At 46.9% G+C, this 57,671-nt stretch carries 52 protein-coding genes (2 of these 52 only partly in view); 16 read left to right on the top strand and 36 right to left on the bottom strand.

The window, feature by feature from the left end; all coding sequences use genetic code 11:
* The 14 genes from pstB to AWU56_RS02175 all read right to left on the bottom strand — a co-directional run.
* Nucleotides 1-542 carry the 5' portion of a phosphate ABC transporter ATP-binding protein PstB gene (gene pstB / locus AWU56_RS02240; protein WP_286681659.1) on the bottom strand. 274 nt of this gene lie to the left of the window's left edge, so the window shows 542 of its 816 coding nt (coding positions 1-542); the start codon lies at nt 540-542; the stop codon falls past the left edge of the window.
* 27 nt (nt 543-569) lie between these two features.
* Nucleotides 570-2,231, bottom strand: coding sequence for a phosphate ABC transporter permease PstA (gene pstA, locus AWU56_RS02235; protein ID WP_006956336.1), 1,662 nt, complete (start codon nt 2,229-2,231; stop codon nt 570-572).
* Between the two features lie 22 nt (nt 2,232-2,253).
* Nucleotides 2,254-4,527, bottom strand: a complete 2,274-nt coding sequence (locus AWU56_RS02230; protein WP_272978361.1) for an ABC transporter permease subunit — start codon at nt 4,525-4,527, stop codon at nt 2,254-2,256.
* A 63-nt stretch (nt 4,528-4,590) separates the two neighbouring features.
* On the bottom strand, nt 4,591-5,574 hold the full coding sequence (locus tag AWU56_RS02225) for a PstS family phosphate ABC transporter substrate-binding protein (RefSeq protein WP_006956338.1): 984 nt from the start codon (nt 5,572-5,574) through the stop codon (nt 4,591-4,593).
* Between the two features lie 106 nt (nt 5,575-5,680).
* Nucleotides 5,681-6,988 carry a phosphate regulon sensor histidine kinase PhoR gene (gene phoR / locus AWU56_RS02220; RefSeq protein ID WP_006956339.1) on the bottom strand — a complete coding sequence of 436 codons (1,308 nt, stop codon included), beginning with the start codon at nt 6,986-6,988 and terminating at the stop codon, nt 5,681-5,683.
* A gap of 9 nt (nt 6,989-6,997) precedes the next feature.
* Nucleotides 6,998-7,684, bottom strand: a complete 687-nt coding sequence (gene phoB, locus AWU56_RS02215) for a phosphate regulon transcriptional regulator PhoB (protein ID WP_006956340.1) — start codon at nt 7,682-7,684, stop codon at nt 6,998-7,000.
* 98 nt (nt 7,685-7,782) lie between these two features.
* On the bottom strand, nt 7,783-8,712 hold the full coding sequence (locus tag AWU56_RS02210) for an AEC family transporter (RefSeq protein ID WP_286681658.1): 930 nt from the start codon (nt 8,710-8,712) through the stop codon (nt 7,783-7,785).
* A 68-nt stretch (nt 8,713-8,780) separates the two neighbouring features.
* Entirely contained in the window at nt 8,781-9,683 is a 903-nt protein-coding gene (locus AWU56_RS02205; RefSeq protein ID WP_286681657.1) for a porin, read from the bottom strand.
* A gap of 174 nt (nt 9,684-9,857) precedes the next feature.
* Nucleotides 9,858-11,123 (bottom strand): tetratricopeptide repeat protein, encoded by a 1,266-nt coding sequence (locus AWU56_RS02200; protein WP_286681656.1) that lies wholly within the window; start codon nt 11,121-11,123, stop codon nt 9,858-9,860.
* A gap of 13 nt (nt 11,124-11,136) precedes the next feature.
* Nucleotides 11,137-11,739 carry an energy transducer TonB gene (locus AWU56_RS02195; protein ID WP_006956344.1) on the bottom strand — a complete coding sequence of 201 codons (603 nt, stop codon included), beginning with the start codon at nt 11,737-11,739 and terminating at the stop codon, nt 11,137-11,139.
* 2 nt (nt 11,740-11,741) lie between these two features.
* Nucleotides 11,742-12,149, bottom strand: a complete 408-nt coding sequence (locus AWU56_RS02190; protein ID WP_006956345.1) for an ExbD/TolR family protein — start codon at nt 12,147-12,149, stop codon at nt 11,742-11,744.
* 1 nt (nt 12,150) lies between these two features.
* On the bottom strand, nt 12,151-12,681 hold the full coding sequence (locus AWU56_RS02185; RefSeq protein WP_006956346.1) for a MotA/TolQ/ExbB proton channel family protein: 531 nt from the start codon (nt 12,679-12,681) through the stop codon (nt 12,151-12,153).
* 2 nt (nt 12,682-12,683) lie between these two features.
* Complete coding sequence (locus tag AWU56_RS02180) at nt 12,684-14,054, bottom strand: MotA/TolQ/ExbB proton channel family protein (RefSeq protein ID WP_272977413.1); 1,371 nt, start codon at nt 14,052-14,054, stop codon at nt 12,684-12,686.
* Between the two features lie 17 nt (nt 14,055-14,071).
* Complete coding sequence (locus tag AWU56_RS02175) at nt 14,072-14,857, bottom strand: DUF3450 domain-containing protein (RefSeq protein WP_006956348.1); 786 nt, start codon at nt 14,855-14,857, stop codon at nt 14,072-14,074.
* A gap of 199 nt (nt 14,858-15,056) precedes the next feature.
* Here AWU56_RS02175 and AWU56_RS02170 point away from each other — a divergent pair, with 199 nt between their 5' ends.
* Complete coding sequence (locus AWU56_RS02170; RefSeq protein WP_286681655.1) at nt 15,057-16,805, top strand: sensor histidine kinase; 1,749 nt, start codon at nt 15,057-15,059, stop codon at nt 16,803-16,805.
* Between the two features lie 12 nt (nt 16,806-16,817).
* Nucleotides 16,818-17,711, top strand: coding sequence for a recombination-associated protein RdgC (gene rdgC, locus AWU56_RS02165; RefSeq protein WP_286681654.1), 894 nt, complete (start codon nt 16,818-16,820; stop codon nt 17,709-17,711).
* On the opposite strand, the gene AWU56_RS02160 is transcribed toward rdgC, so the two are convergent.
* A complete protein-coding gene (locus tag AWU56_RS02160; RefSeq protein WP_272977407.1) occupies nt 17,700-18,551 on the bottom strand; it encodes an HDOD domain-containing protein in 852 nt (283 codons plus the stop codon). The genes rdgC and AWU56_RS02160 overlap by 12 nt on opposite strands.
* 102 nt (nt 18,552-18,653) lie before the next feature.
* Here AWU56_RS02160 and AWU56_RS02155 point away from each other — a divergent pair, with 102 nt between their 5' ends.
* The 4 genes from AWU56_RS02155 to srmB all read left to right on the top strand — a co-directional run bounded on the left by AWU56_RS02155 (nt 18,654) and on the right by srmB (nt 24,141).
* Complete coding sequence (locus AWU56_RS02155; protein ID WP_272977408.1) at nt 18,654-20,339, top strand: DUF8614 domain-containing protein; 1,686 nt, start codon at nt 18,654-18,656, stop codon at nt 20,337-20,339.
* 216 nt (nt 20,340-20,555) lie between these two features.
* Nucleotides 20,556-22,040 carry a SulP family inorganic anion transporter gene (locus tag AWU56_RS02150; RefSeq protein ID WP_272977409.1) on the top strand — a complete coding sequence of 495 codons (1,485 nt, stop codon included), beginning with the start codon at nt 20,556-20,558 and terminating at the stop codon, nt 22,038-22,040.
* Nucleotides 22,041-22,054: 14 nt separating this feature from the next.
* Complete coding sequence (locus tag AWU56_RS02145; protein WP_272977410.1) at nt 22,055-22,903, top strand: universal stress protein; 849 nt, start codon at nt 22,055-22,057, stop codon at nt 22,901-22,903.
* A 23-nt stretch (nt 22,904-22,926) separates the two neighbouring features.
* Nucleotides 22,927-24,141, top strand: coding sequence for an ATP-dependent RNA helicase SrmB (srmB, locus tag AWU56_RS02140; RefSeq protein WP_272977411.1), 1,215 nt, complete (start codon nt 22,927-22,929; stop codon nt 24,139-24,141).
* On the opposite strand, the gene AWU56_RS02135 is transcribed toward srmB, so the two are convergent.
* The 4 genes from AWU56_RS02135 to pomA form a co-directional block, all read right to left on the bottom strand.
* Entirely contained in the window at nt 24,138-24,497 is a 360-nt protein-coding gene (locus AWU56_RS02135) for a VanZ family protein (protein ID WP_242603672.1), read from the bottom strand. The genes srmB and AWU56_RS02135 overlap by 4 nt on opposite strands.
* Entirely contained in the window at nt 24,490-25,947 is a 1,458-nt protein-coding gene (gene thiI / locus AWU56_RS02130) for a tRNA uracil 4-sulfurtransferase ThiI (protein WP_006956357.1), read from the bottom strand. Before thiI ends, AWU56_RS02135 begins: the two co-directional genes overlap by 8 nt.
* Nucleotides 25,948-26,017: 70 nt before the next feature.
* Nucleotides 26,018-26,947, bottom strand: a complete 930-nt coding sequence (locus AWU56_RS02125) for a flagellar motor protein MotB (protein ID WP_272977412.1) — start codon at nt 26,945-26,947, stop codon at nt 26,018-26,020.
* A 5-nt stretch (nt 26,948-26,952) separates the two neighbouring features.
* On the bottom strand, nt 26,953-27,720 hold the full coding sequence (pomA, locus tag AWU56_RS02120; protein ID WP_286681653.1) for a flagellar motor protein PomA: 768 nt from the start codon (nt 27,718-27,720) through the stop codon (nt 26,953-26,955).
* 171 nt (nt 27,721-27,891) lie between these two features.
* Between pomA and AWU56_RS02115 the strand changes: the two genes are divergently transcribed.
* Genes AWU56_RS02115 through dxs form a run of 3 tightly spaced genes read left to right on the top strand, consistent with a single transcriptional unit; the run spans nt 27,892 to nt 30,880 of the window.
* Nucleotides 27,892-28,134, top strand: coding sequence for an exodeoxyribonuclease VII small subunit (locus AWU56_RS02115; protein ID WP_006956360.1), 243 nt, complete (start codon nt 27,892-27,894; stop codon nt 28,132-28,134).
* The gene (ispA, locus tag AWU56_RS02110) at nt 28,131-29,018 is read left to right on the top strand and encodes a (2E,6E)-farnesyl diphosphate synthase (RefSeq protein WP_286681652.1); all 888 of its coding nucleotides are present in this window, start codon (nt 28,131-28,133) and stop codon (nt 29,016-29,018) included. The genes AWU56_RS02115 and ispA overlap by 4 nt, the downstream gene beginning before the upstream one ends.
* Nucleotides 29,019-29,032: 14 nt before the next feature.
* Complete coding sequence (gene dxs, locus AWU56_RS02105; protein ID WP_286681651.1) at nt 29,033-30,880, top strand: 1-deoxy-D-xylulose-5-phosphate synthase; 1,848 nt, start codon at nt 29,033-29,035, stop codon at nt 30,878-30,880.
* Nucleotides 30,881-30,894: 14 nt separating this feature from the next.
* On the opposite strand, the gene AWU56_RS02100 is transcribed toward dxs, so the two are convergent.
* The 12 genes from AWU56_RS02100 to AWU56_RS02045 all read right to left on the bottom strand — a co-directional run bounded on the left by AWU56_RS02100 (nt 30,895) and on the right by AWU56_RS02045 (nt 41,139).
* The gene (locus AWU56_RS02100) at nt 30,895-31,389 is read right to left on the bottom strand and encodes a phosphatidylglycerophosphatase A family protein (RefSeq protein WP_272977989.1); all 495 of its coding nucleotides are present in this window, start codon (nt 31,387-31,389) and stop codon (nt 30,895-30,897) included.
* 1 nt (nt 31,390) lies between these two features.
* On the bottom strand, nt 31,391-32,386 hold the full coding sequence (gene thiL, locus AWU56_RS02095; protein WP_286681650.1) for a thiamine-phosphate kinase: 996 nt from the start codon (nt 32,384-32,386) through the stop codon (nt 31,391-31,393).
* Between the two features lie 30 nt (nt 32,387-32,416).
* Nucleotides 32,417-32,836, bottom strand: a complete 420-nt coding sequence (nusB, locus tag AWU56_RS02090; RefSeq protein ID WP_006956365.1) for a transcription antitermination factor NusB — start codon at nt 32,834-32,836, stop codon at nt 32,417-32,419.
* Nucleotides 32,837-32,852: 16 nt separating this feature from the next.
* Nucleotides 32,853-33,317 (bottom strand): 6,7-dimethyl-8-ribityllumazine synthase, encoded by a 465-nt coding sequence (gene ribH, locus AWU56_RS02085; RefSeq protein WP_006956366.1) that lies wholly within the window; start codon nt 33,315-33,317, stop codon nt 32,853-32,855.
* A 53-nt stretch (nt 33,318-33,370) separates the two neighbouring features.
* Nucleotides 33,371-34,024 carry a GNAT family N-acetyltransferase gene (locus AWU56_RS02080; protein WP_286681649.1) on the bottom strand — a complete coding sequence of 218 codons (654 nt, stop codon included), beginning with the start codon at nt 34,022-34,024 and terminating at the stop codon, nt 33,371-33,373.
* On the bottom strand, nt 34,024-34,620 hold the full coding sequence (locus AWU56_RS02075; protein WP_040488092.1) for a lysophospholipid acyltransferase family protein: 597 nt from the start codon (nt 34,618-34,620) through the stop codon (nt 34,024-34,026). Before AWU56_RS02075 ends, AWU56_RS02080 begins: the two co-directional genes overlap by 1 nt.
* The gene (locus AWU56_RS02070) at nt 34,620-35,495 is read right to left on the bottom strand and encodes a DUF3014 domain-containing protein (protein WP_286681648.1); all 876 of its coding nucleotides are present in this window, start codon (nt 35,493-35,495) and stop codon (nt 34,620-34,622) included. Before AWU56_RS02070 ends, AWU56_RS02075 begins: the two co-directional genes overlap by 1 nt.
* A 28-nt stretch (nt 35,496-35,523) precedes the next feature.
* Nucleotides 35,524-36,306, bottom strand: a complete 783-nt coding sequence (gene yaaA, locus AWU56_RS02065) for a peroxide stress protein YaaA (protein ID WP_006956370.1) — start codon at nt 36,304-36,306, stop codon at nt 35,524-35,526.
* A gap of 16 nt (nt 36,307-36,322) precedes the next feature.
* Complete coding sequence (gene secF / locus AWU56_RS02060) at nt 36,323-37,270, bottom strand: protein translocase subunit SecF (protein ID WP_286681675.1); 948 nt, start codon at nt 37,268-37,270, stop codon at nt 36,323-36,325.
* Between the two features lie 8 nt (nt 37,271-37,278).
* A complete protein-coding gene (gene secD / locus AWU56_RS02055) occupies nt 37,279-39,123 on the bottom strand; it encodes a protein translocase subunit SecD (RefSeq protein ID WP_006956372.1) in 1,845 nt (614 codons plus the stop codon).
* Nucleotides 39,124-39,147: 24 nt separating this feature from the next.
* On the bottom strand, nt 39,148-39,483 hold the full coding sequence (gene yajC / locus AWU56_RS02050; protein ID WP_006956373.1) for a preprotein translocase subunit YajC: 336 nt from the start codon (nt 39,481-39,483) through the stop codon (nt 39,148-39,150).
* A gap of 135 nt (nt 39,484-39,618) precedes the next feature.
* On the bottom strand, nt 39,619-41,139 hold the full coding sequence (locus tag AWU56_RS02045; RefSeq protein ID WP_006956374.1) for a sigma-54-dependent transcriptional regulator: 1,521 nt from the start codon (nt 41,137-41,139) through the stop codon (nt 39,619-39,621).
* Nucleotides 41,140-41,271: 132 nt separating this feature from the next.
* On the opposite strand from AWU56_RS02045, the gene AWU56_RS02040 reads away from it, so the two are divergent.
* Nucleotides 41,272-41,895, top strand: a complete 624-nt coding sequence (locus AWU56_RS02040) for a trimeric intracellular cation channel family protein (protein ID WP_006956375.1) — start codon at nt 41,272-41,274, stop codon at nt 41,893-41,895.
* Between the two features lie 2 nt (nt 41,896-41,897).
* Nucleotides 41,898-45,233 carry a PAS domain-containing hybrid sensor histidine kinase/response regulator gene (locus AWU56_RS02035; RefSeq protein ID WP_006956376.1) on the top strand — a complete coding sequence of 1,112 codons (3,336 nt, stop codon included), beginning with the start codon at nt 41,898-41,900 and terminating at the stop codon, nt 45,231-45,233.
* On the opposite strand, the gene AWU56_RS02030 is transcribed toward AWU56_RS02035, so the two are convergent.
* Both AWU56_RS02030 and AWU56_RS02025 read right to left on the bottom strand, forming a co-directional pair.
* Entirely contained in the window at nt 45,207-45,851 is a 645-nt protein-coding gene (locus tag AWU56_RS02030) for a response regulator (protein WP_006956378.1), read from the bottom strand. The two genes, AWU56_RS02035 and AWU56_RS02030, sit on opposite strands and share 27 nt — an antisense overlap.
* A gap of 109 nt (nt 45,852-45,960) precedes the next feature.
* Nucleotides 45,961-48,177: a TonB-dependent receptor gene (locus tag AWU56_RS02025; RefSeq protein ID WP_286681647.1), complete on the bottom strand. Its 2,217-nt coding sequence runs from the start codon at nt 48,175-48,177 to the stop codon at nt 45,961-45,963.
* Nucleotides 48,178-48,386: 209 nt separating this feature from the next.
* Between AWU56_RS02025 and AWU56_RS02020 the strand changes: the two genes are divergently transcribed.
* From AWU56_RS02020 to AWU56_RS02010, 3 genes are read left to right on the top strand one after another with little or no spacing between them, the layout of a single operon-like run.
* Nucleotides 48,387-49,682 (top strand): GntP family permease, encoded by a 1,296-nt coding sequence (locus AWU56_RS02020; protein ID WP_286681646.1) that lies wholly within the window; start codon nt 48,387-48,389, stop codon nt 49,680-49,682.
* A 16-nt stretch (nt 49,683-49,698) separates the two neighbouring features.
* Complete coding sequence (locus AWU56_RS02015) at nt 49,699-51,342, top strand: long-chain fatty acid--CoA ligase (RefSeq protein WP_286681645.1); 1,644 nt, start codon at nt 49,699-49,701, stop codon at nt 51,340-51,342.
* Nucleotides 51,339-52,526, top strand: a complete 1,188-nt coding sequence (locus AWU56_RS02010; protein WP_286681644.1) for an E22 family MetX-like putative esterase — start codon at nt 51,339-51,341, stop codon at nt 52,524-52,526. The genes AWU56_RS02015 and AWU56_RS02010 overlap by 4 nt, the downstream gene beginning before the upstream one ends.
* Before the next feature lie 3 nt (nt 52,527-52,529).
* Here AWU56_RS02010 and AWU56_RS02005 read toward each other — a convergent pair whose 3' ends face one another.
* Together AWU56_RS02005 and AWU56_RS02000 are read right to left on the bottom strand one after the other, a co-directional pair.
* Entirely contained in the window at nt 52,530-54,281 is a 1,752-nt protein-coding gene (locus tag AWU56_RS02005; protein ID WP_006956385.1) for a TIGR03545 family protein, read from the bottom strand.
* Between the two features lies 1 nt (nt 54,282).
* The gene (locus AWU56_RS02000; protein WP_286681643.1) at nt 54,283-54,789 is read right to left on the bottom strand and encodes a TIGR03546 family protein; all 507 of its coding nucleotides are present in this window, start codon (nt 54,787-54,789) and stop codon (nt 54,283-54,285) included.
* A gap of 111 nt (nt 54,790-54,900) precedes the next feature.
* Here AWU56_RS02000 and AWU56_RS01995 point away from each other — a divergent pair, with 111 nt between their 5' ends.
* Both AWU56_RS01995 and AWU56_RS01990 read left to right on the top strand, forming a co-directional pair.
* Nucleotides 54,901-56,358: a RimK family ATP-grasp domain-containing protein gene (locus AWU56_RS01995; RefSeq protein ID WP_286681642.1), complete on the top strand. Its 1,458-nt coding sequence runs from the start codon at nt 54,901-54,903 to the stop codon at nt 56,356-56,358.
* Nucleotides 56,348-56,824, top strand: a complete 477-nt coding sequence (locus AWU56_RS01990; protein ID WP_286681641.1) for a GNAT family N-acetyltransferase — start codon at nt 56,348-56,350, stop codon at nt 56,822-56,824. The genes AWU56_RS01995 and AWU56_RS01990 overlap by 11 nt, the downstream gene beginning before the upstream one ends.
* Here the strand turns inward: AWU56_RS01990 and glpQ are convergent.
* Nucleotides 56,799-57,671, bottom strand: the 3' portion of a protein-coding gene (gene glpQ / locus AWU56_RS01985; RefSeq protein WP_286681640.1) for a glycerophosphodiester phosphodiesterase. It continues 156 nt past the right edge of the window; the window shows 873 of its 1,029 coding nt (coding positions 157-1,029); the start codon falls outside the window, past its right edge; the stop codon is at nt 56,799-56,801. The two genes, AWU56_RS01990 and glpQ, sit on opposite strands and share 26 nt — an antisense overlap.

Below are 57,671 nucleotides of genomic sequence, written 5' to 3'. Positions count from 1 at the left end.
GACCGAGCAATGACCAAGCGCTGCTGCTGACCACCCGATAAACTGAAGGCACTCGCATTCAGTCGGTCTTTTACCTCATCCCATAATGCCGCCCCTCTGAGTGAGCGCTCGACGGCTTCGTCCAGTACACGGCGATCTTTAATGCCTTGCAAACGCAAACCATAGACCACGTTCTCGTATACCGATTTAGGGAAGGGGTTTGGTCGCTGGAACACCATACCAATACGGCGACGTAATGCAGCAACATCCACGCCCTTGTCATAGATGTTTTTACCGTGCAGTAAAATATCGCCTTTAACTTTGCAGCTCTCAACCAGATCGTTCATGCGGTTGATGCAGCGCAGTAAGGTCGATTTACCACAGCCAGATGGACCAATGAATGCAGTGACACCGTGTTTAGGGACACTCATCGAGATATCGTGCAACGCACGATCTTCTCCATAGTATAGACTCAAATTTTTAATTTCGAGTGCGCGCTGATCGTCTGTTAAATTCGCCAAGTCTAATTTTTCGCTGGCATTATTTGGACTAACCGAAATCATCAATGCTGCCCTTCTATTGCTAAGTGATTATTGCTCAAGTGCACGGTATTTCTCACGTAAGTGATTGCGCACACCGATGGCCGTGAGGTTGAGTCCAACAATCACAGTAATCAGTAAAAACGATGTCGCATAAACTAACGGGCGCGAAGCCTCTACATTAGGACTTTGGAAGCCGACATCGTAAATATGGAACCCTAAGTGCATAAATTTGCGATCTAGATGGAAGTAAGGAAAGTTGCCATCAACCGGAAGCATTGGCGCAGATTTAACCACCCCAACCAACATCAACGGTGCCACTTCGCCTGCCGCGCGAGCCACCGCAAGAATAAGGCCGGTCATTATTGCCGGAGACGCCATAGGTACGATAATTCGCCAGATGGTTTCCCATTTAGTCGCACCTAGTGCCAACGAGCCCTCACGTAAGCTACTTGGAATACGCGCAAGCCCTTCTTCCGTCGAAACAATCACCACTGGCAAGGTTAAGATCGCTAAAGTAATCGCAGACCACAGCACGCCTGGCGTACCAAAGGTTGGATTGGGTAGTGCTTCTGGGTAAAACACTTGATCAATGCTACCTCCGACCATGTAGACGAAAAAGCCGAGACCAAAAACACCATAAACAATCGACGGAACACCCGCGAGATTAATCACGGCAATCCGAATCAGCTTGGTCACTGGATTTTTGCCTGCATATTCGTGCAAATAGACTGCCGCGACGACGCCAAAAGGCGTAACAATCACCGACATCAACAGCACCATGAATACGGTACCAAAAATTGCCGGAAAAACACCGCCTTCGGTGTTCGCTTCACGAGGTGGCTCGGAGACAAACTTACCAATTTGTTGGAAAAAATGACCGATCTTTGCAAGTAAATGCATGTCGTTCGGGAAGTTAACATCCAACACGCGGTACAACGGCACAGCAACCGCTTCGCCCCGAAAATCTTCGACAATAAGCGTATCCCGTGCGGCTCGATCACGAATCTCAAACAACGCTTTTTCTAACGTTTGGTATTCCGCTTGTAACCGCTCTCGCTCCGCTTCAAGGCGTGCCAAGGCCTGCTCAGTTAATTGTCCTTCAAGTTTTAAGCGGCGTTCCTCCAAGCCTAATTCGCTCAACTGATAGTTGATCCGGCCAATTTCATCTTCCTGTAGCGCTTGTCCCTCATCGTGCAGTTCGACTGCGCGCTCAACACGATCGAATAACACCTCGCGGAAATCAGCTTCTTCATACCCAGCGATTCGCTCACCTTGTTGCTCAATCGCAATGATACGGCCATAGAAATTTCCGTCTTTTGTACGTTCAATGATCGCCATATCAGTGGGTGTTTTATCTTCAACAATAGTTGGCTCGACCACCCAAGTGAAGTCCAACGGCACATACTCGCGGTTACCGATTTTCATCAAGTAACGTGTAATCAGTTCACCTTCGCTCGCATCGACCTCAACACCTGATTGCCGGACACGGTCAATAGGTACTTCTTCGCTATCATAGATTTCGCCGATAAGCGTGCGTGTCTCGCCCGATGCTGTTTCGATGGTCATTTGATGAATCGCTGTCGGCCAAAAAAATGATAATCCACGCCAACCAATCATTAACACTAAGCCTATAACCGCCACCAAGCTCACACTCACCGCGCCAGCCGTCAACCAAATCCAAGGCTTTCCAGTTCTAAACCATTGCTTCATGAGTAACCTCTAACTGTCAGCCCTACATCGAACTGTATTTGTCACGTAACCGTTGACGGACAAACTCGGCGATGGTGTTAAAGAAAAACGTGAAGATGAACAACACGAATGCGGCTAGGAAAAGAATGCGATAATGCGAACTTCCCACTTCGGATTCGGGCATCTCGACCGCGATGTTGGCTGATAAGGTGCGCATACCCTCGAAAATATTCCAATCCATAATCGGTGTGTTACCTGTCGCCATAAGTACGATCATAGTCTCACCGACAGCGCGTCCGAGCCCCATCATTATCGCTGAGAAGATTCCGGGGCTTGCTGTCAGTAATACGACTTTAGTCAGCGTTTGCCACGGTGTCGCACCGAGCGCTAATGAACCATTAGACAAGTGCTTAGGAACACTAAATACGGCGTCCTCTGCGATAGAAAAAATGGTCGGTATCACCGCAAATCCCATGGCTATCCCTACCACCAACGAGTTTCGCTGATCAAAGGTGACGCCTAACTCATTGGTCAAATAGCCGCGTACATTGCCGTCGAATAATACGGCCTCAACCCACGGACTCATTGAAAAGGATAACCAGCCAACGAATAACACAAGCGGCACGAGAATTAACGATGCACGCCCCTCACCTAACGTATTACGCAATTGGGACGGCAATAACTGCCAAAGTGCAGCGAAGCCAATAATAGACAACGGTGTTAAGATAATCACCGCCAGCACACCGGGCAAATAAGCTTCAATAATCGGTGCTAACCAAAGTCCCGCCAAGAAGCCTAGAATAACCGTCGGTAGTGCCTCCATAATCTCAACAGTCGGTTTAACCACTTTACGCACTGAGGGCGACATAAAGTAAGCCGTGTAAACTGCAGCCGCTAAACCAATGGGTACGGCAAACAACATGGCATAGAGTGCAGCTTTGATCGTACCAAACGAGATCGGCACTAAACTAAATTTAGGCTCAAAGTCGTCCGAACCCGAAGTTGACTGCCAGGTATACGAAGGCTCTGGATAACCTTCATACCAAACCTGTTCCCATAATCCGCTCCACGTCACTTCCGGGTGTTCATTACTCAATTTGAATAATGTTAGCTCATTACCGGCTTCAGCTAAGAGATGGTTAGCACGCGGATCGATCGTGATCATTTGTGTTTCTCGGTTAGGCAAAGCCTCATGATAGAGGTCCGCCTCAGACGTCGTATGAAATACATTCAGCTTGCCATCGTGGGTCACCGCATAAAATGTACGACGATAGTCCTCGACTTCTAAGTCAACAATTTGTCCGCCGGCATCAAACTGGCGAATGTACTTAAACGTTCGTCCTTCGTCAGTGGGCACTTCAAACCATTGTGAGATAACACCACTTTCATGGGTGACCAATACGGTGGCGGCACCGGGCATCAAGTGTAATGATTGCGCCTGGCCAAACTGCCGCCCGTTAAGCGTGATCACTTGGCTTTCACTCACTGCACCGGACATGCTGACTGAGTAAACCACAATTCGGTTATTAATCAGTGCAAAAACTTTATTTAAATCGGGCGTAACCGCAATATCTCGTATCGAAGCGGTCATTTTACGTTGTTCATATTTAGGTGTGAGTGATATCTCACCTGTCAAAAAGTTTTGTTCTGCTGCAAACTTTGTAATCAGTAACGTATCAGCACCAGTGACTGCCGCCATCAGCATACCTTCGCCATCCGTCGCATAAGCCAACTGCTCAAGTGGACGTCCCTGCTCATCGACTTGCAACGGTTGTTCATTATTGAGTACCTCAAAGCGCGGCATAATCAGTCGTTCGACTTGACGAGTACCCTGTGTACGAGCCGTCTCTGGAAAAGTGACGCTGAATTTGGGCTGCACAATAAGGGCTTTCCCATTATCTAACCCATAGACAAACTGCTGATTAACCGGTAAAGAGCGCGCGAAACTAGTAATTTTGCCTTGCGGCACTAACATACGTTGTTCAATCACATCGCCGATTTTACGTTCTGAAAAGGTATTATCTTGTAAGGCAAAAAACTCACCTTTGCCGGATGCGCCAAAGCGATAACCAATTTCAGCCTGTTCTTCCATTCCCAGAGCCAAAGTTTGGTCATTGGCTTTAATGTCAAAGCTATGCATCGGCTTGACCGAAGCGGATTCAAAAATCGGTTGCACGACATAAAGCAAATAGAAAAATATAAGCAACAGCGCAACCAGCACCAAAACACCACCGGTGGTAACACCGACACGTGCCAGCCTATCTTTTAATAAGCGCGCCTGACTCGCTTTTAGTTGCTGCTCTGTTTGCCTGTCCATACCTTTCCTATTAACGTGTTAAGCCAGCGCATGGGCGCTGGCTATTTAACTGAATAACACTGTTTATTCTGCGTTATGCAAACCTAATTTTTTAAGCTCAGCATCCACGATAGCGCGGGGCAATGCAATATAACCGTCCTTGTCGACAATAGCTTGTCCCTGCTGAGACAAAATCATCTTTACGAACTCAGCTTCAGCTTTACTTAACGGTTGGTTCGGGTGCTTATTCACATAAACATATAAGAAACGAGCTAAAGGATATTTACCCGCCAAAGCATTTTCACGGGTTGCTGAGACAAACTCGTGACTGTCGCCACGGGCAATCGGTACCGCGCGAACGCCTGAGGTGACGTACCCGATACCCGAGTAGCCTACTGCATTCAGCGACGTTGAAACCGATTGTACAACGGAAGCAGAGCCAGGTTGTTCGTTTACATTGGCCTTAAAGTCACCGTCACACAGCCCCGCTTCTTTAAAGTAGCCATAAGTACCTGACACCGAGTTGCGGCCGTACAACTGCAAATCTTTACTCGCCCAATCGCCTGTTAAGCCGAGTTGACCCCAGCGAGTGATAGGCTCTGGAAAACCACATTTTCGTGTCGAAGAAAAAATACCATCGACTTCCGCAATCGACAGACCTTTAACCGGATTATCCTTATGAACGAACACCGCCAGCGCATCGATCGCGACACGAATGGGTGTCGGCTTATAACCGTGGCGCTTCTCAAATGCTTCTATTTCTTTGGACTTCATGGCACGGCTCATCGGTCCAAAGCTCGCTGTACCTTCAGTCAGTGCCGGTGGTGCAGTCGAAGAGCCCGCAGCCTGAATTTGAATGTTTACGCTAGGGTACATGCGTTTAAACTCTTCACCCCAGAATGTCATCATGTTGGCTAAGGTATCAGAGCCTACCGAAGATAGATTGCCGGACAAGCCCGACACTTTCTCGTATTTTGGTAAGTCATCCGTCGCGTGTGCAGGACTCATCAGTGCCATCATCACACTGAGGCCTAAAAGCTGTTTGACTGCCTTGTTGAACTTGTTCATGCTGTTTGTCCTCACGTGACTTTCACAAAACCAGTTGACCGTATTTTCAGCAGTTTATGAGATTTGTGTGACAGTTTAATGACATTTATGACAAAAAAAAGTCACTTTAATGACGTTTGCCGGTGACTCTGAGTCCAGCAGGTAAACGGAACCAAAAGCGCGACCCCTTGCCCAAGGCACTATTCACCTGTAGCTCACAGTTATGATGTTGCAACGCTTGTTTAACAATAGAAAGACCTAAACCGGTGCCGCCGCGCTCACTGTTTCTATCCTTGTCAACACGATAAAAGCGTTCAGTCAGCCTTGGTAAATGCTCCGAGGCAATCCCCGGCCCAGTATCTTCGACACTGAACTCAACCTCACTCCCGACCATTTGCCAAGTGACCCGAATATCACCCCCTTCTTGGTTATAACGAATGGCATTGGTAATGAGGTTTTGCATTGCACTCCGTAACGCATCCTCTTTGCCGTAAACTTTAACGGGCGCCACATCAAAGTGAACATTAATAGATTTTGTTTTAGCTAATTTTTCCGCCTCAGTTTGCAACTGTTGTAGTAATGAAGGTGCATCCACTACCCGTTCAAAGACATCATGCGATGGTGTTTCCATGCGAGAAAGCTCAAGCAGTTGATCAATAAGCAATCGCATACGCTCACTTTGACGTTGCATCTCACCCACCGCTTTGGTCATCATTGCCGGCGGAGTCATCGCTGGGTCCTCAACCATTTCAAGATACCCTTGCAATACCGTCAGAGGTGTTTTTAGTTCGTGCGAAACATTCGCTACAAAGTCTTTACGCAGATTATCCAATTGCTTAATTTGAGTGACATCGCGTGCGACTAAGAGATATTGATCATCACTGTAAGGCATTACCCGAATCTCAATATCTAACGAGTCGCGGGCAGGTGAGGGAATTGTCAGCGCTTCTTCAAAATTACCTTTACTCAGGTAACTAAAGAATTCGGGATGACGGATTAAGTTTGATAGGCGCATACCCGCGTCATCTGGCCATTTAAGACCAAAATAGAATTGCGCGAGTTGGTTACTCCATAACAATGAGCCATCACGTCGAAACACAATGGCTGCATCTGGAAGCGCTTCGGCTGCTTCACGGAAGCGACGAAGTAACTGAGCTAACGACCGACGCCGTTGTTGGCTACGACGCTGGTTTCGGTAAATCCCGTCGTAAATGTAAGACCAACTGCCTGGCGCCGTGGGCGGCATTAAGTTACGGCTATTCCAGAGCCAATCGGTCAATTTTTGCTGATAATAATAGTGCCATATCAAAAGGCCTGCCATGGATAGCGACATCGCTTGCCAAAAGATGCCCAATATGGCACCAATAATGGCAAAAGGCACTAGATAGAGAACAAGCCCCTTAAGTGCACCAAAACTGCTGTATTCTCTATCCATAACCTTCTGTTACCGGCTTGAAAAGCGATAGCCGACGCCACGAACCGTCTGGATCAAACGATCGTAACCGTGCTCATGTAACGCTTTACGCAAGCGACGAATGTGCACATCAACGGTGCGATCTTCTACATAAACATTGGTACCCCAAACTTGATCGAGTAGCTGCTCGCGGCTGTATACACGCTCCGGATGCGTCATAAAGAAATGCAACAGTTTAAACTCTGTTGGTCCCATATCGATACTACGATCGTGCGTAGAAATACGATGTGAAACAGGATCAAGCTTTAGTCCCTCTATCTCTAAAGGTTCATCCAAGACGGTCGGCGCAACGCGACGGAATACTGCGCGCATCCGTGCCATCAGTTCCTTGGGCGAGAATGGCTTTGTAATGTAGTCATCGGCACCCACTTCGAGTCCACGCACTTTGTCTTCTTCCTCGCCGCGCGCAGTGAGCATAATAATTGGAATGTTACGCGTGAAATCATCACTCTTAATTTTCTTGGCAAGCTGAATACCTGAACCGCCCGGTAGCATCCAGTCTAACAGCACCATATCGGGATAGGGCTCTGCGATTTTGGCAAGACCACTGTCATAGTCCTTAGCCTCCACGGCTTGATAACCATGTTGCTCCATGACAAAACTCAGCATTTCGCGAATAGGTGCTTCATCTTCTACTATGAGAATTCTACGCGGCATTGATTGGTTTCCTGACTCGTTAAACTATGCGACATAGTATTAACAATTATTATGACAGTTTTATTAAACTAGGTCACTTTTGTGACATTGTCACGCAGTCATGCCAACCACTGCAGTAATTGATGTAATAACGGTAAAGTGATGAATGCCAACAAGATACCGTAGCCCACCATAGCGGCCGATAAGATCGGTGCCAAACCAGCCATGATGGCAACCGCGCCCGCCGTAATCATGGGCGGCATTGCGGCTTCAAAAATAGTGACTTGCACCAGAGTGGATTCAATACCCGTGGTCGATGCTAATACCAATAATGTCACCGCTGGCATCACCAGTAATTTAAGCAATAAACCGACGGTGAGTGGCGTTTTGCTGCCTTTTGGCAAACGAAATTTTAGCTGGAACCCAACAGCCACCATGATGACAGGCACCAATGTAACCGCCAACGACTCAGTTAGCACCGAGAACACCTCAGGGTAAGCCATATCTTTGATTATTAGAGCGATTATCAGCGCAATGAACGGTGGAAACAGCACGATTTTCTTGATGATATCCGCAATGCGCGGACGTTCTGCTGATTCACCCGCAGTAAGTGGACGGTACAGCGCTATAATAATTGTCGAATAAATGGCTAATCCAAAGAACGAGCCAAACTGATCGTAGAGCAACCCATATACAATCGCATCACTGCCATAGAACGCCTCAATCATCGGAAAGCCAAAAAATGAGGTATTACCTAGCGGTACACAAATCAGCAGGGCACCGGTGACTTCCCGCGACCAGTTAAACCAACGACTTAGCAGTAATACCATAACGGCACTCATTGCCAGTAGTAGCCATGGAGTAATAATTGGAATAATGAGATCGGAAGAAAAATGTAAGTCAGGAATTTTGGTAAAAATAACACCGGGTAAAGCGGCGTAAATGACGTACAAGTTGAGCACTTGCGCGGTGTTATCCGGAAACTTACCAGCGCGTTTAATCACCACACCAATCAACAAATAGATGGCAAGTACAATAAGATTCGTCATGACGTCACTCGATTATCTGGCTCAATAGATAGAGCAGCCAAAGAGTAGCTGCTCATCGCGCTTCTATCTTACCAAGAAAAATCGTGACGTATACCGATAGAAAGGTAGTCTTCTGTTACCTGCTGCTGAATATCGCGGTTACGAGCGGTGTAAAAGGCAAACAAACGTGTGTTATCACCGAGGTAGTAATCACTGCCGATAGAGATCGAATGATCTCGCTCATCATCTTTAATAACTTGATACTGAACCTTGGGCACCCAAGCGCCATAGCGTTTAGCGGCACTGACCAACACGCCCTGAGCACTGATTATGCCATCCACTGACTGGTAATCTTGAGCTGCAAAACCTAACTTGAAATCATTCACCTTAGTGGCGAAAGAGAATTGCACGATGTCAAAGCCTGCCACCTCATTATCAAATGCTAACGCGGCATAAACGTTACTCTTTTTGAGCTTTTCATCCCCGTAAATGAGGCCAAACGATTGACCGTCGTCTACACTATCGTCGTCCGAAAATACGTAGGTAAAGCCCAGTTTGAAACCTTTATAAGCGGGCGAGTAATAAGTCAGGCTATTATCAGCACGGACTTCGCCTTTGAATAGGTATTTCAGATCGGCTGTATAGTCCTTGAATTGGTCAACAGCACCTTGTGAGTCTTTCAGAAACGTATCATAGCGGCCTAACATGACGGTACCAAAATCGCTACGCAGACCCACGATTTGGTTACGATCACTAATAGAATTATCTTCATCAAAGCCAGCGAGGTCGACGCCCCACTCAAATTGATAAAAAACTTCGAGATTATTGTCGAGCGACTGACGGCCCTTCAAGCCAAAGCGGGATGAGTAGCTTTTGACTTCCGTATCATCTTGATCCGCTATATCACTGTATAGCAAGCCAATGTTGGCACGACCGTAGACGGTTAGCGCATCACTCTTGTCGCTCGCGTATGCGTTTATCGAACTGCACATCAATGCTGCATACATAAAATATCGAAGCATAAAATCCACACGATTGTTTCAGTCATTAACGCAGTTTACGGTTTTTGTCGTGAACTACGCGTGAAAATGAACGTTTAGTTAAAACATCGTGTAGATTTTATTACAGTTTTCTTACTTTATGTACCTTTTATTGCAAAAACGTGACTAATTCATTGCGGTTTCGTTAACACGCGCTTGATAGTCAACTTGGCTTTTTGCATAACGTTGCCATTGCTGAGCTGCCGCCTTACTCTCTGGAAACTCAAGCGCTTTAGCAAACGCTTCGACGGCTTGTTCGTATTGACGTTGGTTGACCGCGGCCATACCTTGCAGCAACCACAAGTTACCCGCATTACGTACTTCGCCTTTTTCAAGTGCCTGTTTAGCTAACTCCGTCGCACGCTGATTTTTATCCAGATTGAGTGCAACGTGTGCTGCCTGCGCTAACATTTCGCCATCTTCACTGACTTCGTCAGCCCACAAATAGGCATCCAACGCTTGCTGATATTCACGCGCCTGCATCAAGCTTTGCGCATAAAACTTACGATTAGCCAGGTTTGTCTCAATCTTGTTAGCGTCAAAACCGTCTTTCATGATCTTCGCCGCTTTGTACGGTAACTGATTAATATAGTAAACCTGCGCAAGATTTCGCAATTCTCCAGCCGTATCGATAAACCCTTGCTGATTTGCAGCTTCAAGTACTGCCAGTTGCTTCTTAGTCTGATCAAGTTGACCGTAAACTCCTGCTAGTTGTAGCCAATATTCTGGTTTACTGTAGAGTTTTACCAAGCGCTCAAGCACAGCCGCCACTTGCTCAGTTTGCTTCAGTTCATAATGAATAGCTCGAGCGAGTATCAACCAATTTTCTTGAGGTGCTTTATCTTCCTTGTCAGCGGCCGCAATGGCTTTCTGAATAAATGGCAAGGATTCCGCATAACGCTCTGCTTGATACAGTGCCTGGGCTTTGAGGACCCAAGCCTTGCTAAGCTCATCCGCCTTGGCCACGTTTTCCCATAGATCGAGGTAATCCAGCGTTTCTTGAAAATTCCCCTCAGTTAAGCTTAACTGAGCCAAGCTGAACAGCGTATTTTTTCTGAGCGACTCCGGAATGGGTGACTCTTGAACCACCTTTGCAAAGTAGTCAATCGCCTTGTCGACTTGTTCATTGTCGTAATAGGTATAACCATAGAAGTTCCAAAGCATCGCACGTTCATAGCTATTCATACTATCCGCACGATCCTCAACCGACTTCAACGCAGCCAAGCCAGCTTGCACGCCATTATCTTCAGCTTCTTGTTGAGCACGAGCTAATTGGCTATACACTTTTTCACGCAATGCGGGTACACGCTCTGTTGTCTGAGCCAGTACAGGCTGAACGAGCGTCGTACCTACAACCCAAGCAATTACGCCACTTAATAGAAAATGTTTCATTGCTCACCTCACCTTAATTCATTTCGAAGGTCATACGGTTACGCACCCCTTCGACTTCTACCGGCTCACCGTCGATAACGCGTGGCTTATACTTAAACTTAAGTACGGCTTCCATGGCTGAGTCTTCAAATATGCCTTGAGGTTCTGCCTCGACAACAACCGGATTTTTCACTGAGCCTTGCTTGGTGACCGTAAACTCGACTACCACATAGCCCTCAATGCCACGTTGAAGTGCACGACGCGGATAAGTTGCCTGAACCTTAACGATGGGCAAGTACTCACCATCGCTCGCTTGTAACGAGGCGCCATTACCAATATCCGCACTGGCACTGACATCAGCGCTGAAGTCATAAGACCCCGAGCTATCTGTATCAACGTCTGAGCTCATATCGGGTTGTGGTAAATCTTCCGGTGGCTGTTCAGGTTCCGGCGGGCGTTCGGGCTTGCGCTCTTTTTCCTGCACCTGCTCAGGTTCCGGCGTACGCACGAAGTCCAAGACACTGCCCTTTACCGGCTCCGACATCGCGCCCTCACCCGAGCTAATTAATGACTGCATTAAATAGAACAGCCCGATGGTGACTGCAGCGGCAACTAATAGCGCGGCAATATATCTCATAGTTACTGCTCATCCGTTGCTACTGAAACATCGAACACACCGGCAGCTCGTGCGGCATCCATAACCTCAATCAAGGTCTTAGTGTTTGACTCTTCATCGGCCTGAATTACGACTGAGCCTTGTGGATTCTCTGCATAAAGGCGTTCGATATTCGCCTGAACCGCGCGTAAATCAATCTGACGCTTGTTAATCCACACTTCATTCGAGTCACTGATTGCAACCAAAATATTGGCGCGATTCTTTTGCACAGCTGTAGCGGCATCTGGGCGGTTAACATCAATGCCCGACTCTTTTACGAATGAGGCTGTCACAATGAAGAAGATCAACATGATAAAGACCACGTCGAGCATCGGCGTCATGTCGATAGCGCTCTCTTCTTCTTCAACTAAATTGGCAAAATGCTGTTTCATATTAGTGACGCTCCAATAAAATTCGATCTTCTAATTTCATTCGCTCGCGGCGCGTTGTACGCTGCAACCAAGTCGCGGCAAATACTCCAGATAATGCTCCAACCATTCCGGCCATGGTAGGGATAGTAGCCTTTGAGACACCCGCAGCCATCGAGCGAGCACTTCCGGTACCTGTTATGGCCATCACATCAAACACCTCGATCATGCCGGTCACGGTACCCATCAGCCCAAGCAAAGGACATAAAGCGACTAACGCTTTTATCACCGGCAAATTACCGCCCAGACCCAGCGCAACACGTGAAATCATCGCTTGGCGGATCTGCTCAGCATTCCAAGACGATTTATCGTCACGCTCTTTCCAACGCTTGCGTGCGTCTTTGACCGCTTTACGGTGGCCATTGAAAAAGTAAAAAATTCGCTCGAGTATCATCAGCCACATACTGAAGATTAGGATTCCGATGACCAGCAGGACATGCCCGCCGGCCTCGATGAAATCTCTAATCGCATTGCTGAATTCAATCAGAAATAACACGACTATTCTCCTCGCTCAGAGCGTTCAGCGATAATGCCTGATGCTTGCTCCTGCAAAATGTGGATCATGTTTTTACTGCGTGTATGCAACATTGCGAATAGCAACGTCATTGGAATCGCGACGACAAGACCAAGCACTGTGGTCACCAATGCTTGCGAGATACCACCCGCCATCATTTTCGGGTCACCGGTACCAAACAAGGTAATTGCTTGGAAGGTATTAATCATACCGGTAACCGTACCTAATAGACCCATCAACGGAGCGACAACCGAGATGATCTTAATAAACGTGAGGTTGCGGGTGATCTTCGGTACTTCGCGTAAGATGCCCTCACTCAGTTTGAGTTCGAGTGTTTCTGTATCCGCATCAGGGAACTTGTCTTTAATCAACATGACGCGACCCAACGGATTGTCTTCTTTCGGTTGTGGCGCTTTAAGTTGGCGCTTTACTTTATTGCCAATGAGCATGAGTGATACGAATCGCTCAAGTGCAATCAATAGACCGATTAAGCCAAGCCCAAGGATGATGTAGCCAACAGTACCACCTTGGTCCACCCGCTCTTTTAAGCTAGGCGCCTGTACCAATAACCCAAGAATCGAGCCGCCCGTCGGATCCAAACCAAATGCGACAACACCACTTGAGGCGTCTTGCAACTCTTCAGCACTCTCGGTGAAACGTCCTGCGGGTTGACGGACTAATTCAGCGATGTTGCCAGTGGTTGCGTTATATTCAAGGTACGCGCCATCTGCAACAAGGTTGAATGCCCCAACACGTAAGACATCTTCGACGTCTTTCTCACCATCAGCTTCAGTCACAGGCGCAGAGAACTCGGCAATTTTGCCTGACTCGGTCATTTCTTTTTGTAGCGCCAGCCAAACTTTCTCGATATCTTCGATAGACGCCAGTTTAGACGAGTTACTGATTTGCTCAGATAACTGCTTTAGCTCATCAGAACGGCCGGGGTACTGAGCTGAAATAACAGAGTTTTGGAAGCTACCCGCAGCTTCATTGGTCACTTGCTGTAGTACACCAAAGAGTTCTTTCAATGAGCCCATGCTTTGAGTCAAGGTATCTTGCAAGTTACCTAGTTGAGTCTCATTGCTTTCAAAGCGTGTCTCTAAGTCTGACGCTTGTTGCTCAAGCGCTTGACGCTGTGCGATGGCATCGCGCAACATTTGCTTTTGCTCTTGCTCCTGCTGACGGAAACGCTCTAAGCGAGCTTTGTTTTCTTCCGACTGTGCGTATTTACCTTGCTGTAATTGCTCAAGTAACTGGTCAAGGTTGATTGGATCTTGTGGCTTAGGTGCCGCATTTGCGCCTGCCACCAAACCCATGGTCAGTGCTGCGCTGAGTATTAACTTGATTGGTTTCATCGACATCTTCGGACTCCTTAGTCGGCAGCGTTAGTTGACGCGGTTTTATTCACGACGAGCGGTAGCATCAACATATCGGGAGCAACCTGCTTACGTGCGATACGGATGGCAGTTTCAACAGCGGGACGATGAGCCTGGTCAAGTTCCATCCACTGCTTACTGTCGTTGTCCCAGATGCCAAGATGTTGTCCATCGCGCGATTTATAAATCAATGCCACACGACCTACGCGTAAGAAGGTCACGTCTTGAACTTGCCCATCAATGGAATGCTCAGCTGTATAAGCCTCAATATTGCGACCATAATCTGTCTCAATTTGATAGGCTTCCATAACACGACGGAATTTTTCAGACACGTCCACGTTCGCTTTACTCATCAAATCGCGCAGACCCGCAATGCGTTCATCACGCTCTTGCTCTAAAAAGGGCACATCGAGTTCGATAAAAGTATCTAACGCATCAACCATGCGAATCATTAATGGAGTAATCTGGCGCTCCACGTAACTGACCTGGTCAATCGACTGGTTTAAATCAGCCATCTCAACCTGTTGATCATCGATCTGATTTTGAAGTTGGTTGGTGTAAACTTGCAGACCTTCGATTTCTTTCATGATCTGCTTGTATTGCTGCATGCGTTCTTGCATGGAATCAGAAATCTTGTCTACTGTAAGCTGAGCCTCGCGTGCAGACTCATTGATGTCGGTGGCGTTCTCAACGACTGGCTCTAAGGTTTTATCCTGTGCCAATGCTGAGGTTGATAGAACGCAAGCCATTGCAATGGCTGTACTTGTCGCTAGCAACTTCATATGTGACCCTTTACTTAGGTTGGTGAATTTTTAAACACCCAGATGAAAGATGCGACAACTTTAGTGATTTTTCGTGACAGCTTAATGACGTAAATATGTCAACTTTGTGACAACGATAAAGATTGCGTCTATGAGGTGAATCGATTAGTTTAATGAAAGTCTTTAAACTAGGTAAGCGGCGCTCTAATTACAACTTATTATGGCTTATAAAAGCATATCTTATTCGCTTCTCACCCGCGTTCTGTCCGTTTATTTTTTATTAACGCTAACAGTCACGGCGGTACAAATCGGTGCAGAGTACTTTGACACAAAACGTGTCCTTGTTGCGGAACTGCAAAACCAACAAGGTACCTTTAATGGATCGCTCACGCGATCGTTGTGGGAATTTAACACACCTCAAATTGAAACCATTGCTGACGGCTTGATTAGCATTCCGGCGATTGCTGGCGTACTAATAAGAGACGAAAGTGGTAAGCCTGTTATTCAAATTGGTGAAACACTACCCGTGGATGGTTTACCTGAACGCGCTTCCGAAGGCTATGTGCTACCAGAAGAAAACGGTACTTTCGGTTTTTACAACGCGCTTATTTTCGAGTTTTCTGGGCACTCGACTCGCGTTGGTGATGTCTCTTTGTTCACCACGCGCGATATTGCTATCGACCGTATCAAAATTAGTCTCGCCTTTATCGTTGGTAATGCAATCATCAAAAGTGCTTTCCTGTTGATTTTATTTGGTATTGCATTCCAACGCATGCTTAACCAGCCGCTAAACGACCTTACGCGACAAATCAACAGCTTCCGACTGGATAACTTGGATGCTTCACGTATTAAGCTTGATGAGCGACATAACAACGAACTGGTGTTAATTGAGCAAGCTTATAATCAGCTCATCGATAATATTGAGGACTACCAAGAAGATTTGGAGCGCACACAGCACAAACTCAAATTAGCGAATCGCCAATTAGATGAACAAAATGCAATTCTCGAGCAAGAGGTTGCGCGCAAGACATCGCGTTTAAGTCAAGTCATGTTAGACCTTGAACAGCGTAAAAATGAGTTGGAAATTCGCCAAGAGAAGCTAGAGCGAGAAATCAGTCAACGCCGGTCAATGGAGACTAATTTACGTGAGTCGAACGAGCGCCTGCAATCATCGCTTGATCACTTAAAAAATACCCAGCAACAGTTGATTGAATCAGAGAAGATGGCTTCTTTAGGAGGCTTGGTCGCAGGCATTACACACGACGTCAACACGCCGATCGGCATTAGTGTAACGGCAAATTCATTTCTGAAAGAGAAGCTCGAAAACCTTGAGCGCATGCTTAACGATAAAACGCTCACTCAAGCACAATTATCCAAGTATATTGAGGAGAGTCGCGAAAGTATTCAATTGTTAGAGAATAATCTCAACCGCGCATCAGAGTTGATCAGTAGTTTTAAACAGGTGGCGGTCGACCAAACATCGGATGCGATTCGTGATATTGACCTTAAACGCTATATCAATGATCTTGTACAATCGCTTCAGCCACAGTTAAAAAAGCACAATCATCGTGTCCATATTGATTGTCAAGACAACCTCTTCGTACGCTGCGCAGCGGGTGCTCTGTCGCAGATATTTACGAATCTCATAATTAACTCCATATTGCATGGTTTCGAAGGTATCAGCGAAGGCGAAATGAAGATAAAAATTCGTACCAGCACCGATGATAACGATAACGATAGGCTTCATGTGGTTTACTCAGATAATGGACAGGGTATGAATCAGGAGCAGTTAGCCAAGCTATTTGACCCATTCTTTACAACCAAGTTAAACCAAGGTGGGAGTGGATTAGGTACACATATCGTGCGTAACCTTGTCACACAAACATTAGATGGTGAAATCACCGCTACAAGCGAGCCAGGTCAAGGCTTAACGTACACATTTTCTTTTCCGATCATTATTTTAAAATAAAGGCGCTTAATTATGTGGTTTAAAAACGCCCGCGTATATCGTTTTAGTGACACATTCCAACTACCCGAGGACTTTGAGTCTCAGCTTGAGGCGCAAGCGTTCAAACCTTGTGGACGTCAGGATATGACCAGTTTCGGTTGGACGTCTGTATTTGGTGCTCAGAGCGATGTTCTGCATCATGCTGTTGAACAAAGCTACTTAGTGTGTGCTCAACGAGAAGAAAAGGTGCTCCCGGCAGCCGTCATTAACGCAGAGCTTGAGCAGAAGGTCCAGGCGATTCAAGACACCGAGGGTCGTCCTGTCAATGGCAAGGAAAAGAAAAACATCAAGGAAGATATTACGCACCAATTACTACCACAAGCATTTAGTAAGTTCCGTCGAACCTGGGCCTATATTGATTTAAAACGTCAACTCGTCATTGTTGATGAATCCAGCGCTAACAAAGCGGAAGATTTACTTGGACTCCTCCGCGCCAGTCTTGCTTCGCTCCCGGTAAAACCCATCGCACTCGCAGAGTCGGCGGAAGTGGTCTTGACCGAATGGTTGACAAAACAGTCGCTTCCCACACGCTTTGATTTGGGTGATGAGCTTGAGCTGCGTTTGCCCCAAGCTGATGGTGGCATTATCCGCTGTAAGCAAGAGGACTTAACCCGCGAGGATGTTCAGGCGCACGCAACCGCCGGCAAACAGGTCGTGAAATTAGGCTTGGTTTGGAATGAGCGCATCGAATGCGTACTTGAAGCAGACTGGGCGCTTAAGCGTATTAAAGCGACCGACCAGTTACTTGACGATCAAGATGATTGGAATGATGCATCACCGGAGCAAAAACTAGATAGCGATCTAGCACTCGTCTCTGCCGAGTTAGGGGCCCTGCTAGATGACTTACTGAGTATGTCAGCTAAGTGATGTACGCAAAGCTTGATAACGCTTCTGGGTGGCCTCATCCTCCCAGAAGTTTTGCACGGGGATAATTTCCCGTTGCTGATATTCAGCTAAGGTCATGGCACCTTCGATGGGTTGTGAATGACCCGTCAATAGACTCGCGATGTGAACGATATCGCAATAATTTGCCACGAGCGGATCATTTAAGTCTTCGAATCGGCCGCGATTGAAAAAATACGGCACTTTTATAAGGTTTGGCGCAAATCGCCAGTGCTCAAGCACACTCACGCCCAGACTCCGATCAAAATGCGTAATAGTTTGATTCAGGAACGTCGGATTGGCAAAACTATCATCAAATTCATCGGCAATTTTCAGTATTGGCGCCACACCAATGCGACATACCATCCCAGCGAGCAAAGAAACGTCTTGATGTAGCCGGTTACAGTAGCCGCGCTCATGCAGGTGCTGTGTGACGATAACTGATGCTGCTGCAATGTCACGCGACTCTCTGACAAACTTATCCGCATATTTTTTGACAATATCGTTTTGTGGATTAAAAACTTGTTCGACCGCCATGGCAACCACCAACGTTCGAATTCGGCGAAGTCCAATTCGAGTGAGTGCTTGCATCAAACTCTCTGCACGAGCACGCCCACTCAAGTAGGCGCTATTAGCGAGTCTGATCAAGCGCGCGCTCAATGCTGTATCATGTTGAATAATTGCGGCAAGGTCATGCAGGTTGGTATCTGGGTTGATCGTCGCTTCGCGAATACGTTCTGCTGTTTCTGGCAAACCAGGCAGTTTGAGTTGGTCTCTTTGTATTCTATCCTCAATCAATAAATAAAGTGCATTGGTTGCCGTCATGACTCGTTTCCATACCTTATTGGTTACCCAACTTGCGATATTGTCCACATCGCATTAAATTATCTTAACTCATTTTACTACTATACTGACAAAGTTAAACTTATGTTAAAACAAATTTTCACCATTGCGCCATTGGTTCTTGCTTTATCGGCTTGTACAGAACAAGCAACTTCTCAGGAAACACAAGCGAACCAAACGGCAACTTCTTCAGCTCAGCAAACGTCTGAATATACCGTTGTAAAAGGTGCTGAGGATCGGTTTGGGATTTATACCGATTACACCCTGACGTCTGACATTTCGCATCTGACTGCTAATCAAAAAGACATGTTGGGATTATTGATTGAAGCAGCCAAAATCATGGACGACCTATTCTGGCAGCAAGCATTTGCGCATGACAAACGTTCATTCTTAAACGCAGTGCCATCGCAAGCACAGTCATTTGCTGACATTAATTATGGTCCCTGGGATCGACTCAATGGTGATAAACCCTTCTTACGTGAGTTCAGTGAGAAGCCACCTGGAGCAAACTTTTACCCTGCGGATATGAGTAAAGCGGAGTTTAACGAGCTCGATAGCGATACGAAAGATAGTGAATACACACTTATTCGACGCGACAGTGCAGGCCAACTCAAGGTCGTGCCTTATGCAGAAGCTTATGCTAATGAGTTAAAGCAGGCCGCTAAATTGTTACGCCAAGCAGCCGAGCTAGCAGAGGATCCAGACTTTGCGAAATATTTGAACCTGCGCGCTGATGCCTTTTTAAGTAATGACTATCGTCCATCGGATCTTGCTTGGATGGATATGAAGAACAACGACGTCGACTTAGTAATCGGGCCGATTGAGACCTATGAAGACCAATTGTTTGGCTACAAAACAGCATTCGAAGCCTACGTACTGATAAAAGACAAGCAGTGGAGTGATCGACTTGCTAAATACGCTCAGTTTCTACCCGAGTTACAACGCGGCTTGCCTGTCGAAGATAAATACAAGCAAGAAATGCCAGGCGCGAACGCACAGCTAAATGCCTACGATGCGGTCTACTTTGCTGGTCATTCTAACGCGGGTAGCAAAACCATCGCTATCAACTTGCCAAACGATGAATACGTGCAACTTGAAAAGGGCACTCGCCGCTTACAGCTTAAAAACGCGATGCGTGCTAAGTTTGACAAGATTTTGCGCCCTATTGCAGATCAATTAATTGTTCCAGAGCAACGTGAAAATATCACTTTTGATGCGTTCTTCGCGAATACCATGTTCCACGAAGTGGCTCACGGGCTTGGTATTAAAAACACAATCAATAACAAAGGCACCGTGCGCGCTGCATTAAAAGAACATGCATCAGCACTGGAAGAAGGCAAGGCCGATATTCTGGGTCTATATATGGTGACTCAGTTGTTTGAGAAAGGTGAACTGACCACGGGCACCCTACAAGACTACTACACCACCTTCATGGCAAGTATCTTCCGCTCAGTTCGATTTGGTGCTTCTAGCGCTCATGGTAAAGCTAACATGATCCGGTTTAACTACTTTGCCAATGAGGGTGCGTTTACTCGCAATGCCGATGGTCAATACGCCATCAACATGGAAAAAATGCGCGCAGCTATGACCAGTCTTTCCAAGAAAATCTTGCAATTGCAAGGTGACGGTAACTACCAAGGCGTGGGTGAGCTAGTTCAGCGTCTCGGCGTGATTAGCCCTCAGCTACAGTCCGATTTAGATAAGCTATCGGATGCGGGCATTCCAGTCGATGTTAAGTTTAATCAAGGAAAAGCCGAACTCGGACTTTAAGCTTTCGAGTGATATTCAGCGTGCGCCATGCGGCGCACGCTATCAATTTTGCCTACCGCCCTAACCCTGTGCTAGAATCCGCGCGCTTCAGTGGTTGAACTTTAACCACAGTGTCACATCCGTGTCAGTTCGCTCAACTATACTGCATGCTCCGTACATGTGACATACAAACTAGATGCATTCCATCTCACTGTATTTTTAATTTGGTAAGGTTTTATGTGGAAGTCTATCCAGGCAAACTGGTTTTCGAACCTGCGCGGTGATGTACTATCAGGTCTTGTTGTTGCTTTAGCATTGATTCCTGAGGCTATTGCTTTCTCAATTATTGCGGGCGTTGACCCGAAAATCGGGCTCTACGCGTCGTTTGCTATCGCCGTCATTATCTCTTTTACCGGCGGTCGACCTGGCATGATATCCGCTGCAACAGGGGCTATGGCGCTATTGATGGTTACGCTCGTTAAGGAGCATGGCTTACAATACCTTCTTGCAGCCACACTGCTGACGGGGGTTTTACAAATCGTCGCAGGATACTTGAAACTGGGCGAACTCATGCGCTTCGTTTCGCGTTCCGTCGTTACTGGCTTCGTTAACGCGTTAGCAATTCTCATATTCATGGCTCAACTACCTGAATTGACAAACGTCACTTGGCACGTTTACGTAATGACCCTAGCCGGTTTGGGTATTATTTACGGCTTTCCCTATATCCCTGTCATCGGACGCTTGTTGCCATCTCCTTTGATCTGCATTTTATCGCTGACCGTGATTGCCATCTACTTTGGGATAGATGTACGCACAGTGGGTGATATGGGCGAACTTCCGGATACGTTACCCGTATTCCTATGGCCCGATGTACCTCTCAATTTCGAAACGCTTGCTATTATCTTTCCGTACTCATTGGGCTTAGCAATTGTCGGTATGCTTGAGTCGCTGATGACCGCTACCATTGTTGATGACCTCACCGATACATCCAGTGATCGCAACCGTGAGTGTAAAGGCCAAGGTATCGCCAATATCGGCTCAGGACTCCTTGGTGGCATGGCCGGGTGCGCAATGATAGGGCAATCGATTATCAACGTAAAATCGGGGGGCCGCACGCGTCTTTCTACGTTTATCGCCGGTACCTTTTTGTTGATATTGATCTTGTTTTTAGATGAATGGTTAAAACAAATTCCCATGGCTGCGCTAGTGGCGGTTATGATTATGGTGTCAATTGGCACCTTTAGTTGGGATTCGATTCGAAACCTCAAACAACATCCATTGTCTACCAACATTGTGATGCTAGCGACGGTCGCAGTAGTCGTCGCGACTCACAATTTGGCACTCGGCGTATTTGTTGGCGTGTTATTAGCTTCAGTATTCTTTGCTAATAAAGTCGGCCATTATATGGCCGTCACATCGAGCTTAGATGAAGCTTCGTTCTGCCGCACGTACAAAGTTGCAGGACAAGTATTCTTTAGTTCATCAGAGAAGTTTATTGCAGCCTTTGACTTTAAAGAAGGCGTAGATAAGATTGTCATTGACCTAAGCGAAGCTCACTTCTGGGACATTACTGCTGTCAACGCACTGGATCGTGTCGTGATAAAATTTAGACGTGAAGGTGCAAAAGTCGATGTTATTGGGCTGAATAAAGCAAGTGCGACCATTGTCGACCGCTTTGGTGAACATAACCAAAGTGATACCAAAGACTTGATCGGACATTAATTAAGGTAAGTCGTATGAAACACGTTATCGCTTGTATTGATGAGTCGCGTATGGCCAATGCTGTCACGCAATACGCGACATGGTCCGCAAAGCAACTTCAAACACCACTGACGCTTTTCCATGTACTTGACGAAATGCGTTACCCAGTGAATTCGGACATGACCGGAAATATTGGTCTAGGAAGCCGAGAGTCGCTGCTCGAAGAGCTAGCCGAACTCGATGAGCGTCGTAATAAGATAGCCTTAGAGCATGGCCATCATCTGCTTGAAGCAGCAAAAAATCGAGCCGAAGAAATGGGTGCAGAAGACGTGCATGTGCGTCAGCGTCATGGTGATTTGGCTGAGTCACTGACAGCTCTTGAGGATAACCTGCGACTCCTCGTCATTGGCTTACATGGAGCACAAACATGTGACAGCGATCGGCTTGGTCATCAGATTGAAACTATTGTGCGAAATATACATCGTCCAATTTTAGCCGTTCCCCCCAAGTACCATACGCCGACGAACGTCATGTTGGCGTTTGATGGGAGTGATGTGTCACGTAAAGGCGTAAAAATGCTTGCGGAGTCACCTCTTTTTGTCGGCATGCCTATCCATGTGGTGATGGTAGGTGCCGCGACAGCCGATGCAACGGCATCGGTCGAGGCTGCCGTCAGTCATCTGCAAGAATTTCGTCATAAAGTCAGCTATGAGATCCGAGCGGGCGACGTTGAATCAACTTTGCACGATATTCAACAAGAACGTAATATCGATATGCTTGTTATGGGGGCATATAGCCACTCTAAGTTACGTCAGCTATTTATGGGAAGCACCACGTCGAGAGTACTCTCTCGTTCGCAAATACCCGTGCTTTTACTTCGTTAATTTTATTTTTAGGAATTCAGTGAATGACGCCAGATTGGCAAGAATTAGAGCTTGATGATGCGCTCATATCAGTACTTAAAGCAGCCGGTCTCAATAAACCGGCTAAAGTCCAGCAGGCAGCATTGCCAGCCGCAATGGATGGCCATGATCTACTGATCAGCTCGCCCACAGGTACAGGCAAAACCTTAGCGTTTTTGCTTCCTGTGCTACAGCACATGATGGACTTTCCTCGCAAGCAACCGGGGGCTGCGCGCGCACTTATTTTGGCGCCAACTCGTGAGTTGGCGGAACAAATCTATCAACAAGCAGAGATGTTTCGTGCGCTCACAGAGCTCTCTTCTGTCGTTGTTACTGGCGGCGTCAATTACGGTAGTCAGTTGAGCCGACTGGAGCAGAGCCATGATATAGTCATCGCAACCCCAGGCAGGCTATTAGACTTATTAGAAGCCGAGCAATACGAGCTTGAAGCCGTTGAATGGTTAGTTATTGACGAAGCCGATCGTATGCTGGATATGGGCTTTAAAGATGTTGTTAAAGACATTGCGCTGCACGCGCGCAATCGCCAACATGCAATTCTTTGTTCGGCGACGATTGAAAGTGACGGTGTGAAAGCATTCTCGCGTGCGCTGTTAAATGAACCCGAACTTATTGAGGTCACGCCTCCTAAGCGAGAACGCGGTAAAATAATTGAACACGCATATCTTGCAGATACCGATGATCACAAGCGTCAGTTGTTGATGGCGTTATTAAAGCAGCATAGTGGTCGCTCGATTGTTTTTGCGCGCACCCGCGAACGAGTGCAGGCGCTAGCCAGCTTTCTCCAATCACAAGACGTGCCTGTCATGTTTTTACGTGGTGACTTACCACATGCTGAACGACAACAGAAAATCATCGAATTTAAGCGTCGTGATAACGCCGTGTTAGTCGCAACTGATGTAGCTTCTCGCGGACTCGATATTGACGATATTAAATTGGTTATTAACTATGATTTGCCTAAACAGGCAGACGTTTATGTGCATAGAATAGGCCGTACTGCCCGCGCCGGCCAAAAAGGGTTAGCTATTTCACTCGTAGAGGCGCACGATGCACTTCTGTTAGGAAAAATCGAACGCTACATGGAGCATCGTCTTGATAGACGTGTGATTGATGGGCTCAAGCCGCAGTATAAATTTCCATCGACAGACAAAAAGCGTGTTAAGAAGAAGAAGCAAAATAAGAAAACAAAGAAGCGCCGTTAATCGCGGCGCTTTCGATAGAGCCACAGCAAGGTAAAGTAAGCCGTCACGCCCGCAGCATCAGCAAGCCAATCCATTACGTCAGAGCCTCGCCCTGGAATATAATACTGAATCACTTCTATCGCACAGCCATATATGAGTAGCAGTGAGCTTGCGAGTTTACCCGATAGGTCAAAGGCCTTGTGAAGGGTCACGCTCAACAGGAAAAAAGCACTAAAATGAACCCATTTGTCTGCATGAGGGATCATACGGCTCGCTTCATGACTTGGAAACTGCCATAAGAACGCGATGGTGATCACAATTAATAAGCTTAAAAAAATCGCACGCGCAAACATGCGAGAACTCGTTAGGTTACTCAACGTCCTGTCCTTCATACACCGAAACGTTACTGTATCCTGCTTCCTGCAGAAGTAACGTTTGCATTTTACTCATCACACCCTGCGAACAATATAATAGATAGTGATTTGCGTCATCCAGTTTTACAAATTCTGACTGAACCTTGAAGAATGGCATTTCAATCACCTCAAAGGAGGTCGATAGCGGTTGCTCTTCAATTTCGTCGGCTGTTCGAATATCGATGATGACCTTAGGCTTATCTGTCGCTGTATGCTTTATTTGTACTTGGTCCTGTGCTGCCTTAGCAATGTCTTGCATACTAAGTACTTGGGCATTGCGAACGACTTGCTCAATAAGCGACATATCGAGCTTTGCTTCTTCTGCTAAGATAGCTCGCTCATCGGCCTTTACGGTGGGTTTATTGGAAATAACACCACAATACTCTGGGATTGTTTTCGCTAAAGCTTCGGTTCCAATGCGCTTCGCTTGATCAACGATGGTTTGTTTATCCGCTGTAATAAGTGGACGCAATACCAGTGTATCTGTCGCTTTATCGATGACTTGTAAGTTAGCCAACGTCTGGCTCGATACTTGTCCAATCGCTTCACCTGTGACCAACGCTTGCGCTTTTAAAAAGCCCGCAACACGCGTTGCTGCTCGTAGCATTTGACGTTTTAGAACAACTCCCATGGCACCGTTGTCGACGTGGGTCAGAATATCTTCTACGATAGGCGCGAAGTCCACACTGATAAACTTAATGGGATGCGACTTACTGTAACGGTCCCAAAGATAATGACATATTTGCTTAACGGCGACTTCGTGCGCGTCGCCACCGAGATTAAAAAAACAAAAGTGTGTGCGCGCGCCACGACGAATGAAGTCAAAGCTCGCAACACTCGAGTCGAAGCCGCCGCTCATGAGACTCACCACGGTCTCCTGAGTAGGAATAGGAAAACCGCCCAGGCCCTGCCTCCGGGTACCCACTAACTGAATATTTTGCTCAATAATTTGCAAAGTAATTTCATGCTCAGGCGCCTTTAATTGCACTTTTGCAGTCGGTTGATGCTCAAGAAGGTAGCCACCGATGTAGCGCTCCAGCTGTTGTGAAGAGAAATCATGATGCCCTTTACGCTTTACTCTGACCGCAAAGGTTTGTTGAGCGATTTTTTCTAGCCAGAACTGTGCGACCCACTCGGCAAGGATCTCGAACTCATCCAGGGGGCGCTCAACCACCTCAGCGAACCATGAAATCCCTGGCGTACAAGCCAATTTATCAATCACCGCTTGACGCACATCTTCCTCTTCTGAGGGAGTACTCACTTCGATACGGTCCCACAACCATTTTACGTAGAGACCGGCATCTATATCGGCCAACACTTTACGTAGATTATTGGTGAGTACTTTTCCGTAACGCTTACGAACTGAGCGGCTTTTGATGGTGATTTCGGCATGCAACCGTACAACGAACTTCATGGAGGCCCCAGTTTTAGCTAGTCTAAAAACCGATCATTATACGATTTTTTAACGCTGTGAGCCACCCGAGCTAGTCAATTACATCCACCGGATCGGACTCTTTCGCCTTGCCTTGCATAATAGCGATATCAACACGTCGGTTGAGCGCACGATTAGAGGCCGAGTTGTTCGGTACAATCGGTTTTGTATCGGCATAGCCCATCGTAACAAGGCGTGATTGGTCGAACCCGTCTACTGTAGTCATCTCTTCAGCAACAGCGACAGCTCGTTTAGCGGATAAATCCCACTTTGAGGTGTACATCTCAGAAACTAACGGTTGATTATCGGTATGCCCCGAGATCGTGATCTCGCCAGGAATATCTTTGAGCGCTTGTGCCACTTCCCGAATGACTGGCTTAAATTGCGGCTGTAAGAACGCAGATCCCTCTGGAAACGAACCATTTTCTTTAATTCGGATAATAATTTGTTGCCCCAATTGCTCTAATTCTAATGAGCCGGCCTTGATGTTATCACTTAATTGCTCTCGGATACGCTCCATTAGCTCCTTAACTTGCTGCTCTACCGCTGGATCGGACTCGCTTCCGTCAGCGGCCTTCTTGTCCTCCTCGCTGTCAGCTTGCTGTCCACCCCGTTCGACCTGCTTACCTCCTGCAAAGTCTGATTCCCCATCTTGAAACTCCAAGGTTTGTTGGGTCATTTCGACTGTTTGTTGCTGAATGGTCTCGATGGGCGTAGGTTCAGGACGCCCAGGCCGAAATTCCTGCGCAATAATACTTGTTCCCTTGGGTATGTCTTTTACTTCAATTTTATTCTGAACACCCAGCGCATACTTCATAGAGCCGGCAATTTGCTTAAATTTAAGAACATCCATTTCAGAGAAAGCAAGAAGCAGCACGAAGAAGCACATTAGTAGTGTCATTAAATCAGCAAAAGTCGCCATCCACATAGGAAGCCCAGGGGGCGGGCAACGGCATTCTTCTTGATCGTCTGCGGCAGCCATAGGCGCTATTCGTCCTCATTCCCTTCATTGACACGTTTGGATTCGGCGAGGTAATTACGTAGCAAGCCCTCAATAACCCGTGGGTTTTGTCCATCCTGAATTCCTAAAATAGCATCCAAAATGAGCTGCCGGTTCAGCTTTTCCTGTTCCGCTCGCAGCACCAATTTATTCGCAATGGGAATCGCAATCACGTTGGCCAAAAATGCACCATACAGTGTTGTTAGCAATGCAACCGACATCGCCGGACCAATAGCCTTGGGGTCATCCATATTAGCGAGCATCGCAACCAATCCAATGAGCGTACCAATCATCCCCATTGCCGGTGCTACGTCAGCCAAAATTTTAAAAAACCGAGCCCCCTCTTCATGTCGGGTAAAGCTCATGCTGATGTCTTTGCTTAAAGTGTGCTTGACTACTTCCGCGTCATGACCGTCCACCAGCATATCCACGCCTTTACGAAAAAAAGGATTAGGAATCTCTGCCTCTTCCAGCGCTAGGAAGCCACCTTTACGCGCCGAGTCAGCCATTTCGACGGCACTATCGATAAGCTCTTGAGGGTGTTCTATTTTAAAAAAGAAAGCTTTTACTACGACTTTGCCGGTGGCAAAAAACTGTTGTAGTGGAAAGTTGGCCATAACGATAAACAGCGAGCCACCCAAAACAATCAATAAAGACTGAGTGTCAATGAAAAGACCGGGGTCACCACCCAATATCATCGCGGCAACAACAAAGCCTATGGCTCCAATGATCCCAACCAGCGTTGCTATATCCACTCAGCTTCCTCCACTTCACGCGATAAATTTGGCACGTGATCAATTTTAAACATCCCACTCACTGTGGCAACCTATATTGTAAATTTAAGTAAACCACGCATTGATCATCGGCTGACAATCGAGTTTCTTTATATGATAATGAGCCTATATTGAAACTAAAGGTGACGCATTATGGCAAAGAAGGAAGACAACCTATCGTTTGAACAAGCATTGCAACAACTTGAACAGTTAGTGAATGAGCTTGAGCAAGGCGACCTTCCATTGGAGACGTCATTAGAAAAGTTTGAACAAGCCGTAAAGCTATCACGTTTAAGCCAAGCGCAGTTGCAGTCAGCAGAACAAAAGGTTTCAACGTTACTAGAAAAAAACGGCGAACAGGTGCTGAGTGAACAGCACAGTGAGGCGCGCGAGTGAATATTAAGCAGTTTACAGCCGAGGTCCGTAGTGCCGTTGATAACCGATTAAACCAACTGATCGAATCACACATTGCTTCTAGTTCACTTAAAGAAGCCATGGCATACGGCGTCTTACTGGGCGGCAAGCGTATCCGTCCCTACTTAACGATGGCTGTGGCCGAATTATGTGGGGCTGAAACTAACGATGCTTTGGACGCGGCTTGTGCCGTAGAATTGATCCACGCGTACTCATTAATTCATGATGACTTACCGGCGATGGACGACGATGAACTACGCCGAGGTCATCCCACGTGTCACATTAAGTTCGGTGAAGCGACAGCCGTATTAGCCGGTGATGCGCTGCAAACACTCGCTTTTGAGGTATTAAGCACCAACTTAGACGCTAAACTTCCCTCTCAACGACGCATCGCGATGATCCAGCATTTGGCCAGTGCCAGTGGTGCTAAAGGTATGTGTTTTGGACAGGCGCTGGATTTAGATGCCACCGGACGCGCCATTGACGAGCTTGAACTTGAAAAGATACATCGTCACAAAACCGGTGCTTTAATACGTGCCTCTGCGGCACTTGGAGTGCTTGCAGGTAACGACGAAAGCCAACAATACTTAAATCACTTTTGTGATTTTGCCAGTTGGATTGGACTTGCTTATCAAGTTTACGACGATATTCTTGACGTCGTCGGAAACACTGAAGTTATGGGTAAGCCACAAGGTTCAGATGAAGCCCACCACAAGGCGACTTACGTTGCGCTACTGGGGCTTGACGGAGCCAATGAAAAACTGCTGTCATTGCATCAACAAGCACTACTGTCACTCAACAAGATCCCGTACAATACCCAAAAACTAGAAACATTTTCAGAGATCTTGCTGAAGCGCGATCACTAAGTAATACGAGACCTATGACCAAATTATTAGACGGTATTGAATACCCAACAGATCTACGCAAGCTGCCTACACATCAATTAAACGCGCTCTGTGAGGAAGTACGCGCCTACTTACTGGACTCTGTCAGTCGCAGTAGTGGCCACTTAGCATCAGGGCTGGGTACAGTTGAACTGACCGTCGCTCTGCACTACGTCTACAACACACCAAAAGATAAGTTAGTTTGGGACGTTGGTCATCAAGCCTATCCCCATAAGATTTTAACAGGACGAAAAAAGGCGCTGCATACAATCAGACAGAAAGATGGTTTGCACCCATTCCCATGGCGGGAAGAAAGTGAGTATGACGTTTTGTCTGTTGGTCACTCCAGTACCTCAATCTCAGCAGCATTAGGTATGGCGGTTGCCGCCCAGCGCAGTGGTTCTAACGAAAAGGTCGTCTCGATAATTGGTGACGGTGCAATGACAGCCGGCATGGTGTTTGAAGCGATGAACCATGCAGGCGATATTAAGCCTGACATGTTAGTGGTACTAAATGATAACGACATGTCGATTTCTGAGAACGTAGGTGCCTTGAATCAGCATTTCGCGCGTCTTTTGTCGGGGCGTTTCTATACCAAAATACGTGAGCAAGGCAAAAAACTGCTCAAGCCGTTACCGCCCATCCATCACTTAGCTAGCCGTGCTGAAGAGCATATGAAAGGTATGATGGCACCCGGTACTATCTTTGAAGAGCTCGGATTTAATTATATTGGTCCCATTGATGGGCACGATGTGGACACCTTAGTTGAAACGCTGCGTAATATGAAGCACTTACGCGGTCCACAGTTGCTTCACGTAGTCACGCAAAAGGGAAAAGGCTATCGTCCTGCAGAAGCCGATCCTATCGGTTATCATGGCGTGCCTAAATTTGATCCCTCGCTGTCCAAGCTACCGGCGAAAAAGCCCGGAATCCCAAGTTACTCAGAGGTGTTCGGTGATTGGTTGTGTGATCACGCACAAGACGATGCCAAGTTAATGGCCATTACACCTGCAATGCGAGAGGGATCGGGAATGGTCAAATTCTCAAAACTTTATCCCGAGCAATATTTTGATGTCGCTATCGCCGAGCAGCACAGCGTGACTTATGCGGCTGGGCTCGCCATTGCTGGTCTTAAACCCGTTGTCGCTATTTATTCAACCTTTTTGCAGCGCGCCTATGATCAAGTCATTCATGATGTTGCGTTACAAAATCTTGATGTATTGTTCGCTATTGATCGCGCAGGTATTGTTGGTGCAGACGGACCTACTCACCAAGGTGCATTTGACTTAAGTTACCTCCGTTGCATTCCAAATATGGTCGTTATGACACCCAGCGACGAACAAGAGTGTCGAGATATGCTTTACACCGGCTATTGCCATCAGGGGCCTGCTGCAGTCCGCTACCCCCGTGGTAGCGGTACCGGTGTTACATTACGAGAGCACGATAAGTTACTTACGTTAGGTGAAGCAAACATCATACGTCAGGGTAACGACGTTGCGATCCTAAACTTTGGCACGTTGCTACCCGAGGCTATCGCGGTCGCGGAAGATATCAATGCAACAGTAGTCGATATGCGCTTTGTGAAGCCACTTGATAAGCAAATCGCGATTGATTGCGCTCGTCGCCACAAACTTGTTGTAACGCTTGAAGAGAATGCCGTCGCGGGTGGTGCAGGTAGTGCCGTAAACGAAGCATTGGCGAATTCAGGAATCAATACTCAAGTTCTAAATATTGGTTTACCTGATGAGTTTATAAAGCACGGTAGTCAAGATGAGGTTAAACAAGAAATTGGACTGAGCGCTACGGCGATTAAGTCGCGTATACAAGACTATTTAAACAGCTAACAGGCGCCACGCGCCTACAAAAACCAGTCACGACCGATTGTTGTCGCAAGTATCAGTTGTAAAACGAAGTTGCTCGCGATCCCCGCGAGCACGTCATCTAACATAATGCCTGTTCCGCCATGCAGGCGTTTGTCCAACCAGCTAATTGGCCATGGTTTGAGAATGTCGAAGACGCGAAAAACCAAAAAGCCGACCATAAGTAAAGCCCAGTTAGCTGGCATGGCCCACATGGTAAACATCAAGCCGACGAACTCATCCCAAACAATTGCTGGATGATCGTGTACACCCATTTTATCGGCCGCACTGCGACAAATATAGATTCCTAGCAGGGTGCTAAGCGCGACAAACAGGCTATAGCTAGTGATGTCTAACCAAAGCATACCGTAGACCAATGGAACAGCAGCCAACGTGCCGAACGTACCTGGTGCCTTTGGTGCTAGTCCAGAGCCAAATCCAAGAGCAAGTAAATCAACTGGATTCGCAAGTGAAAGCCCAGGAAATCGGCGCATATTAGGACGCTCCAAAATGGTTGTAACCCAATTCAATTTTAGGGAGTTCCCACGGCTCGCCTTGGTAAGTCATTCTCACCTGACGTGTCTCATCCTTTACCATTCGACCGATACAGATAGGTTTGTCTTTTAGATGTGACGTGATGGTTTCAAGTCGTCCGCGATTCTGCTCTGGTACAGTAAACAAAAGTTCATAGTCATCACCCGCAGTTAACGCCAATGAAAACGCCTCATCCAAGTCAAGAGTTTCAGTTAAAGCCATCGATAAAGGCAATTTATCAAGCTCTAACTGAACGCCCATTTGAGCGTTTGTAGGCAACAAATGAGACAAGTCTGCCAATAGGCCGTCTGAAACATCGATGCAACTATTAGCAACACCACGTAATAGCTGCCCTAAAGCGACTCTCGGAGTGGGATAGTGCAATCGATTAATTAATGACTGTAAATGGCGATGAGTTGCCGACAATTCGCCTTGTAATAACCGCAATGCTAAACCCGCATCACCTAACGAGCCACTCACGTACAGCCAATCTCCAGCCCGCGCTTGATCGCGTCTAATCGCCGTACCGCTGGGTACAACGCCTTGAGCAGTATAAGTCAACGTTAAAGGACCACGCGTTGTATCACCACCTATCAGATCACACTCATAGTAGTTTGAGATCTCTTTTAAGCCTTCGCTAAAATCGTGCAGCCAATCAGTATCAACTCGCGGTAAAGTCAGTGCCAGACTTCCCCAACTCGGCACTGCCCCCATCGCCGCTAAATCACTTAAGTTCACTGCGACTAATTTGTGTCCAATTGCACGTGGGGGGGTATTTTTATCAAAATGAACGCCCTCGACCATGGTATCCGTCACAGTAACGAGTTGATGATCTTCAGGCACTTCTGTCACAGCGCCGTCATCTCCTACGCCAACGATGACATCGCCACGATAAGATTCAGCTTTAAAGTAGTGTTCAATCAGATTGAATTCGTCGAGTTTTGGAGTCTGTCTCATAAGGGAGAAGAGCGGCGCACCGCTCTTTTATTATTGGCGGGCAGGTCTTAATGCATCGACAGCTTTGTCGAGTACACCATTCACAAAGCGGTGGCTATCATCAGCACCGAACGACTTGGCTAATTCGATAGCTTCATTAATTGCTACTTTATAGGGTACATCGTAACGTTCACGTAGCTCATACGCAGCGATACGTAGGACCGCAAGCTCTACCGGATCCAATTCGCTGATCGGTCGATCAAGATAGGGTGCTATCGCTTCATCTAGGCTTTTATAGAACGCACCCACTCCTCGAAGCAACTCCAGAAAGTAATCCACATCAACTTTACTGGTGTCATTGTCGGTTAGAAACTGTGCTTCTATCTCATTAAATGTATTTTGCGATAACTGCCACGAGTAGACCGCTTGTACTGCAAGCTTTCTCGCTTTTCTGCGTGCTGCTGGTTTCATTCTTAATGCGTTCCTGTTAAATCTTATCCAAGACGTTAACCATCTCTAACGCACTTAATGCTGCTTCAGAGCCTTTATTACCGGCTTTTGAACCGCTGCGCTCGATGGCTTGTTCCAGCGTGTCAGTGGTAATAATACCGAACGCCACTGGTAGACCAAATTCCATAGCAACTCGGCCTAAGCCGCTATTACTTTCTCCAGCGACAAAATCAAAGTGCGGTGTTCCACCTCGAATAACTGCGCCGACCGCAATAATCGCATCAAACTTATCCGATTCTGCGAGTCGCTTCGCGGTTACTGGGATTTCGTAAGCACCCGGCACTCTAACCACGGTAATATCGTCATCTGCGACCTGACCATATTGCTTTAGTGTCTGCACAGCGCCCTGAAGGAGGCTTTCAACGACAAAGTGATTAAAACGAGAGACGATAATAGCAAACTTTTTGCCTGGTGCGTTTATGCCACCCTCAATGATATGCATGCTTGGAATTCCTTGTGATCTCAATAATGCGCAAATAATACCATATTTTAACGTTATTTTCGGGCTAACGTATAAGAATAAAATACTTCATGTGTATCCCTATTCATCGCCACCTTTCGTGCTGCGCTATTATCCAATACAGCGAGCGCCGATTGGTTTGACTCAGAAACAGGGAATAGCACTTGACCCCAGGGCCAGCTAGCTCTTAACCAGTCGGTCGTCACCGCAAACAAATCATTATGTAGGTTATCGGCGACTGCCTTTTTCCCTAACCACCACGTCACTTCCGCTTGAATATTACTGGTATCAAGCGCAGCACCATTACCACGCTCTGCTGAAACTGGAGCAAAGTACACCATGCCAACCACTTTGTTCCGTTTTTTATCAGTGACGACAAAGCTAAAGCCATTTTTTTGCTTCATCTGCTTTAGCAGATGTTGCACCATCGATGCGTTCTGTTCTTCCGACGTTTTACTACTGGGCCAGCTCCATCCAAGCTGATGATACAACCAAGCTTGAGAGTCCATGTAAGCGCGATAGATAGCACTGGCATCATCAGCTTTAAGTGCTGTTATTTCGAGTCGAGAGGACTCAATACGCTGCCCCATTGACCAATCGTCTTGCCAAAACTCGGCTGCGCCGAGGTTTTCACTCAGCGCAAGAGCGAACACAGTCCAAAAAATGATACAAAGACGCCGAACGACCATTACGCACGCTTACCCTGTGCATGAGCGAAAAACGACTTTACACGTTCCAACTCACGTTCGATTTCGCCATTAATCATCATCGCAGGGCCTATATCAATTGCTTTACGAGCAAAGTCCATCGCAACGGGCACAACCGGTACATTTGCCTGCTTTGCAATATGCAAAAAACCTGACTTCCATTGCTTCACTTTTTTGCGAGTGCCCTCGGGCGTGATCACTAAAACTAATTCGTGCTTGGTCTTAAACTCTTCAACCATTTTACCAACGACACCATTCGCGGCAGAACGATCAATCGGGATGCCTCCTAATTTGAGCATTAAACGCTTAATAGGGAACCGGAACAAACTCGCTTTCCCCAAATAGTTCAGCTTTAAGCCCATTGCGAGCATCACAAACACGCCAACAGGGAAATCCCAATTTGAAGTATGCGGCGCAATGGGGATAATTGCCTGACGGCTATTTGGCATGGAACCATTAATTTTCCATCCCCCCATTAATCGCATCCCCACTCGCCCTATCCAACGCGAAAAGCGATTCCCCTGTGACGGGAAATCGCCCTCTAAATTATTAGGTATTGAATCTTGATTTTCTGTCATTAATTCTCTCGAAACGCTGCTTTTACTTCTCTTAACTTAGCCTTGATTCGTTCAATATTGTTCGGTCCCATGCGCAATAGCTGCTTCTGTGCTGGCGGTAAGGCCTCAAGCGACGAATCGTGATACGTGTACATGACACTGTCATCGTCGACTTGCACCAAAGACTCTGGCACGGGTGTTTCTAACAAGACATTAATCGCTTCTATAATCGCATTTTTGAACTCACTGTCAGGGTAACCGATTTCACCGTATGCCTCTTGAAGCAACGGTTTAAACAACTCGTAGTTATCCACTAATGCATTGGCATCCAGGCTGGTAAACCAGTCGACGATAGGATCGTAACGTTGATAGCTTTGCTCATCAATATACAAGTCGCCCTCGACTTCAATCACTGAGAACCGGCCATCTGGGCGCTGCACTACGGTTCTGTCAGTCACCAACATGCCATTTCTTAGGTTATCGATAATAACCACAGCGTCTTTAATCAGTTGCGAGCTCTTCAGTGGCTGTATCTCTATGCCACTATTATCCAATTCTTGCAGCACTGTCGGGGTGCTCTCGTTGAGATCAGGTAGCGTGATAGCCGGTTCTGGCTCTTCCACCACCTCGGTGGTCGGCTCTGGCGTCGCTGCTGGTTCAGGATCTGGTTCTGGCTGCGGCTGTGGCTCAGGCTCTTTCGGTTCGACCGCAGGCGCCTCTTCAGGCTGCCTTGGCAAATCCATCGACTGTGTCTGTTTTGCCTCGTTGTTATTTGAGCCACTTAACATCCACCAACTAACGCCACCAATAATAATAGCGACAATAATAACCGCAACGACCCAGCGAGCGGTGTTGCTACTGCTTTCTTTACCAGGATAATTATCTTGTTCTGCCATGCCCTGCGGTCCTCATTGTTGCAATAGATTAAGGTCGTTCGCTTTCAGCGCGCTTGAATACAAGTTCTTTTTCGTTAGATTCAGATTCTGAAAAACGATAACCCGCATAGTCAAACGCTTTTAAATCAGACACATTTTCAGGCTTTTGGTTCACCATAAAGCGCGCCATTAACCCTCGTGCTTTCTTCGCATAAAAACTAATGACCTTAAACTGGCCGTTTTTTTCATCCTTAAACACTGGCGTAATGAGCTGAGCGTTCAATGCCTTTTTGTTGACTGATGAAAAGTACTCGTTAGAAGCCAAGTTGACCAATACATCGCTGCCCGTTTGCTTCAAATCCGCATTGAGCATTTCAGTAATTTGGTCACCCCAAAACTCATAAAGATTTTTACCGCGCTGATTATCGAGCTTAGTCCCCATCTCGAGACGATAAGGCTGCATCAAATCAAGCGGCCTTAGCAAGCCGTATAATCCCGACAAAATTCTAAGTTGCTGTTGCGCTGATCGCACTTCTTCGTGAGTCATTGATTCAGCATCTAAGCCCGCATAAACATCACCATTAAATGCGTAAATGGCGGGTCGTGCATTATCTTCATTAAATGGACGGGTCCACTCAGTAAATCGAGCCGCATTTAAACCCGCCAATTTGTCACTGATCTTCATCAGCGATCCAAGCTGCTGTGGAGTCAGCTCGCGGCAACGTTGAACCAGTATTTCAGCCTCATCAAGCAACCGAGGTTGCGTTGCTTCTACCGCAAGATGTTCGGATTCATAATCTAAATTCTTGGCCGGCGAAAGTACCGCGAGCATATTAATCTCCTATGAACTATTGCAGCGGATCTTGATCCGCACCTTCTTTTTCGACTTCTGTTGGCATCAGATCGTCACGGCTAACACCTAACGATAACGCTACGCTGCTTGCTACGAAAATTGACGAATAAGTACCGACAAATACACCAAATAATAGCGCAGTGGCAAAGCCATGGATCAACTGTCCACCAACAAAGAACAGCGCCAACAACACTAAAATAGTGGTTAATGACGTAATCAACGTACGGCTCATGGTATCCGTTAACGCTCGGTTAATAACCTGCGTTGGTGTCAACTTAGCGTACTTACGGAACGTCTCACGTACGCGATCCGAGACAACCACAGTATCGTTAATTGAGTAACCTATCACCGCAAGAAGTGCCGCCAACACGGTTAAGTCAAACTCGAGACCCAAAGCCGAGAATAAACCCAGCGTTAAAATAACATCGTGCGCGAGTGCTGAAACAGCACCAACAGCCAAACGCCATTCGAAACGCATTGCGATATATATCAAGATACATATCAACGCGGTCAGCATCGCTAACCCGCCCTGTTCGACAAATTCGTCACCCACGTTAGGTCCCACAAATTCGATCCGACGCATTTCGATGGATTTATCAATTCCTTCACGCAGGGTCGTTAAGATTTGTGTTCCCAGCTCCTCCGCTTTTACACCCTCTCTAGGTGCCAATCGGATCAATAAATCTTGCTGGGTGCCGTAATTCTGCACCACGGCATCATCAAACCCACCGGCTTCAAGCGTACTGCGAACCTGATCAAGCTCAGCCGCTTGTGGGAAACCGACTTCAATAAGCGTTCCGCCAGTAAAGTCTAAGCCAAAGTTAAGTTTGTTTACCGATAACGAAACAATTGACGCGATAAGGAGCAAGCCACTGATGAGCGCAAATACTCCACGGAAGCGCATGAATCCTATGCGTTCATTTGTTTTAATAAACTGTCTCATCATTCACCCTAAATTGATAACTTGCTTAAACGCTTACCACCCCATACGGAGTTCACTATCGCTCGCGTGCCTACTATTGCAGTAAACATCGAAGTGATAATACCGATCGCCAATGTAATCGCGAATCCTTTAACCGGGCCATTACCTACGGCAAAGAGGATAATCGCAGCGATCAACGTGGTAATGTTCGCATCAGCGATGGTCGACAAGGCACTATCATAACCATGATGAATCGCTTGTTGCGGACTTCGCTTAGCGCGTATTTCCTCGCGAATACGTTCGAATATCAGCACGTTAGCATCGACCGCCATACCGACTGTCAGAACGATACCTGCCATACCAGGAAGAGTGAGCGTTGCACCCGGTATCATCGACATAACACCAATGATAAGCACGATATTAGCTGCCAAAGCCATGTCAGCAACAAGACCAAACTTACGGTAATAGATAACCATAAATAGGAGCACTAACACCAAGCCCCAAATAATCGCTTGAGTACCTGCATCGATATTTTGTTGACCTAAACTCGGACCCACTGTCCGTTCTTCAACAATTTGAATCGGCGCAATCAACGCACCCGCACGGAGCAAGAGTGAAAGGTTTTGCGCTTCTTGCGGACCTACACCGGTGATACGGAAGCTGCTACCTAAACGAGATTGAATTGTTGCCACACTGACGACTTCTGCTTTCTTATTAAATTGCAGGTTACCCTCAGCATCGCGTTCGCCGGTTGATTCATACTCCATGAATACCGTAGCCATTGGTTTGCCGACATTGTCTTTGGTCGCCAATGACATCTTGTCACCGCCAACACCATCCAACTCGATATTTACCTGAGGACGGTTATATTCGTCGTAACCAACGCCCGCATTAACAATATGGTCGCCTGTTAGAATCACATCCTCTTTTAACAGCTGTGGACCGCCATTACGCGAAGGGAGTAACTCACTACCAAACGGTACTCGACCATTGACTGCATCTCGTACATCATTTTCGGTATCTACCATGCGAAACTCGAGCGTCGCTGTCGCACCCAAAATTTCTTTAGCACGCGCTGTATCCTGCACGCCAGGCAATTCCACGACAATGCGATTTGCGCCTTGACGCTGGATAACAGGCTCCGCAACACCAAGCTCGTTAACCCGATTACGCATGATAGTAATGTTTTGCGACACCGCATAATCACGCGTTTCCGCGAGTTTTTGCTCGGTCATTCGCATGGTTACAGTATTGGTTTCTGCATCGACAACCATTTGATAGCCTTGATAACGACCATCTAAATACTGCTCTGCCTGTTGAAAGTCTTCATCTGAACGAAGCTCAACGTTAATGGCATTATCTTCAACGCTCACATTAGTGTAACGAATACGCTCCTCGCGCAGAGAGCTACGAATAGTATCTTTCATACCATCTAAGATCTTGCGCATGGCTTCGTTCATATCGATTTCCATCAAGAAATGAACGCCACCACGTAAATCTAGGCCCAATTTCATGGGTTCAGCACCAATACTTTTCAACCAACTCGGCGTTGCTGGTGCCAAGTTAAGGGCTACAATATAGTGATCACCTAAGCGCTTATTGAGGGCTTCACGCGCTTGTAGTTGCTCTTTATCGGAGCTCAGTCGTACGAGTACTTGTTCTTGCTCAAGCGCAATCGATTTAGGTGAAATGTCTTCTGACTTCAGCGTTTCGCGAACTAGATCAAGCGTTGCGGCATCTACTGTTGCTTGACGATCTGCGGAAATTTGTACTGCGGGATCTTCGCCGTAAATGTTAGGCAGCGCATACAGCGCTGCCAACAAAATAACGAAAATAACGAGCAGGTTTTTCCACAACGGGTATTTATTTAACACGTCGTGCCTACCTTACATTTTCTATTAGAGAGACTTCATTGTACCTTTAGGAAGAACAGAGGTTACAGCTGCTTTTTGTACTGTCACTTCCATTTCTTCACTCAGCGCGATGACGATAAAATCTTTGTCATCGCTCACTTTAGTAATTTTGCCAACCATGCCGCCTTGAGTGAGTACTTCGTCACCCTTGCTCAGCGAACCAATGAGCTCTTTATGCTGCTTCATACGCTTCGCTTGTGGACGATAAATCAGAAAGTAAAATACCAAACCGAATAATAGCAGCATGATGATCAATTCCATGCCGCCACCTTGAGCAGCTGCACCATCTTGCGCGTACGCAGGGCTAATAAAAAAACTCATAATGTTTCCTCAATTGATGTTGCTTTATAATATTTTAACGCCACCCATTTCAGATGAGGGCTGATTTCTTAATTGCAAGTGCTGACCGCACAGTTTATCGGATTTTCGCCGTGTTTAATATGCCTAACTTTCAACCTATATTGCTAAACCCATCGCTTTAAGCCGACGCCTCAAACCTACTTGGGATACTTTCAATGCCCACATCATTTTTTCTGTGTCACCATTGTACCGTTCATAGTGCTCTCGAATCGTCACCTCATCTAAATCCTGCGCTGTCTGAATTCCATCGAAGCGCTGAATAAGCTGATAAACAGAGGCTCGGGATATGTTCAGTTCCCGTGCAGTTGCTTGCAACTCAAAGCGGTTATTCTGTAAAGACTCGATGAGTTCATCTTTGCTGACACTGTTAGGCTTACGCGATTTTGTCACTTTTTTGCTGCTGGTTTGCGCTGCTGATTCTTGTTTGTTTGCAAGAATATTAATCAGCTGCGGATCCAAATAAAGGCTCTCTTTATCACGGCTATCAATGACAATCTGTCGCGCAACGTTACGCAGTTGTCGCACATTCCCAGGCCAATTAAACATTAACAACTGTACGACTAAGTCAGTAGGGACCTCGGCTGTCATCGCCTTCTCCGCATGAACGCGCGCCCACTGTTCAGCGACAAAGTGATAAAATAACAAACCGATGTCTTCTCGCCGGTCGACCAGGTTCGGGACAAAGAACTGATAAGCTGACAACAAATTATTTAATCGCCACAAGACCGAGCTTTTATTTTCTGGACAGTTGTCGTAAGTACTTGTCAGCATGAATCGACACTTTAGGGCGACCGAGTTCGCATCATTTACTGCCAATACTTTCTGGGCTTTAAACGCCTTAAATATCAGTTCATGGACTTTTTCTGAGGCGTCCTCTAAGTCTTCTAACAGTATCGTTCCACTGCCTGCTTGCTCCAACCAGCCTCTTTTTCTCTGACCATTGCGAACCACGCCAAATAGCTCTTCTTCGGCAACCGCATCATGTATCGCGGCGACATTCACTGAAATGAACGGTTCATTGGCTTGATCACTGTACTCGTGAATACTGCGTGCAACGTGCTCTTTACCAACACCTGCCGCTCCTCGAATCATGACCGGTAGGCTGAGTCGTGCAATATTTTTTGCTTTATCTCTCACCGCCGCAATATCGGGACTAATACCTAAAATCATGTTGTCATCAGGAACAATCATGTGTTGCAGAGGTAAAAACTTTAAAATGAGTACGACCTTCTGACTCAAGGTCAAAATAACGCCCTCATGCATATCGTCGGCCGTTAACAGGTACTCTTGCTGAAGCGAACGGCCTGGGATCGAAACTTCCGTACTCGTACTGTGAGCGCGAACACGGAACAACTCATCAGAGTCTTTTTGAATGATTAGAGGTGAGCGGCTGATGTGTTGATCAGCCAGCGGTTTACCTGCATATCCGCTTTTTGAGAATTCAGGACGATTACGACTAACATAGCCACGACCCTCACGATCTAAGTCGAGTAATGGCGCGACTTCTCCCACTCGGTTGAGATTTGGGTGAAGCGCAATTACCAACATAGGAACCGCAGCTTGCTGCTTATCCAACGAGTCATCAACATGTTGTGTTTTAATATCGGATATATCCATAGCTTGCTAGTCCTTAAGCATTCTCGTCGTCAACTACAATATAATACTGTGGTGACCTAAAAACTGCTACATTTCTCGTCCCATCTATGGCACTGTTGGCTTTATTTTATCTGCGAAAGCGCCAAGACTAAAATGTCCTCAATTGATCTCTTATTTTACCTTACCGACTTAACAGGTGTCGCGGTATTTGCGGTAGCAGGTACATTACTTGCGTTCCGTAAAAAAATGGACGGCTTTGGCGTTATCATTCTCGCCTCCGCAACCGCCATTGGTGGGGGCACAACGCGCGACCTGATTTTAGGCCTTCCGGTGTTTTGGACACACGACCCAACTTACATTTACGTCATTATCGCGGCCGCCTTGCTTACTATCATTTGGCTAAGATTTAAGTCTTATATTCCTATCAATACATTATTAGTGGCCGATGCTTTTGGTTTAGCATTTTTCGCGACCATGGGCGCACAGAAGACCCTCGCAGCCGGCTTTACGCCCTTTATCGCTGTTATTATGGGAACCGTATCAGCGTGCTTTGGCGGCATGTTACGAGATGTGCTCGCTCGTGATGTTCCCATGGTATTAAAAAGTGAACTCTATGCAACGACATGCATCATAGGCGCTACAATTTATACAGTGCTTGTTCCCTACTTCCCTGTAACCGCATTAGTGGCGAGTATGCTGGTAACCTTAGTCGTCCGACTCGGGGCTATCAAATACCAGTGGTCGCTCCCCGTATTTAAAGAGTATGAGCACCACTAGCCATGTTATCTATCGGTTGGATCATCACCGTTGCCGTCGCTTATTTGTGCTTATTGTTCTTTATCGCCTATCGCGGTGATAACCTCAGTAGAAAGCGCGTAAAACCTTATCGTTATGCGCTAGCTCAAGGCGTTCATTGCACTTCTTGGGCGTTTTTTGGCACCGTCACGCAGTCTGCTATTTATGGTTGGTCGTTTGCCCCGACCTACGTCGGAGCTATTTTAGTTTTCCTGATTTTTCACCGTCTTCAGTTGCGTTTACTCAGCTATTGCAAGCAGCAAAATATTACGTCAATTGCTGACTTAGTCGGAAGTCACTTTGGGCGCTCCTCAATACTCTCGGGGTTTATTGCAATCACTGCGCTTGTCGCCGTTGTACCCTATATCTCACTACAACTGCGGGCTGTAACAGCGAGTGTAACGACCCTGACAGGAGTCGCAACAGGTTCAAATACGTTTTTTGACTTAGCCTTGTTGGTCACACTTGCCATGGTGAGCTTTGCATTTTTATTTGGTACGCGTCGGCTGTCTTTAGCCGAGCAACATAATGGCTTGATGGACGTTGTCGCCTTTGAATCTATCGTAAAGTTGGTTGCTTTTATGATAGTCGGCGTTTTTGCTTGTTGGTCACTATTTGATGGCATGCTCGATCTTGCTCAGCAAAGTTTGGCAATACCTTCCGTCACTTCCATTTTAGAAGGGCGCCCAGATGGCGTCTATATTTTCATTGTGCACGCGTGTCTGGGGGCGTTATCGATGTTTTGCCTCCCACGTCAATTCCACGTCGGCTATATTGAGTGCAACCACCCTGATGAACTAAAAGCGGCCCGGTGGGCCTTTCCCCTTTACTTATTTGCTATCAACTTTTTTATTTTACCCATCGCACTCGCCGGCTTAGTCCTCGCCCCTGAATACGCACATACCGATATGTTTATGCTAGCGCTTCCCATTATCGCCGATCGCCCGGATATCAGTATTGTCGCGTTTATTGGCGGTTTGTCAGCGTCAACAAGCATGGTACTCATTGCGCTATTAGCGCTTAGCATCATGATGTCAAATGATGTCGTCATTCCAAGTTGGCTGCATTTATTTAAGCATCCGCGGCGAAAACTGTCGCCCCGCTTAGTACTCAACATCCGACGCGTTACCATTATTTTGGTCATGTTATTAGCTTATGGCTATTATCAGCTCACTTTGGATTCATTGCCGCTGGTTAACTCGGGGTTGATTGCATTAGCGCTACTTGCCCAATTGGCGCCCGGTATTCTTGCAACGGTACTGTGGCCAAGAGCCAGCGGTTTGGGCGTCGGTGCTGGGATACTCATGGGATGGAGCATTTGGATTTGGCAGTTGTTGCTGCCGGCGTTAAACACCACGCAACCCATGCTCGACACCGAGCTTGCCGATGGCGTGGTCTTGAGTTTAACGTTAAACTTCTCTGTGTTCTGGCTTATTTCTATGCTTCGGCCACAAATGCCTCAAACCGCCGTCCCCGCGATCAGAGATTCCATCGAGTCGAGTCGTCTAACTTGGGCTAAACTTTATACCGTTCTATCTACTTTTTATACAGACGCACAATTACGCATTATCCAACGTCGACTCGATATCGATCTCTTCTCACAGGATAACCACGCAATCGTGCCTGCGGATGTCATGGTGCGTGTCGAACGCGAACTGTCAGCCGTTATCGGTACCTCTGCAAGCCGATTATTACTGGAGTCTGTATCCGAACAGGGTTCGCTATCTGTTGATCGGATGGTCGATTGGGCCGCCGAAGCATCAAAACTCTATCGATTCAATCGGGAGTTATTACAAGCATCCGTGGAAAATATTCCTCAAGGCATCAGTGTCATCGATCAAAAGCTTCGCTTAGTCGCATGGAATCAGCGCTATGCAGAGATTTTTGCTTATCCAGATGGGATATTAGAAACCGGTATTCCCGTCGAGAAACTTCTGCGCTTTAACGCCCAACGCGGTATGCTGAGTTCTCAGGAGAGTGATGTCGAAAGAGAAATTCAAAAACGGCTTGATTACTTACGCTCAGGCAGTGCTTATTCATACCAGCGCCAGCAAGGTGAGCGAATCATTGAACTGCATGGCAACCCAATGCCAGGTGGCGGTTTTGTAACCACCTACAGCGACATTACTGAAAAGGTGGTTGCTCAAGATCAATTACGACAGATTAATGAAGAGCTTGAACAGCGCGTCGCAGAGCGTACTGAGCAGTTATTACTTGCGAAGCAGGCAGAAGAATATGCGCATCGGAGTAAATCGCGATTCTTTGCCGCAGTAAGCCACGACCTGATGCAACCGTTCAATGCCGCCAGTTTGTTTACCGATATACTCGTGACTAAATCGACCGACGCGCAACGTCCAATTACCAACCATCTAAAACAGTCGTTAGAGCAAGCAGAGGAGCTACTTACGATGCTGCTCGACATGACAAAACTCGATAGTGGACACCTTACACCCGAATATCAAACGTTTGAACTCAACTCGGTCTTGAGTCCGTTAGTAGAGCGCTATCGGTTTATGGCGCAAGAGAAGCACTTAGCGTTTCACTATCTCGACAGTCGGGTAAGAATTCGCAGCGATCGCCGATTACTGACACGAGTGTTTCAGAACTTGTTATCCAACGCGCTTCGTTACACACACAGTGGGCGGGTTAGCGTGGGCTGCAAGCGTAGAGGTGAACAAATCACCGTTTGGATTATTGATACCGGTCCTGGTATACCAGAACATAAACAACGAGAAATTTTTCAAGAGTTTCATCAACTACAAAGTGAGACAGACAACCCCGGGCTAGGACTTGGCTTATCGATCGTTGAACGTATTTGTCGCCTCATGAACTTACCTCTCACATTACGCTCTGTGGTTGGCAAAGGTACAGGCTTTGGAGTTACTTTTACCGCACTCCCAGTTGCAAACGCGCCCTCAACTCTTAACCTCGGAGATGAGGTTGATACCCAGGAGCTATTACTGAACGAATTCCGCGTTTTAGTCATCGATAATGACCCGCAAGTGCTCTTTGCAACCAGCGCTCTTTTAAAAGGATGGGGTGCTCAGGTGGTTACTGCCGAGGATATCAGCGATATTCATTCACTCGCACCCTGTGATTTAATTTTCGCTGATTACCATTTAAACCATGGTCAAACAGGGGTCAATGCCATACAACAGTTGCGGACACACTGGCGAAGCGATACGCCTGCTATCATCAACTCAGCTGATCCAACCGAATCGGTGCGTCAGGCCGCGATGGCCGTTGAAGCATACTTTATTCCAAAGCCACTTAAAGTCGGCGCACTAAAACGCTTACTCAAGCGTATCCGAGGCGGATAACATCTGCCGGAAAAGAATCCCTGCTTGAGTACGGTTTACGCAATGGAGTTTTCTTAGAATCGCTGAAACATGTTGCTTGATAGTGGTTTCCTGTACACCTAAATCAAACGCAATTTGCTTGTTCAAGCGACCATCTGCAATCGCTTTAAGCACTTTTAGCTGTTGCGGCGTTAAGCTTTCGAGACTGCGTGCAAAGTTCACCACCTCTTGGTCCGTCTCGGTCAAGTCAACGAGTCCTTCGGGTAGCCAGTTATCTCCTGCTAATACCGTTTCCACCGCGGCCGCCCACTCGGGTAAGGGCACCGATTTAGGAATATAAGCACTCGCCCCCAATGCCATTGCCTGTCTTATAATATGGGCGTTTTCATTCGCAGAGACAATAACAACTAAGACATCGGGAAATTGGCTTCGTAATAACGTTAAACTTGTCAGCCCTTCATTGCCAGGCATCGACAAATCCAAGAACACCAATTCTAATTGCGGGTTTTGTTTGAGTAATGACTCTAACTGAGTGAAGCTAGAAGCCTCGAGAACTTCGGATTCAAGCGTTTCGCCAAGCGCTTGTTTAATTGCGGCGCGAAAGATCGGGTGATCATCTGCAATGATGGCGCGTGCCATGGACCTAAATACCGTGTTAAGCATTTGTTGATGCCACCATGCTAACCAGTTTTAAGGAAATATGCCAGCGCGAGCATTGCCCGCGCTGGCACGGTTGCTTTATCAAATATTAAAAACGGTAACCAACCGAGAGTGACACGGTACGCGGATCGCCGTAGTAACCCGTAACAATGTTCTCACCAAACGTGGAACCGAAATTATAGCCTGCTAGACGATACTCTTTATCGAACACATTTTTAGCATGTAAGCCGACATTCCATTGTCCACTGGTTGAATACCAGACTAGACTTGTGTTTGCCAAGCTATAGGCTTCTTCATCCAACGGTGATGGCACTTCAAAAATCTGTGTATCGTCGCGATATGACACCGACGTCGACCAAATTAATGAGCCACTATCGAGAATAAACTCTTTGGTGAACCCAAGGTTCGCAGTTAACTTAGGTGTATTGGCAAACGACCACGTGTTTGATACGTCCTCGACTTGCTGAGTCTGTGGATTAAAAAATGCCACTTCATCGAACTCTGCATCAATATAGCCAAGTGAACCGGTAAAGTTTAAGGTCTCAGTGGCCGCAAATGTACCTTCTAGCTCAAATCCTTGAACAGTTGAGTCAGCCGCGTTCAGCACTTGTGACGCCACGCCCCCTGTTTCAACAGCGCGTTGAACGGTTACTTGCATGTCCTGATAGTCTGAATAGAACACCGCACCGTTTAAGCGTAACCGGCTGTCCAACCATTCACTCTTAACACCTACTTCAAAAGTGTCCACAATTTCAGGATCGTAAGGGTTCGCCGCATCTGGGTTGAGACTCACGTCGGCACGCATATCAACACCACCCGACTTAAAGCCATTACTGTAGCTCGCATACCACATTAACTCAGGCGTCATTTGGTAGCTCACGCTGGCGTGCGGAGAGAACTTACTCCAGTCTTCTTTAGTATTGAAGTCAGAGTTAACCACAATAGGATCAGCCGAGTAGTCGCCTCTATCTAAGAACTTAACGCCGGCATAAGTGTAGCGATATACGTCAGCATCCTTTTCGTCTCGCGTATAGCGACCGCCCACGGTAACAGACCATTGCTCATCCAGCTGATAGCTCGCTTGTCCAAACACCGCTTCGCTGGTGGTATCGACACAGCCACCGTTATCGATTGTCAAATCCAGTAGACCCAGCACGGTACCAAACACACCACAGGCCGTGCCGTCATATAGATATAGCCCACCAATGAAATCTAGGCGACCATCAGAATAAGTTAACTGAAACTCTTGAGTAGTTTGGTCATCATCGTAATAAGCTGGGACCAATAATACGGGGTTAACCGTTGAGTCAAAGTCGATATTGGTGTCAGTGCTTCCTTCACGATAAGCAGTGATTGATTTAAATCCCCACTGCGCGTTGACATCCCAATCGACAGTCAGCGAGTACCCTTCGGTTTCAACCGAATTATCAATGGGCATTGCAGTATATGAATCAAAGACATCATCAAGATAGGGTTCATCGCTCAGTAAAGAAGGCATCAAACGATGACCCCCGCGCGCGTTTGAGTCATCTTGAGTCCAATCAGCGGCAAACTTTACGTCAACGTTTTTCGCGGCAAGCCAACGCGCATTAAAACGTCCAGTCATTAGCTCTTTGTTGTAGTTATCAGCGCCAAGATTTACAAATTCGCCATAACCATCGCGATTGAGCGTAGCAAACGCGCCGCCCACGTAAAAGTTATTGCTAAGCGCTGTCTGGCCAGATACTTTCAAATCCGTCTGATTATAGGTGCCTATCGTCCCTTTTATCTCAAACTCATCGTAACCGGTTAAGTCACGCGTCACGTATTTCATTGCCCCGCCAATGGTGTTTTTACCATACAAGGTTCCCTGAGGACCGCGTAATACCTCAACACGTTGCACATCAAGCACTTCGAGTACAGCACCTTGCGGACGAGCAACATAGACGTCATCAATGTAGATACCAACGCCTGGTTCAAAGCCCCACAATGGGTCTTGTTGTCCAATCCCACGGATATAAGCTGTCAGCGTTGAGTTGGTTCCGCGACTGACCTGAAAGGTCGTATTGGGCATCTTGTACTGTAATTCAGTGATATCTTCGATGCCGTCTCGCTCGAGTTCTTGCTCACCAAATGCGCTGACAGCGACGGGCACTTCTTGCAAACTTTCGTTAGTCCGACGAGCAGTGACTTCAATACGCTCAAGTTTATCGGATGCTTGTTGTTCGTCTTGTTCGGCGTTGTCCTGCGCCCAAACCGATGCGCTGCTCAGCGCACCTGTCATCGCTAGTGTTAACAGCGAAAGTTTAAATCCTTTGTTGTTCATGGTGTTTCCCCTGACATTTATTGTCATTGTTATTGCAATTATTGGCTGTGCATCACGCACCAGAATCATGGCTGTTAAATAACCTAGCGCAAAATGTTAAAAAAGTGATCTGTACCATAGTACTATGGGTTAACTCCACGCGTTCACGCACAATAGAGCCATGCAACGACCAGAACATGGCCCGTTATTAACTCGTTGCGAGGTATTTCATGTTAAGTATGATTGGATTAGTGGGCGGTTTACTGCTGCTCATTGTACTCACGTTAAGAGGAATGAACCTCTTTATCAGTGCACCGCTGTGTGCGGTTGTCGTCGCTTTGTGTAGCGGTATCCCGTTATTCACTGGCGATGTCAACTTTGTCGCCGCCTATATGGATGGATTCGCCGGCTTTGTCGCAGCCTGGTTCTTTATGTTCCTACTCGGCTCCATGTTCGGTAAATTCATGGAAGATACCGGCGCGGCAGACAGTGTGGCTAAATGGATTATCGACCGACTAGGTAAAAAACAAGCCGTATTAGCCGTCGTATTAGCTTGCGCTATTTTGACTTACGGTGGTGTGAGCGTATTCGTGGTCGCTTTCTCAGTCTACCCTATGGCACTCAGTCTATTTAAAGACGCTAACTTGCCACGTCGCTTTATTCCTGCTGCACTTTCGTTTGGTTCAGTTACCTTCACCATGACCTCGGCGGGTTCACCCGAAATTCAAAACTGGATTCCAATTAAATATTTAGGTACCTCACCTTACGCCGCTTGGGAAGTCAGTTTAATCGTCGCTGTTTTTATGGCGGTATTCGGTTATTGGTGGCTAACCAAGATTATCAATCGCGCCGTCGCGCGTGGCGAACATTTTGAAGCACAAGAGCACGATCCGGTATTACTTAAGCGCGATTTACCCAATCCTTTGTCAAGTTTAATCCCGCTACTGGTCGTATTGGGACTCTCGTTTTCATTTCACGAGCAACTCGCTCAAAACGCGCTTATTGTCGCGCTACTCGGTGGCGTAATTGCTATTGCGATTATCAACTACAACTACTTCCACAAGCCTCAGTTGGCGATTTCAGACGCGACAACGGGGGCGCTTGTCGCTATCGGCAATACAGCAGCTGTAGTTGGGTTTGGTAGTATCGCCAAAATCACGCCCGCATTTGATACCGCCGTTAATGCCATGACTAATTTACCGGGTAACGAACTGGTCGGTGCTGCCGTTGCTGTCAGTGTGATCGCAGGCTTAACAGGTTCTGCCTCGGGTGGACAAGCCATTGCCCTACCCGAAGTCGGTCCCCACTACATGGATGCAGGCGTTAACCCAGAACAGCTACACCGTATTGTTTCAATATCATCAGGCGCACTCGACTCATTGCCACACAACGGTTATGTGGTCACAACTATTCGCGCTATCTGTAAGCAGAGTCACAAAGATGCATACCCGGCAGTGGCGGCTGTCACCGTCGCCGTACCGCTGATCGGACTCAGCTTAGCTATCGCACTCTTCATGCTGTTTTAATTAAGAGGCTAAAACGATGTTAACTACAGAACTTTCTGGCAATATGATGCAGCGACCGCTACAAATTATTGATATTTTGCGCTACGCAGCAACCCGTTACCCACATCAAGAAATCGTCACACGTCGTCTCGAAGGCGACCGTCATCGCTATGATTATCAAGCGTGTTATCAACGCACGTGCCAATTGGCACATGGACTCAACCAACTAGGTATTCAGCCAGGGGAACGCGTCGCTAGCCTCGCATGGAATACCTATCGTCATATGGAGTTATACTACGCGGTCAGTGGTATCGGCGCGGTAATGCACACGGTCAACCCGCGCTTATTCGAGGAACAAATCGCTTGGATCTTAAACCATGCCGAGAGCACCTGGGTCTTTGTTGATATATCCTTCTTAGCGATACTTGAGCAAATAGCGCCAGAACTCAAGCATGTAAAAGGATTTATTGTGATGGTCGATGAAGACCAAATGCCCGACCCTAAGCTCGATAACCTTTATAATTATGAAACGCTGATTGCCTCTAATGCGCCAGCGTATGATTGGCCAGATATAGATGAGCAGAGTGCAGCTCTGTTGTGTTATACATCAGGTACCACGGGGCATCCGAAAGGCGTACTCGCTTCCCATCGCGCCATGGTGCTACATGCGCAAGCAACAATGGGGAAGGATATGCTTGCACTTGATGAAGACACTGTCCTAATGCCGATGGTGACCATGTATCACGTCGCTGCATGGGGTGCGCCTTACGCGGCCCCCCTTGCGGGAAGTAAATTAGTGTTCAGTGGCGACGGCACATCAGGCGAGGTAATGAGCGAACTTATTAGGCAAGAACAAGTCAGCGTTGGCTTGGGCGTGCCGACTATTTGGCTCACTCTGCACAATCATTTATCAGAATCAAAGCAGTCGATACCCACTTTAAAGCGTGTTTGTGTCGGCGGCGCGGCCTCTCCGCTGGGGCTCGTTAAAACCTACGATAAAGTTTATAACGTTTACTGGCAGCCGATTTGGGGCATGACAGAGACAGGACCATTGGTGTACTCAGCCCCGCCTACTCGCGACATATTGACGCGTACCAAGGAAGAACAATATCGGATTCAGACCACTGCGGGTCGTCCGGTATTTGGTTCTGAAGCGCGTATCGTCGATTTAGATAACAACCCTCTCCCCCATGATGGTGAAACACGCGGTGAGTTGCAGGTACGAGGCCATTGGATTGCCAGTCAGTACTTTCGCAACGATGATCTGACAAGCTTCCCAGACGGTTGGTTAGCGACAGGCGATATTGCCGTAATTGATCCAGAGGGCTTTATGAAAGTCGTTGACCGCAAGAAGGATGTCATTAAAAGCGGCGGTGAATGGATAAGCTCGCTTGATATCGAAAATATTGCCAGCCAACACCCCGCAGTGAATGAAGCCTGTGTTATTGGTGTTAAACACCCTAAGTGGGATGAACGCCCATTGCTACTTATCGTGCCTAATGCGGGTAAAACAATTGATGAAACAGAAATCAAAGACTTCTTGACCGGGAAAATTGCACGTTGGTGGATGCCTGACGCTATTTTGCTCGTCGAACAGTTACCGCACACCGGTACGGGTAAACTCCTCAAAACTGACCTTAGAACACAGTATCAAAATTTCTTACTGGAGAATGCATCATGAGTACACTAAAAACTGCCAAGCTGAGCCTCGTTGCGCTCTGTGGTTTGTTTATTTCAATCACGCAGGCGCAAGAACCGCTGCTCGTAGAGAAACAAAGCTTTCAAATGGACAACTACACCACGGTGGGAGGAGAAACCATCAAGGATGTCTCTGTCGGGTGGGAGGCTTACGGTGAGCTTAATGAGGCTAAAGATAACGTAATTCTTATTACTCACTTCTTTTCTGGCAACAGTCATGCGGCGGGAAAATATACGCCTAATGATCCGCAAGCGGGCTACTGGGATGCCATTATTGGTCCTGGGAAGGCAATCGATACCAATAAATTCTACGTCGTAAGTGTCGATTCTTTAGTTAACGCTTACCCGAATCTACCGAGTGTCATTACCACCGGACCGGCCAGTATCAACCCAGATACAGGCAAGCCCTACGGTCTTGATTTTCCTGTGGTCACTATTCGCGACTTCGTCAACGTGCAAAAAGCATTGCTTGAGTCAAAAGGAATTAACAAACTCCACGCCGTAGTAGGTGCATCCATGGGCTCACTGCAGGCTATCGAATGGGCATCCGCCTATCCAAACTGGGTCGACCGGATGGTTTCGGTCATCGGCACCGCAAAAATGGATGCGTGGACCATTGCCGGGCTCGAAATGTGGTCACAAGCTATAAAGCTAGACCCGAACTGGCGTGGCGGTGATTATTACGATCATGACGCTCCACTTGATGGCGTCACTATGGCGCAGGCGATGATTACCCATGGCGCTATGCACCCCGAGATCTTCAATCAAAGTGCCCCTCAGCAACCGACGTTGCCTGCCGATGGACTTAAAACCGTGAACAATCAACTACCAGCGGCAAAGTGGTTATTCGACAGCAGCCGGGCACGTGCCCCCTTAGCTGATGCCAACCATATTCTCTATTTGGTAAGGGCTAACCAGCTTTTTATTGCAGGCCATAAAAAAACCTTAGAACAGGGGTTAGCTAATGTAACAGCGAAGTCGCTATTCTTGCCGTCGAGTAATGACTTATTGCTCATGCCGTACATGGCTGAGCATGCCAATGCGATGTTAAACGATCTGGGTAAACAGTCAGAGCTAGAATACATCGAGGGGCCATGGGGCCACCTCAATGGTCTTTTCTCGATTCAATCAAAAGCCGCTAAGTTAGCGCAGTTTTTGAACCAATAATATTTAGGAGCCGCCGAACAGGCGGCCCTTCAACTTATCTTTCAAGGAATCCTCAATTTTAGACTTAAGCAGCTCCTCGAGTTGCTTATCTAAACTGTCGGACTGCCCTTGCCAGTCACCGAGCTGATTCAAGAATGCTTCTTCACCGCCCATTTGCTCGTTAACTTTTGCCATCAAGTCTTGCTTAATCGACTGCAGTTTTTCTGAAGCCTCGCCGAGTGCCGCTTGCGAGAGCATTTGTCCAAGCTGATCGTCTAAATCGGAATTCAGCGAGAGATTCGGGCTCACGATACTACCGCCCACCTCAGTATTCACATCGAGCCGATTAAGTTGACCCAAGGCGTTAGCAATCGCCTTAGTAATTTTGCTCGTTCCTGACGCATCGACTTTTAAATCAAGCAATTTAACCAGTGCTGAACCGTCGAGTTCATTGCCTTTCACCCGCACTGAGCCGTCGCTATCTAGCACCGAAGAAATGAGTGATGCCGCTATCTCACTGTTATTAACTAGGCCGATATTACTCAACTGTGCACCTTTTAACTGCCACTGCTGTTTTGCGTCAATCCCACTGGGCAACAGCGCTAGCTCACCATTCAAGTTAAATGAGCGCCACAGTGATGCATTATCTGCACGGGCTTGGTAAGTCGTAGACTGACCCAATAAGTCATGCTGATAAGTAATATTTTCCCAGTTGACATCCACTTTTGTGCCTGCAATCAGAATCTCCGTGCGTGCCTTTTTGATTAATAATTCGGGCGCTGCATCCTGCTCGGCAAAACTGATGTTCTCGCCCATACCACGCGCTTTTTCAATGGTTTGACTATCATCTGCCCGTGCAAGCATCGGTGCAATCTGCTCATAGGCGAGTAACACATAATGACTCCATTTCTTGGCTTCCTCACCGAGCAATAAGCCTGTCACATTTTGAATACCCGTCTCATTGAGCTGGAAGAACGATCGAATACGGTCGATATCGTTACCCGGCGCCGCTTTCACTTCGCTGAGCTGAGTCTTCACCGTATCAATGCTTTGCTCGAGTTCTTCTTTAAATTGCGCAACTGCTTCTTTATCTTGTCGAATTTGTTGTTTCAACTCATCGAGTTGCTTTTTACGCTCGGCAATATCACCGAGTCCTTCAACCTTGCCCGATGTCAGTTGTTCTATTTGCTGTTTATATTGTTCAATTTTTTCCTTTTTAGGCAACTGATCGCGAGCTTGCTTAAATTCAGTCTCTTGTTGCTTAACCTTTTGCTTAGCCGTCGCGATCACGTCCTCAGTCTGCAAACCGACTTGCGCGACAATCTCATCGGTCGAAGGCAGTTTAGCCTTAACTGACGACCAACCATCCGAAGCCCAACTTTTGACCTGATCTTTATTAATAGATACATAGACCTCACCGGGTGACTCACGTTTTTGTGCCAAACGTACGCCGGTTACGTCGAGCTGTTCCATTAATACACGACCAAGAATTAGCTCGCTCAGACTCACATCACCACTGATACGTTCAGCCTGCACACGGTTTAATTCTGGCTGATTAGGGTCAGTAATTTGCACCCCTGTCAACGTCAACCGGACAGGTGACCACTGGTGAGACACCTCCGCTACATTCACTTCAGCACCGTTCAAGCGTCCGAGAGTCTGTTCAAACGTAAATTTCAAAATGGTGTCTAAAAATAGCCAAGACAATAAAACCAGAGTGCCTAACACAACAAAAAACGCGCCGAGCCCAGGCCATCTAATGATACTCTTACTCATATCAACCTCTTAAATCCGAATATACTTGCCACAGTCGGCTCCCCTTGAGAACGCGCACGATTTTTAGCTTATTAAACGTTGCCTGAATCCGTTTGCGGTAATTAATCACGATGTAGTAAGTCGTCCCCCAAACGATGGGACTAACGATGAGACTGAAAATAAAGCTTCCCATAGTAATCGTGTGATAAAACATTGAAACACGTCCAATGGCTGTCGCGTAAACAGCTTCATAAATTGCTTGCCAACTGTCGGCTCTGAGTATAGATTCGCCAAAACTGTGAAACATCGGATCGAGTAAATAGGCGAGCCCCGAAAACACAGCGAACGAGACCAAAAACAGTGATAAATTGACTCGGAAAATCAAGGCTGCAAGTAAGATAATTAAGTTATGAACACGCCATAGTGGCGTTAATCCTAGAAACATGCCCAGCACCACCGCAATGGCCAATGAGCGGGCGCTAGTTTCTGAGTTTAGCGCTTTCAATATTCGCGCTAATAACGTAAGCATGGCGACATCCTTTTGAATTATTTTTAACTAATATAGTGTTTGATTCGTGCCTAAAGCAAATAAGCTGTTATGTTTTTATAAAAGCTTTTCATTAAAGAGATATACCCACTCATGCAACAACAAGTTCAATTAATTATCAATGATATAAGCGATTGGCAACCGTATTATCCGAGTCAATCATTGCTAACAGCCAATGAGTACCTGCAAACACCGGCTGCGGGCAAAAGTCACATTCTTAACTTATGTGACGACCTAAGTTATCTATCAACAGGCTACTATGTCAGCTTGCTAGCAGAAGCGCGTGGACAGCGCGTGTTGCCATCGGTTAACACCATCAATGATCTAAACAACTTTAATCATTATCAGCTGTTAGCAAACCCGGTCGATAAGGCAGCAAGCAAGTACCTTGCTAAGCAGGCTGGCAGTAGTATGCAGCTCGTCGTCTGTTTCGGACAAACATCGGTCGAGCCGTTAAAGCACTTGGCGCGACAACTATTTGATCGGTATCCGTGCCCAATTATTAATATTAACTTCATCAAGGAAAATGATCGCTGGCTGATTCAGTCCTTAAGCGCTGGGCGGCTTGCTGACCTGAATGATGACGAGCAAACTTTATTTGGCGAGTCATTGGACTTATTTAATAAACGCGTTTGGCGTAAAGCTCGCGCCAAAAAAGAATATCGCTATGATTTAGCAATTCTTTATAACCCTGATGAAGCTATCCCGACGAGCGATAAAAAAGCACTCAACTTATTTATCAAAGCCGCCAAAGAATGTGACATTGAAGCGGAACTTATCACCGTGGATGACTACAACCGGTTGCTTGAATTTGATGCGCTGTTTATTCGCGAGACAACTAAGATCAGCCATTACACGTATCACTTTGCAAAAAAAGCTGAAGCAAACGGTATGGTCGTCATCGACCACCCCGATTCGATCGTGAAATGCGCCAATAAAGTATTTCTAAAGGAACTGCTTGATAAGCATCATGTCGCGACACCTAAGACCGAGTTGCTATTGTTGCAGTCTGATATCGACTATAAAGAACTGGGCGAACAACTCGGTTATCCGGTGGTATTAAAAATTCCGGATGGCTCGTTTTCTATCGGCGTAGAAAAGGTCGAAGATGAGGCTGAGTTTAAGGCGGCGGCGGAACGCTTATTTGAGCAGTCTACTATTCTATTAGCTCAAGAATTTTTAAAAACCGAGTACGACTGGCGCATTGGTGTACTCAATAACCGCCCGATATACGCATGCCAGTACTTTATGGCACGCAATCACTGGCAAATCTATAACCATAGTGAATCAAGCCGAGCTAAAAGTGGCTCTTTTGAAACCTATGGCGTTCATCAAGCACCCAAAGAGGTGGTTAAGCTCGCATTGCAAGCAACCAAGCTGATTGGTGATGGGCTTTACGGCGTTGATGTGAAGATGACGCAAAAAGGCCCCGTGATCATTGAAATCAACGACAACCCATCTATCGAGTCCGGTGTTGAAGACAAGTTGCTTGGGTATGAATTGTACCGATTAATTATGGCTGATTTTGGGCGTCGGTTAGATGAGCACTAACTGCAGTATTACGATTCATCCTTGCCAGCGCAGTGATATCACTGCGCTTGTCGAGCTCGAGAATCAAGTTTTTGATTACTCTCGTATCAGCCGACGCAACTTTATACGTCTGCTGCAAAGTCCTGCTGCCTCCATCTTGCTTGCCAAAGACAGTGAAGAACAGCTGGCAGGTTATGCGGTCATTTTAACTCGACGTAATAGTCGCTATGCACGTATTTATTCCATTGCTGTCGCGCCCGCGTTTCGCGGCCGAGGCGTAGCTAAGCGGTTAGTTAACGAAGTGATTGAAGCACAACGTCAACAATGTCGGCATGGATTATCATTAGAGGTGAAGTTGGATAACAAGCAAGCCATCCAACTTTACCAGTCGTTGGGGTTCGAGACCGTTGATATACTGGTCGACTACTATGATGACGGTACGGATGGTTTAAAAATGCGGCTTACTTTTGATCCGGAAAGTCACTAAATACGCCTTGTACACCGGCTTCTTTTAACCAACCTCTTAATTGCTTAAGTGATTCCACCCCTTGAGGTAATTGATCAGCGCGCAATGTATAAACGTGCACTTTAAGCCCTACTTTTTCGGCATTCGTGAGCACATCAGTCCAAACAGGTTGGCCGTCTTTAACTTCCTTGAGCACGTGGCCTATCCACAGACCAACATGATCGACATAAGAAGTTAAGGACTCTAAGCCCGCGTAAGTTCTCAGTGCATCGTAATCAATAGGCGTCTCGCCCCAAGCATTGTCGGCGATCAACTGTACCAACGGAAAATCACAATGAAATTCTCGTTTCACTCGCCTAAGGGTTTCGGGGTCAAACGACTGGAGGTAGATAGGTGTCGCTTGTTGCTGATCGGAGTAACCGTTTTTGCTCAGTACACTCATTACCTCCGCCAACGGATCATAATCCTGATCACGATACCAACGAGAGGCTTTTACCTCAATATAAACACCCGTGTTCTTATTTCTGACTTGGTTAAGTTCCTGAATCAGATTCAGTGACTCAGCCAAAGTTTGAATTTTGAAGTCGACCTGGCTATTTTGAAACCGACCGGGGAAACGCGCCGCTCCTTCGCTGTTGCGCCGCGGAGTCAGTCTTAGCTGCTTTAAGTGATTAAGTGTGAAGTCGACCACATAATAACTGCCATCGGGGCGATGCCGCTCGGGAAAAACTTCGGCGACATTCGTTACCGCATCAAGTTGGGCATCATGCAAGACGACAGCCTTACCGTCGCGGCTCAACTGCACATCTTGCTCTATATAGTCCGCGCCTAAGGCGTGAGCCATAACGGTTGCTGCCTGAGAATGCTC

This window comes from Idiomarina sp. T82-3, assembly GCF_001577655.1.
Classification (GTDB): Bacteria; Pseudomonadota; Gammaproteobacteria; order Enterobacterales; family Alteromonadaceae; genus Idiomarina; species Idiomarina baltica.
Note: the sequence above shows the minus strand (reverse complement) of the source record. Positions and strands in the feature narration are given on the sequence as shown.

Coding starts and splice junctions, on each gene's coding strand:
- pstA (WP_006956336.1), bottom strand. CDS start 2,231: ATGAAGCAATGGTTTAGAACTGGAAAGCCTTGGATTTGGTTGACGGCT.
- AWU56_RS02230 (WP_272978361.1), bottom strand. CDS start 4,527: ATGGACAGGCAAACAGAGCAGCAACTAAAAGCGAGTCAGGCGCGCTTA.
- AWU56_RS02225 (WP_006956338.1), bottom strand. CDS start 5,574: ATGAACAAGTTCAACAAGGCAGTCAAACAGCTTTTAGGCCTCAGTGTG.
- phoR (WP_006956339.1), bottom strand. CDS start 6,988: ATGGATAGAGAATACAGCAGTTTTGGTGCACTTAAGGGGCTTGTTCTC.
- phoB (WP_006956340.1), bottom strand. CDS start 7,684: ATGCCGCGTAGAATTCTCATAGTAGAAGATGAAGCACCTATTCGCGAA.
- AWU56_RS02210 (WP_286681658.1), bottom strand. CDS start 8,712: ATGACGAATCTTATTGTACTTGCCATCTATTTGTTGATTGGTGTGGTG.
- AWU56_RS02205 (WP_286681657.1), bottom strand. CDS start 9,683: ATGTGCAGTTCGATAAACGCATACGCGAGCGACAAGAGTGATGCGCTA.
- AWU56_RS02200 (WP_286681656.1), bottom strand. CDS start 11,123: ATGAAACATTTTCTATTAAGTGGCGTAATTGCTTGGGTTGTAGGTACG.
- AWU56_RS02195 (WP_006956344.1), bottom strand. CDS start 11,739: ATGAGATATATTGCCGCGCTATTAGTTGCCGCTGCAGTCACCATCGGG.
- AWU56_RS02190 (WP_006956345.1), bottom strand. CDS start 12,149: ATGAAACAGCATTTTGCCAATTTAGTTGAAGAAGAAGAGAGCGCTATC.
- AWU56_RS02180 (WP_272977413.1), bottom strand. CDS start 14,054: ATGAAACCAATCAAGTTAATACTCAGCGCAGCACTGACCATGGGTTTG.
- AWU56_RS02175 (WP_006956348.1), bottom strand. CDS start 14,857: ATGAAGTTGCTAGCGACAAGTACAGCCATTGCAATGGCTTGCGTTCTA.
- AWU56_RS02170 (WP_286681655.1), top strand. CDS start 15,057: ATGGCTTATAAAAGCATATCTTATTCGCTTCTCACCCGCGTTCTGTCC.
- rdgC (WP_286681654.1), top strand. CDS start 16,818: ATGTGGTTTAAAAACGCCCGCGTATATCGTTTTAGTGACACATTCCAA.
- AWU56_RS02160 (WP_272977407.1), bottom strand. CDS start 18,551: ATGACGGCAACCAATGCACTTTATTTATTGATTGAGGATAGAATACAA.
- AWU56_RS02155 (WP_272977408.1), top strand. CDS start 18,654: ATGTTAAAACAAATTTTCACCATTGCGCCATTGGTTCTTGCTTTATCG.
- AWU56_RS02150 (WP_272977409.1), top strand. CDS start 20,556: ATGTGGAAGTCTATCCAGGCAAACTGGTTTTCGAACCTGCGCGGTGAT.
- AWU56_RS02145 (WP_272977410.1), top strand. CDS start 22,055: ATGAAACACGTTATCGCTTGTATTGATGAGTCGCGTATGGCCAATGCT.
- srmB (WP_272977411.1), top strand. CDS start 22,927: ATGACGCCAGATTGGCAAGAATTAGAGCTTGATGATGCGCTCATATCA.
- thiI (WP_006956357.1), bottom strand. CDS start 25,947: ATGAAGTTCGTTGTACGGTTGCATGCCGAAATCACCATCAAAAGCCGC.
- AWU56_RS02125 (WP_272977412.1), bottom strand. CDS start 26,947: ATGGCTGCCGCAGACGATCAAGAAGAATGCCGTTGCCCGCCCCCTGGG.
- AWU56_RS02115 (WP_006956360.1), top strand. CDS start 27,892: ATGGCAAAGAAGGAAGACAACCTATCGTTTGAACAAGCATTGCAACAA.
- dxs (WP_286681651.1), top strand. CDS start 29,033: ATGACCAAATTATTAGACGGTATTGAATACCCAACAGATCTACGCAAG.
- AWU56_RS02100 (WP_272977989.1), bottom strand. CDS start 31,389: ATGCGCCGATTTCCTGGGCTTTCACTTGCGAATCCAGTTGATTTACTT.
- thiL (WP_286681650.1), bottom strand. CDS start 32,386: ATGAGACAGACTCCAAAACTCGACGAATTCAATCTGATTGAACACTAC.
- nusB (WP_006956365.1), bottom strand. CDS start 32,836: ATGAAACCAGCAGCACGCAGAAAAGCGAGAAAGCTTGCAGTACAAGCG.
- ribH (WP_006956366.1), bottom strand. CDS start 33,317: ATGCATATCATTGAGGGTGGCATAAACGCACCAGGCAAAAAGTTTGCT.
- AWU56_RS02080 (WP_286681649.1), bottom strand. CDS start 34,024: ATGGTCGTTCGGCGTCTTTGTATCATTTTTTGGACTGTGTTCGCTCTT.
- AWU56_RS02075 (WP_040488092.1), bottom strand. CDS start 34,620: ATGACAGAAAATCAAGATTCAATACCTAATAATTTAGAGGGCGATTTC.
- AWU56_RS02070 (WP_286681648.1), bottom strand. CDS start 35,495: ATGGCAGAACAAGATAATTATCCTGGTAAAGAAAGCAGTAGCAACACC.
- yaaA (WP_006956370.1), bottom strand. CDS start 36,306: ATGCTCGCGGTACTTTCGCCGGCCAAGAATTTAGATTATGAATCCGAA.
- secF (WP_286681675.1), bottom strand. CDS start 37,270: ATGAGACAGTTTATTAAAACAAATGAACGCATAGGATTCATGCGCTTC.
- yajC (WP_006956373.1), bottom strand. CDS start 39,483: ATGAGTTTTTTTATTAGCCCTGCGTACGCGCAAGATGGTGCAGCTGCT.
- AWU56_RS02045 (WP_006956374.1), bottom strand. CDS start 41,139: ATGGATATATCCGATATTAAAACACAACATGTTGATGACTCGTTGGAT.
- AWU56_RS02040 (WP_006956375.1), top strand. CDS start 41,272: ATGTCCTCAATTGATCTCTTATTTTACCTTACCGACTTAACAGGTGTC.
- AWU56_RS02035 (WP_006956376.1), top strand. CDS start 41,898: ATGTTATCTATCGGTTGGATCATCACCGTTGCCGTCGCTTATTTGTGC.
- AWU56_RS02030 (WP_006956378.1), bottom strand. CDS start 45,851: ATGGCACGCGCCATCATTGCAGATGATCACCCGATCTTTCGCGCCGCA.
- AWU56_RS02025 (WP_286681647.1), bottom strand. CDS start 48,177: ATGAACAACAAAGGATTTAAACTTTCGCTGTTAACACTAGCGATGACA.
- AWU56_RS02020 (WP_286681646.1), top strand. CDS start 48,387: ATGTTAAGTATGATTGGATTAGTGGGCGGTTTACTGCTGCTCATTGTA.
- AWU56_RS02015 (WP_286681645.1), top strand. CDS start 49,699: ATGTTAACTACAGAACTTTCTGGCAATATGATGCAGCGACCGCTACAA.
- AWU56_RS02010 (WP_286681644.1), top strand. CDS start 51,339: ATGAGTACACTAAAAACTGCCAAGCTGAGCCTCGTTGCGCTCTGTGGT.
- AWU56_RS02005 (WP_006956385.1), bottom strand. CDS start 54,281: ATGAGTAAGAGTATCATTAGATGGCCTGGGCTCGGCGCGTTTTTTGTT.
- AWU56_RS02000 (WP_286681643.1), bottom strand. CDS start 54,789: ATGCTTACGTTATTAGCGCGAATATTGAAAGCGCTAAACTCAGAAACT.
- AWU56_RS01995 (WP_286681642.1), top strand. CDS start 54,901: ATGCAACAACAAGTTCAATTAATTATCAATGATATAAGCGATTGGCAA.
- AWU56_RS01990 (WP_286681641.1), top strand. CDS start 56,348: ATGAGCACTAACTGCAGTATTACGATTCATCCTTGCCAGCGCAGTGAT.